Origin of the sequence: Flavobacterium ginsenosidimutans (assembly GCF_003254625.1) — a bacterium.
Lineage (GTDB): Bacteria > Bacteroidota > Bacteroidia > Flavobacteriales > Flavobacteriaceae > Flavobacterium > Flavobacterium ginsenosidimutans.
Map to the genome: position 1 here is coordinate 288,358 of NZ_QJRJ01000081.1, position 57,671 is coordinate 346,028.

General features: G+C 35.8%; 29 protein-coding genes (2 of these 29 only partly in view). 27 read left to right on the top strand and 2 right to left on the bottom strand.

Going from position 1 to position 57,671, the window contains the following annotated elements:
• Positions 1-1,223, bottom strand: the 5' portion of a protein-coding gene (locus tag DM444_RS19435) for a phosphatidylserine decarboxylase family protein (protein ID WP_111289722.1). Its footprint begins 148 nt before the window's first position; 1,223 of the gene's 1,371 nt are visible here — the first part of the coding sequence; it begins with the start codon at positions 1,221-1,223; its stop codon lies off the left edge, out of view.
• Positions 1,224-1,514: 291 nt separating this feature from the next.
• Between DM444_RS19435 and DM444_RS19440 the strand changes: the two genes are divergently transcribed.
• Positions 1,515-2,435, top strand: coding sequence for a hypothetical protein (locus DM444_RS19440; RefSeq protein WP_111289724.1), 921 nt, complete (start codon positions 1,515-1,517; stop codon positions 2,433-2,435).
• A gap of 66 nt (positions 2,436-2,501) precedes the next feature.
• On the opposite strand, the gene DM444_RS19445 is transcribed toward DM444_RS19440, so the two are convergent.
• Positions 2,502-3,716, bottom strand: coding sequence for an MFS transporter (locus DM444_RS19445; RefSeq protein WP_111289726.1), 1,215 nt, complete (start codon positions 3,714-3,716; stop codon positions 2,502-2,504).
• A gap of 100 nt (positions 3,717-3,816) precedes the next feature.
• Between DM444_RS19445 and DM444_RS19450 the strand changes: the two genes are divergently transcribed.
• The 26 genes from DM444_RS19450 to DM444_RS19575 all read left to right on the top strand — a co-directional run.
• A complete protein-coding gene (locus DM444_RS19450) occupies positions 3,817-4,635 on the top strand; it encodes an AraC family transcriptional regulator (protein WP_111289727.1) in 819 nt (272 codons plus the stop codon).
• 465 nt (positions 4,636-5,100) lie between these two features.
• A complete protein-coding gene (locus DM444_RS19455) occupies positions 5,101-7,287 on the top strand; it encodes an alpha-L-rhamnosidase-related protein (protein WP_111289729.1) in 2,187 nt (728 codons plus the stop codon).
• Between the two features lie 258 nt (positions 7,288-7,545).
• Positions 7,546-9,222 (top strand): glycoside hydrolase family protein, encoded by a 1,677-nt coding sequence (locus DM444_RS19460; protein WP_111290141.1) that lies wholly within the window; start codon positions 7,546-7,548, stop codon positions 9,220-9,222.
• A gap of 131 nt (positions 9,223-9,353) precedes the next feature.
• Positions 9,354-10,478 carry a glycoside hydrolase family protein gene (locus tag DM444_RS19465; RefSeq protein ID WP_111289731.1) on the top strand — a complete coding sequence of 375 codons (1,125 nt, stop codon included), beginning with the start codon at positions 9,354-9,356 and terminating at the stop codon, positions 10,476-10,478.
• A gap of 158 nt (positions 10,479-10,636) precedes the next feature.
• Positions 10,637-13,966 (top strand): glycoside hydrolase family 2 TIM barrel-domain containing protein, encoded by a 3,330-nt coding sequence (locus tag DM444_RS19470; RefSeq protein ID WP_111290143.1) that lies wholly within the window; start codon positions 10,637-10,639, stop codon positions 13,964-13,966.
• A gap of 225 nt (positions 13,967-14,191) precedes the next feature.
• A complete protein-coding gene (locus tag DM444_RS19475; RefSeq protein ID WP_111289733.1) occupies positions 14,192-17,578 on the top strand; it encodes a glycosyl hydrolase in 3,387 nt (1,128 codons plus the stop codon).
• 158 nt (positions 17,579-17,736) lie between these two features.
• Entirely contained in the window at positions 17,737-19,161 is a 1,425-nt protein-coding gene (locus DM444_RS19480; protein ID WP_111289735.1) for a sialate O-acetylesterase, read from the top strand.
• A gap of 230 nt (positions 19,162-19,391) precedes the next feature.
• Positions 19,392-21,722 carry a DUF5703 domain-containing protein gene (locus tag DM444_RS19485; protein ID WP_111289737.1) on the top strand — a complete coding sequence of 777 codons (2,331 nt, stop codon included), beginning with the start codon at positions 19,392-19,394 and terminating at the stop codon, positions 21,720-21,722.
• Positions 21,723-21,737: 15 nt separating this feature from the next.
• Complete coding sequence (locus tag DM444_RS19490; protein WP_111289739.1) at positions 21,738-24,197, top strand: pectate lyase family protein; 2,460 nt, start codon at positions 21,738-21,740, stop codon at positions 24,195-24,197.
• Between the two features lie 158 nt (positions 24,198-24,355).
• Positions 24,356-26,374: an aceric acid hydrolase gene (locus DM444_RS19495; protein WP_111289741.1), complete on the top strand. Its 2,019-nt coding sequence runs from the start codon at positions 24,356-24,358 to the stop codon at positions 26,372-26,374.
• A gap of 169 nt (positions 26,375-26,543) precedes the next feature.
• On the top strand, positions 26,544-27,530 hold the full coding sequence (locus DM444_RS19500) for a pectinesterase family protein (protein WP_111289743.1): 987 nt from the start codon (positions 26,544-26,546) through the stop codon (positions 27,528-27,530).
• 688 nt (positions 27,531-28,218) lie between these two features.
• Positions 28,219-31,602 carry a SusC/RagA family TonB-linked outer membrane protein gene (locus DM444_RS19505; RefSeq protein ID WP_111289745.1) on the top strand — a complete coding sequence of 1,128 codons (3,384 nt, stop codon included), beginning with the start codon at positions 28,219-28,221 and terminating at the stop codon, positions 31,600-31,602.
• An 18-nt stretch (positions 31,603-31,620) separates the two neighbouring features.
• Complete coding sequence (locus DM444_RS19510; RefSeq protein ID WP_111289747.1) at positions 31,621-33,597, top strand: RagB/SusD family nutrient uptake outer membrane protein; 1,977 nt, start codon at positions 31,621-31,623, stop codon at positions 33,595-33,597.
• 100 nt (positions 33,598-33,697) lie between these two features.
• Complete coding sequence (locus DM444_RS19515; RefSeq protein WP_111289749.1) at positions 33,698-35,410, top strand: polysaccharide lyase; 1,713 nt, start codon at positions 33,698-33,700, stop codon at positions 35,408-35,410.
• Positions 35,411-35,700: 290 nt separating this feature from the next.
• Positions 35,701-36,390 carry a DUF3826 domain-containing protein gene (locus tag DM444_RS19520; protein WP_111290145.1) on the top strand — a complete coding sequence of 230 codons (690 nt, stop codon included), beginning with the start codon at positions 35,701-35,703 and terminating at the stop codon, positions 36,388-36,390.
• A gap of 54 nt (positions 36,391-36,444) precedes the next feature.
• Entirely contained in the window at positions 36,445-38,151 is a 1,707-nt protein-coding gene (locus tag DM444_RS19525; RefSeq protein WP_111289751.1) for a polysaccharide lyase, read from the top strand.
• 171 nt (positions 38,152-38,322) lie between these two features.
• Positions 38,323-41,490: a DUF6298 domain-containing protein gene (locus DM444_RS19530; protein ID WP_239455728.1), complete on the top strand. Its 3,168-nt coding sequence runs from the start codon at positions 38,323-38,325 to the stop codon at positions 41,488-41,490.
• Positions 41,491-41,750: 260 nt separating this feature from the next.
• On the top strand, positions 41,751-43,154 hold the full coding sequence (locus DM444_RS19535; RefSeq protein WP_111289755.1) for a glycoside hydrolase family 140 protein: 1,404 nt from the start codon (positions 41,751-41,753) through the stop codon (positions 43,152-43,154).
• A 228-nt stretch (positions 43,155-43,382) separates the two neighbouring features.
• The gene (locus DM444_RS19540; RefSeq protein WP_111289757.1) at positions 43,383-44,951 is read left to right on the top strand and encodes a glycoside hydrolase family 28 protein; all 1,569 of its coding nucleotides are present in this window, start codon (positions 43,383-43,385) and stop codon (positions 44,949-44,951) included.
• A gap of 256 nt (positions 44,952-45,207) precedes the next feature.
• Entirely contained in the window at positions 45,208-46,125 is a 918-nt protein-coding gene (locus tag DM444_RS19545; protein WP_111289759.1) for a glycoside hydrolase family 43 protein, read from the top strand.
• Between the two features lie 73 nt (positions 46,126-46,198).
• Positions 46,199-48,061, top strand: coding sequence for a sialidase/neuraminidase family protein (locus DM444_RS19550; RefSeq protein WP_111289761.1), 1,863 nt, complete (start codon positions 46,199-46,201; stop codon positions 48,059-48,061).
• Positions 48,062-48,276: 215 nt separating this feature from the next.
• On the top strand, positions 48,277-51,057 hold the full coding sequence (locus tag DM444_RS19555; RefSeq protein WP_111289763.1) for a glycoside hydrolase family 78 protein: 2,781 nt from the start codon (positions 48,277-48,279) through the stop codon (positions 51,055-51,057).
• Positions 51,058-51,256: 199 nt separating this feature from the next.
• The gene (locus tag DM444_RS19560; RefSeq protein ID WP_111289765.1) at positions 51,257-52,675 is read left to right on the top strand and encodes an acetylxylan esterase; all 1,419 of its coding nucleotides are present in this window, start codon (positions 51,257-51,259) and stop codon (positions 52,673-52,675) included.
• 208 nt (positions 52,676-52,883) lie between these two features.
• Positions 52,884-55,334, top strand: a complete 2,451-nt coding sequence (locus DM444_RS19565; RefSeq protein ID WP_111290147.1) for a glycoside hydrolase family 95 protein — start codon at positions 52,884-52,886, stop codon at positions 55,332-55,334.
• A gap of 351 nt (positions 55,335-55,685) precedes the next feature.
• Positions 55,686-57,254, top strand: a complete 1,569-nt coding sequence (locus DM444_RS19570) for an MGH1-like glycoside hydrolase domain-containing protein (protein WP_111289767.1) — start codon at positions 55,686-55,688, stop codon at positions 57,252-57,254.
• Between the two features lie 250 nt (positions 57,255-57,504).
• On the top strand, positions 57,505-57,671 hold the 5' end (the start) of the coding sequence (locus DM444_RS19575) for a glycoside hydrolase family 78 protein (protein ID WP_111289769.1). The gene runs 2,584 nt beyond the window's last position; the window shows 167 of its 2,751 coding nt (coding positions 1-167); it begins with the start codon at positions 57,505-57,507; the stop codon falls past the right edge of the window.

The following is a 57,671-nucleotide window of genomic DNA, read 5'->3' on the forward strand; positions in this document are numbered from 1 at the left end:
TCGCCTTTTTTCACAATGTCACCGGCTTTTACTGTTATCTGACAGCTAGAAACCTCTGCCATACCCACAGGTATTACACACATAAGTCCAATTTCGGGATTATCAGCTTCAATAAATATAACAGCTCTGGTGGCAACAGCAGTTAAAAAAGGTTGAGAATTGTTCGGCGCACTAGAGTCGGCTCCTGCTGGATTGTAGAAACCTTGATATAGATTTTCTAAATAATAAGAGCCATTTACAATAGCCGTTTTGACGATTGTACCGTTTACAGGACTGTGCCAGCGGTGATAGCTCAAAGCACTTAAAAAGGCCTGATAAACTGTTCCTCCATCAAATTGAGGCGCTAATTCATCAAAATTCATCATATTTTCTAACGAATAAGGCTGTCCTTTTAACCAAAATTGATCCGACAATGATACATTAAAAGCTACTTGTAAAGGAGCTGATTCGCAGGTGTTTACAATAATTGAATCATCATTAGGTCCAGTAACAGGGCGTACATTTGGGCAAAACAATCTCGTGAAAAAATCGTCCCAGCTTTTGAAACCATAATATGTATCTGAAGGATCTGATTGGAAAACATCAGAAAATGTCGCATTTGGCGGAATAGGATTCTCTTCTAAACCTAATGCCCCTTGGGCAACTTGCATCATTTCAGACTGTGCTACTTCGCTCAACCAAGCAATTACGTTTTCTGATGGATCATTTTCAATTAAAACATATCTGGAATCTTCTGTAACCAAAAAATTAGACCAGTAGTTTAATATTTTTTTTAGCTGCTGATTGACCAGAGCGTTTGAAAAAACATCATAACCAAAATTGGTCGCCATTGGCCAAGCCAAAAGGGCATTAATAGGAAAACCAATCATGCCCGCAGGCGATTGACTTCCAGAAGCACCAGTTTGGTAAGCTTCCGGAGCGGTTTGCATGATTCCGTTGAGCAAAACAAGGAAATCCTCAAAAGTCATTGGCTCTGGTTCCCAAATTAAGGGAGTCTGTTGTTTTAAAAAATATGCTTCGGCAAACATTCCCTGTACATTCGCATACAAAACAGGATCTGAATACACTAAATTCTGAAATTCGGCAATTTCTGGAATAAGCGGTGTTGGATTTTTTTGAGTTAATTTCTTGATTTTTAAAATCCAATCTTCAATAATTTGTGGGCTTTGTGGTAACCAGCCTCCCAACAATTGTTTAGCTTTAATAAATTCTGTTGTTTCCATAGTCTTTTAGGTTAAATTCATAACGAAGGTATTTTAGAAAACAATTCGGAAATTTTAATTTGTTGCAAGAACGCTTTTTTTTGGTACAAGAGCTTGTTTTTCTGTCATAAGAGTTCATATTACTGATGCGAAACTAATTTTTTGAGTAAAAGAATAATTACTATTACTGTAGATAAAAAAATTACCAAAATATTTTAAAGTAGTATTAATATTACTTTTAGTAGTAATTTGTAGTATTTTTATTATATTTGCGTCGTTTTTAAAACATTGTTTAACGATAAAAATAGAATCATGTCAAAAACTATATTGGCAATCGTAGTCTTTTTTACAGTAAGTATTGGTAAGATTACATCACAGAATCAAAAAATTTATGTCACTCGTGTACAAAAAGAAGACAATAGTGTAGAGTTTAATTATATTAAATCTATACCAGGAAATTATTTTCTTGAGTTTGATTTAGAAAGCGTAACGAATACGGAGGATATTTATGCATTCAAAAAAACTTATAATTTAAATTTAGAGGCTAATTCTGGTACACTTTTTAAATTGTATCCTATAGATAAAAATAGACAGATATATTGTTCTTACACTTATAGTTACAAAAAAGGTCTTATAAAGCCGGAGGTAGATAATTCTGTTGTTTACTATCTGCCATTTAAAGAGAATAAAAATGTTGAAGTATATGAGTCTTTCAGATACAATGTAAGTCCAGAAATATGGAAAAATTATGGTGTTTATTCTAAAAGCAAAGATACTATATGTGCCATGAGAAAGGGAATAGTTACGGATATTAAAAAATTTCCAGTGACAGAAAATGGTCAAACCGTTTTCAGGACAGAAGTTATAGTTGATCATGCTGACGGAACTAATGCATCATATATTGGTATAGATGAAAAATCAATGGCTGTGAGAGTGAATGATCTTGTTCTTCCAGGTTTTAGAATTGGGGTAATGGACGATGTTGTAGATGATGATAAAAATCACAATTTTAAATTCAATGTTTATTATTTCTCTGATGAAGAAATACAAGGTTTGGACGGAAAAAGCGTTAAAATAGTTGAAAGATCAGTGTTCCCAATCTTCTATACAGCTGAAGGATATCTTAATTTAGTAACTGATAAAAAATATACAGTCAAACATCTAGATGAAATTTTCTTCAAAGAGTTGAACGCTCAAGAAAAAGAAAAATACCAATCTCAGTACAAAAGTTAATAACACAATAAAACAAAAAATGCTCCTTATTTTGGAGCGTTTTTTGTTTTTAGAAGATTTTAAAAATTAATTTTCAGCTTTCTTTTTCTTCTCCAAATTAGGTAAGAACCCAGTAATAATACCAATTAAAGGCAGAAAAGCACAAATCTTAAATACATATTCAATACTTGTGGCATCAGCAATTTTTCCTAAAACTGCAGAACCTAATCCGCCCATTCCGAAGGCAAATCCGAAGAAAAGACCAGCTACTAAACCAACTTTTCCTGGCATTAATTCAGTTGCGTAAACCAAAATCGCAGAAAAAGCAGAAGAAAGGATCAATCCGATAATTACAGATAAAGTTCCAACCCAGAATAAAGATACATAAGGCAGCATCAAAGTAAATGGCGCAACTCCAAGAATAGAAACCCAAATTACATATTTTCTTCCAAAACGATCGCCAATTGGTCCACCAATTAAAGTTCCTGCAGCAACAGCTCCAGAGAACAAGAATAAATAAACTTGTGATTGCTGAATTGAAATATGGAATTTATCAATCAAAAAGAAAGTGTAGTAACTCGTAATACTGCTCATATAGAAGTATTTAGAGAAAATTAAAACCAATAAAATGATTAATGAACCAATTACACGATTTTTAGATAAATGATGAGTTTCAATTTTTGCAACTGTTTTATTGGCATTTCTTTCAGATAAATGTTCTGTATACCAAATTGCAATTCTGTACAAAGTAAAAACTCCAATTAAAGCAATAATACAAAACCAAGCCACATAACTTTGTCCGTTCGGAATAATGATAAAAGCAGCTAATAAAGGTCCGATAGCACTTCCTGCATTTCCTCCTAATTGAAAAATAGATTGTGCTAATCCCTTTTTACCGCCTGAAGCCAAATGCGCTACACGAGAAGATTCTGGATGAAAAATTGAAGATCCAATTCCGATCAAACTTACAGATAATAGTAAGAAAACAAAATTTGTAGCAATTGAAACTAGAAATAATCCAGTCATTGTAAAACACATTCCGATTATTAACGAATATGGTTTAGAATTTTTATCTGTATACATTCCAACAAATGGCTGAAGGATTGAAGCCACAATTTGGTAGGTAAAAGTGATGATTCCAATTTGAGTAAAGCTCAGTCCGAAATTGTCTTTAATAAGTGGATAAATTGACGGAACTACAGCTTGTAAAAGGTCATTAATTAAATGCGAAAAGCTGATTATAAAAAGTATTGAATACGTTGTTTTTTTAATTACTTCTGGTTGTACTTTAACGGTTTCCATGAGTGTTATTTAGGTTAATGGTATTTTTTAAAATTACAGCTGTATTAATTTTTTACAAAATTGAAATAAATTAGAATGTCAAAATTGCTATATTTGGACAATGAATAATCAAATTCGGACATATCGAATGGCTCAGGATTATGGATATCAAGTTGATCCATCAATACCTGTTATAGGTTATACAGAAACGGTAACCAACGAAATGTGTATTTCACATTCGCATCCAAGAGGGCAATTGATCTACGCTACACGTGGCGTAATGAATGTTGTTGTAGGTAATCATATTTGGGTTGTAAATCCGCTTCAAGGCTTGTGGCTTCCGGGCGGAGTAGAGCATCAAGTTACTTTTCAGAAAGATGTAAGTTATTATAGTGTTTTTGTTGATCCGTCTGTTATGGAAGGATTGCCAGAAAATAGTTTCTCATTTGATATTCCTATGTTTTTAAAACAGTTGGCTTTTAAAATCATTTCTTTTGGAACAAGCGGAAACTTAACAGATTCTCAATTAAGAGTTATTGGCGTTTTTTTAGACGAACTCGCATTAATTGTTCCAAGTGCTACTTTTTTACCAACTACAAATAACGAAAGGCTTCAGAAAGTGGTTGAACTTTTAATGAATGATATTGCTAGTAAGCAAAACATCGATTACTACGCCGAACTTTCTTTTATGAGTAGTAGAACTTTATCGCGTTTATTCATCAAAGAACTCGGAATGAATTTCAGCGATTGGCGTACGCGAATGAAATTATTGGAAGCCATTAAAAGATTAGGCGAAAAACAATCTATAAAAGAAATCGCTTTAGATTTAGGTTACGAAACGGCCAGCGCTTTTATTTATATGTTTAAAAAACACTTAGGAACAACACCTTCTAACTATATTCTGGAAGATGAAAATGAATCTGAAAAAATGATTGCTTAGATTCTTAGCTTAAATTAGAACGCTGATAAAATGGATTTACTTCGTAAAGACGCGGATTGACACGGATTTTTTTCTTTAGTTTTATCCAAAATAGCCACAATCATTGTCATTTCGACGAAGGAGAAATCTCCACGAGAAGCTCGACAAAGATTGGACTTTCGTTACGGAATTACTTGCGAAGATTTGCTTCGCCTGTTCGCTATTACTCGACTCTCCTTCGTCGAAATGACAAAAATGCGCAAATAAATAAAATCCGTTTTCATCCGCGTCTTCATGATAACAAATCCGTTTCATCAGCGTCCCATAAAATTGTAACATCATTTTTTTTAGTAATAAAAAAGTGATAAGCCGTAATTTTTCCCTTAAAAAATTATCAAAAAGTGTTGTTTTTTATGAAATTGCAGGATAGTGCAGGGTGTGAAATGTAAAGAGAACATTTATCTTTAGTCCCAAAATATACTAACTATGCTAAACCGCTTTCCTATTTTTAAGACTTTATTTCTTTTTGTTGCCCTTTTTTGTTGTTCGCCATCATCAGCACAAGAAAAGCCAAAAGAAGCGACATGGATCTGGTATCCAGGAGATTTCGAAGTTTGGTTAAGCAATAAAATGCAGGTAAGACGTACAGAACGTGAAGCGGTATTTCCTCCACTTTGGCAATATTACAGTCCTTTTGCCTTGGTCACTTTTCAGACAGAAGTAGATATTCCAAAGCCTGACGAAGTAAAAATTTTCTCAGAAGGACCTTTTCAATTACTTTTAGATGGCGTTCAAATTTACGGACAGCCAAAATCAATAAAAATTCCTGCTGGAAAACACAAAATTTCTTTTAAAGTTTACAATCAGGAAGTATTGCCGGCTATTTATATTTCAGGTCAATACGTTAAATCTGATGCTTCTTGGAAGGTAACCAACGAAGATAAACTTTGGATTGATGAAACTGGAAAAGCACAACAATCTGGTACACCTTGGGTTCCTGTTGGTTCTTGGAATTTTAATTCGCCAGAAAATAAACCTTCTGGATTTAAATTAACAACCAAACCTTTAAGTGCGAAGAAAACCGAAAAAATAGGATCTGGCCAATTGGTAGATTTTGGAAAAGAAACTTTTGGTTACATTAAAATTCACGGTTTAAAAGGAAAAGGAAAACTAGCACTTTATTACGGTGAATCTCGTGAAGAAGCGCTGGATTCTGCTAAATGCGAAACTTTAGATCATTTATCTTTTGATGGAAAACAGCCTGAGACCTACACACACGACGGATCGAAAGCATTTCGTTATGTTCAAGTTCAAGCAGATGCAGGAATAAAATATGATTCTATTTCAATGCTTTATGAATATTTACCATTAGACTATCGTGGTGCATTCAAGTCTTCGGATGAACAATTGAATCAAATTTGGGATGTTTCGGCTTACACGATGCACTTAACCTCTCGCGAATTTTTTATAGACGGAATTAAACGTGACCGCTGGGTTTGGTCTGGCGACGCTTATCAAAGTTATTTAATGAATTATTATTTGTTCTTTGATTCGGCTTCTGTAGAACGAACATTGTTAGCACTTCGCGGAAAAGATCCCGTAACGGCTCACGTCAATATTATAATGGATTATTCGCTGTATTGGTTTGTAGGTGTTTACGATTACTACTTACATACAGGCGATACGAAATTCATCAAAACTTTTTATCCAAGAATGAAATCACTTATGGATTTCTGTTTAGAAAGAAGAAACAAAAATGGATTCTTAGAACCGTTAGAAGGAGACTGGGTTTTTATTGATTGGGCTGACGGACTTCCAAAATCGGGCGAAGTTAGTTTTGAGCAAATGCTTTTAGCCAGAAGTTTAGAAGCGATGGCTGTAAGTGCTGAAATTGCTGGTAAAAGTGAAGATCAAAAACAATATCAAAAATTAGGAAATGATTTAAAAACGAAATTATTTGATGTGTTTTGGGATAAAAAAGAAAACGTCATGAAGCACCAGCGCATCGACGGTAAAATCCAAAATATTGTAACCAGATATGCAAATATGTTTGGCATTTTCTTCAATTATTTTACTGAAGAACAAAAACAAAGCGTAAAAAATAAAGTATTGCTCAATAAAGATGTTCTTCAAATCACAACACCGTACATGCGTTTTTACGAGTTGGAAGCGTTGTGTGCGATGGGCGAACAAGATTATGTTTTAAAAGAAATGAAAGATTATTGGGGCGGAATGCTGAATGAAGGCGCAACATCTTTCTGGGAAGAATACAATCCGAACAAAAAAGGAACGGAACATTTAACGATGTACGGTCGTCCTTACGGAAAAAGTCTTTGTCACGCTTGGGGTGCAAGTCCGATTTATTTATTAGGAAAATATTATTTAGGTGTAAAACCAACCGCTCCGGGATATTCAGAATATGAAATCAAGCCAAGTTTAGGAGATTTAAAGTGGATGGAAGGAAAAGTACCAACACCAAACGGAGAAGTTGCCGTGTATTGCAGTACCAAAGAGATCAAAGTAAAAGCAGGTGAGGGTGAAGGAAAATTGATTTTTGAAAGTGCCAGCAAACCTAAAACAAATTCAGGGACAATTACAGAATTAGCTAAAAATAAATATCAATTGATTTTAAAACCGAATGTGGAATATAAAGTGAGTTATAAGGCTTTGTGAGTTATGAGTTATGAGTGATTAGTGATTAGTGATTAGTAATTAGTAATAAGCCGCTAGTTTATAACGTCTAGTTTGTCATTCCGAGGAACGAGGAATCACACTCGTAACCACAAAGATTGTCACGTCAGTTTTGTCATTTCGACGAAGGAGAAATCTCCACAAGTAGCTCCACAAAGATTGTCGAATATTGTTGCGGAATTCTAGTGTGATTCCTCCTCCGTCGGAATGACAAAAAAGTCAATAAAAAATAAAAAACCAATGTTTTCAAAAAGTAAAAAATACAATTTCAAATTAAAAACCGCATTCTTAATGCTCTTAACTGTCTGCATCCAAGCCACAGCACAAACCAATCCATGGAAACCAGCATCATTTGAAATTGTAAAATCCAATTACAAAACTTTCAAAACAACGCAATATGCACACGTTTTTTCAGGAAGCAAACACAATATCGTTCGTTTAGCTCCAGAATTGCAAGGATTAACAGGCGTTGAACTTCCTTTAGATAAATATAAAAACGGAACCAATTCGCCATTACAATTAAAATTTAAAGAACCTGTTACGGTTTTGGTTGGTGTTTTTCAGGATAAAAATGCGGAATATCTTCAGGCAGATAAACTTCAAAATGCCAAATTAATTTTAGAAAACGGATTGACGATTACAGGCTTATCGTCAGTAAATGTATATGCGGTTTCTTTTTCAAAAGGAATACAAACATTTAATCTAGGAAAAGGATTATTTGCAGTTTTAGGAGTTGTAAAAGCTTCTGAAAAACTAGAATCAAGAAATGCTAATTTTCCTGACGGAAAACTTTGGAATCCAACTTTTATCGTTGAAGGATTTTCAGATGAAAAACCACTTTTCGAAATTATCGGTGGAGAAAACAAACCCGTTATTGATGAAGGAATGTCAGGAACAGAAGAAATTCAAGGAGGTTTTGAAGGCGGACGTGTGGTAAAAGTTGGCGATACCTATCATATGTTTCCAACGGAAAGAGCAGGAGAAAAAGGTGTTGATTATTATTATGATCGTGTAAAAACCAAAATCGGACACTGGACAAGTAAAGATGCAATCCATTGGAAAAGAGAATCTACAATCTATCAAGCCAGTGGAACGTATGCCGTTACCGAAGATGATAATCCAATGAATGATCGTCGTGCAGCAATTTGGTCGTATATGCCAATTTTCAACGAAAAAGCAAACAAATGGTATGGCTATTATTTGGCGTATACTGTTAGTAAAGAAATAGAACCGAATCACTCTTTCGGAAGAATCTGGCGTTGCGAGTCGACTGTTGACGGAATCAACGGAATTGGCGGCCCTTATAAAGATATGGGAATTATTATGGAACCGGGATTAGATTCTCAGCCTTGGGAAGGACGTCAGGGCGTTGCTTCGTTTTTTCCGTATCAAGTCGGCGATAAATATTTCGGATTTTACAGCGGTGCGTATCCGTTTAATTCATGGGCAGATTATCCGAAGAAATCAGGAAAAGGCTGGTTTGTGGCTTTAGCCGAATCCAAAAGTTTAGAAGGTCCTTGGTTGAGAATGAACAAAGGTCTGGAACCAATTAAAACCATGCATCCGTTATTCGTAGAAAATCCAATTGTAAGTCAATTACCAAACGGAATGTACATTGCTATTTTCGATGGAGGTCCAGACGGCTGGGGACATCATTTACCAAATATGATTGCGTATTCATTATCAGCAGACGGAATTAATTGGGCAGAAGCACATTATTTACCAATCGAAACCAAAGTAGATAAATGGTGGGATATTATGAGAACACCTTTGTGTTTAATCCCAGAAGGGAATGATGTTTACACAATCATATATAATGCAATCGACTTGAAGAGAAGATTTCATCCAACAGGAATGCTAAAAGTCAAACTGAATAAAGACGTAATGGAATCTAAATTAAAAGAATTGAAAAAATAATTTCACGCAGATTTAAGCAGATTATTAATTGATTTTTATCTGCGTCCATCAGCTAAAATCTGCAAAATCTGCGTGAAACAAAAAATAAAAAACTTAGAGCCTTAGCGCCTTCGTGGCAAAAAAACATAAAAATGAAAATTAAATACCTAATCCTAACCATTTCAGCACTTGCCATAACAGGTTGTGCCACTAAATACAAAAAAAGAGAAATCACAGACAGCGTAATGAAGGAGATTTACGAAGAAATCAAAACGCCTTATAAATACGGTTTGGTGATGGTTCCTACTGACAACTCATACAAAATGGACTGTCCAAGTGTATTTAGGAAAGACGGTAAATGGTACATGACGTATTTAATTTATGACGGAAGAGGTTACGAAACCTGGCTTGCGGAAAGCGACAATCTTTTAGATTGGAAACATCTAGGAAAAGTAATGTCCTTCTCAGAAAATGAAAAACATTGGGACGTCAACCAAAAAGCAGGATATATTTCGTTACAAGATTTAACTTGGGGCGGAAGCTACGAATGGGAAAAATATGATGACAAATACTGGATGAGTTATTTCGGCGGAGACAGCAAAGGTTATGAAGCAGGCGTTTTATCAATCGGAATGGCGTATACCAAAGAAGCGCCAACAAAACCGCACGAATTCCAGAAATTAGAAAATCCGGTTTTAACACCAAAAGACAAAGACGCCAAATGGTGGGACAATAGTACAATGTACAAAAACAGTGTAATCCGTGACAAAGATAAACTGACAGGACACAATTTTATTATGTATTATAATGCCCGTGGCGATAGTATCAATCCTGCTAAAGGTGCTGAACGTATTGCGATGGCGGTTTCAAACGATATGAAAACATGGAAACGTTATGGCGACAAACCGTTAATCAATCATCATAAAGGAATCTCGGGAGATGCTTATATTCAGCGTATTAATGATACTTGGGTGATGTTTTATTTTGGAGCTTTTTGGACGGGTTGGAATCAAGGTGCATTTAACCGTTTTGCTGTTTCGAATGATTTAGTAAACTGGACAGATTGGAAAGGCGACGATTTAGTTAAATCATCTGAACCTTACGATGATATGTTTGCGCATAAATCATTTGTGGTAAAGCATGATGGTGTAGTCTATCATTTTTATTGTGCCGTTAACAAAGCAGAACAAAGAGGAATCGCCATTGCAACGTCTAAAGATTTAGGAAAAAGTAAATTGAATTTTGTGGCACCGCCGGAGAAAAAGAAGAAAAATTAAGTATAGAGAATTAAGTATTAAGACCCAGTTTGTCATTTCGAGGAACGAGAAATCACACTCGTAACCACAAAGATTGTCGATTATAGTTGCGGAATTTCTAGTGCGATTCCTCCTTCGTCGGAATGACAAAAAAACGAATAAAAAAAAATATAGAATTAATGTCCAAACCATTTCAAATAAATAACTTTTCAAGGTTTCGATTTTCGATACCAAAATCGGTATTCACATTTTTCATTTTATTTCTAACATCTTACACAACTCACGCCCAATCCGTAACAGGAGAACCTGCGGGAGTTCCTGAATTACATAAAAAGTACCAGTTTGCTCCGTGGGAAGATCCAACAATAACAAGCATCAACAGACAACCGTCAAGAGCAACTGCTTATTCTTATGCTTCTGTTGAAGACGCTTTAAAAGGCGACAGAACCAAAAGCAGAATCCAAATGTTAAATGGCGATTGGGATTTTAAATATGCTGTAAATCAGAAAGAAGCTTCAAAGGATTTTTACCGAAATAAAGTATCTGGCTGGGATAAAATCGAAGTACCATCAAATTGGGAAATGAAAGGTTATGATAATCCAATTTACAAAAGTGCCGTTTATCCGTTTCGACCAATAAATCCGCCTTATATTCCTAAAGATTATAATGGAGTTGGTTCTTACCAACGCAGTTTTACCGTTCCTGAAAATTGGAAAGATATGACCGTGACTTTACATTTCGGAGCCGTAAGTTCAGGTTTTGAAGTTTGGCTAAACGGGGAATTTTTAGGTTATGGCGAAGACAGTTTTCTGCCATCAGAATTTGATATTACACCTTATTTAAAAGCGGGAGAAAATGTAGTTTCTGTTCGTGTAATTCGTTGGACAGATGGTTCTTATTTAGAAGATCAGGATCACTGGCGCATGAGCGGAATCCAGCGTGAAGTTTTTATTATGGCCGAGCCGAAATTGCGTATTCAGGATTTCTTTGTTCAAACCAAATTAGACAAACAATATACAGATGCGATTTTTAAACTGCGACCGAAAGTAGAGAATTTGACAGGAGAAAAAATCAAAGATTATACGATGAATGTTCAATTGTATGATGCTAATAATGTAGCAATCTTCAAAGAACCGCTTCAAAGACCTGTAATTGATTTAATCAATGAAAGTTATCCACGACTGGATAATGTCCGTTTTGGATTCTTCCAAGAAACCATCAAAAATCCTAAAAAATGGAGTTCAGAAGAGCCGAATTTATACACGATGGTCATTTCGATAAAAGATAAAAACGGAAATGTTACCGAAGCCAAAAGCTGTAAAGTGGGTTTCCGTTCGATTGAATTTTCGAAAGAGAATGGCAAAATGCTCATCAACGGAAAAGAAACCTACGTTTATGGCGTAAACCGTCACGATCATCATCCAACAAGAGGAAAAGCGGTTACGAGAGAAGACATCAAGCAAGATATTACCACGATTAAAAAGTTCAATTTCAACTTTATACGTACGAGCCATTATCCAAACGATCCGTATTTCTACGAATTATGCGATCAATACGGAATCATGGTAATGGATGAAGCGAATCAAGAAACTCACGGAATTGGCGGAAAATTAAGCAACGATCCGCTTTGGACAAATGCTTATATGGAACGAATGATTCGAATGGTCGAAAGAGATAAGAACCATCCATCGGTTGTAATGTGGAGTTTAGGAAACGAAGGAGGAAAAGGGCCAAATCATTCGGCAATGTCAGGCTGGGTTCATGATTTCGATATTACACGTCCAGTTCATTACGAACCAGCGCAAGGAAATGCCAAATTAGACGGATATATTGATCCGCTTGATCCGGGATATCCAAAAACAATTGATCATGCTTATCGATTCGAAAATCCGCAGGATGATTCGTATGTTGATATGGTTAGCCGTTTTTATCCGGGCGTTTTCACACCTAAATTTTTAGTAGATCAAAAGAAAGATACACGACCAATTATTTTTGTGGAATATTCTCATGCGATGGGGAATTCAGTTGGAAATTTAAAAGAATTATGGGATGAATTCCGTTCGCTTCCAAGAGTGATTGGAGGCTGTATCTGGGAATTTAAAGATCAGGGAATCGTGAAATTTGATTCCAGATCTGGTCAGAATTATTTTGCTCACGGAGGAGATTTTGGAGAAAAATACCACGACGGAAACTTCAATACAAAAGGAATTGTAGATTCTAACGGAAAACCAAAAGGTTCTATTTTTGAGAATAAATGGGTGTATCAACCAGCGATTTCGACTTTAAACGGAAATCAATTAGAGATCAAAAATCGTCAGGCCGTTAAGTCTTTAGAAGGTTATATTCCGGTTTTAAAAGTTTTGGAAAACGGAAACATAATCAAAACTCAGATTTTAAAACCATTAAAAGTAGAAGCAGGACAATCAACAACTTTAGACATCAGTTCTTATCTTCCAAAAATGAAAGCGGATGCCGAATATATTTTAACTATAGAATTCCAGCTTTCAAAAGAGGAACTTTGGGCTTCAAAAGGTTACGCTGTCGCGGAAGATCAGTTTCTGCTGAAAAAGAAAGAAGCCGTTTCTCCAGAATCTAAAAAAGAAACGCTGAACGTTTCTGAATCAGATTCTGATTTTAAAATCAAAGGAAAAACTTTTGATATTACGATTGGAAAAACAAACGGAGCTTTAAGTTCTTATATTTTTAACGGAGAAGAACAAGTTTTTGCACCGTTATTGCCAAACTTCGTAAGACCGCTTACAGACAACGACAAACGCGGATGGAAATCTCAAAAACTATTGAAACAATGGTACAAAGCAAAACCAAAATTGGTCAACATTGCAATTGATAAATCGGCTTCAACAATTAAAATCACAAGTAATTATGAAGTGATAAAAGACAGTGCCAACGTAAATGTGGTTTACAACATTTTGCCAAACGGATTAATAAAAGTAGATTACAGTTTAAAAGCATCAGACAAATTGCCAAACATTCCAAAAATCGGGATGCAGATGGGAGTTCAAAGAAAATTCGATCAGATTTCATGGTACGGAAAAGGAGAATTAGAAAATTACAGCGATAGAAGTTTTGGTTCTTTTGTTGGGAAGTATTCGCTTCCAATAAATGACTTTATCGAACATTATCCAAAACCACAAGAAAACGGAAACAGATGTGATGTAAGATGGATGGCATTAAGTACTCCGCAGAAAAACAAAGGATTTTTAGTAGTAAACGATTCAAAAGTTTTAAGCATGAGCGCATGGCCATACACGCAAGAAAACTTAAGTTCAGCAGGTCATACATATGATTTGAAAGATCCAGGATTTTTAACAGTAAACATCGATTTAATCCAGATGGGAGTGGGAGGAAACGACAGCTGGACGATTGTTGCACAGCCATTAGAACAATATCAGATTAAGTCTGGAAATTATCAATATAGTTTTTATTTAAAGCCTTTTGACGGTTCAAAAACTGAATTAGAAAATAGTTTGAAGAAGTTTAAATATTAGTAATTTATAATTAAAAATTAAGAATTAAAAATTAAAAGGCATAGTTTGTCATTTCGACTGAAAGGAGAAATCACACGCGTATGTCGACAAAGATTGGAGAAGTACGTTGTGGAGTTTCGAGTGTGATTTCTCCTTTCAGTCGAAATGACAAAAAAAATGCCATATATCAAACCCGACAGGTTTCAAAAACTTGTCGGGTTTACAAACGAAATAAAACAAAGAATAATGTTTCAAAAAAAACACCTCTTTTTTATCCTTCTTTTGGCGAGTTTCGTCTCTGCACAGGAAATCCATAAAAAAGAATCTTTTCAACCAACATTAGAATCCTCAAGACCTTGGGTATATTGGTATTGGATGAAATCGGCGTATTCTAAACCCGGAATTACAGCCGATTTAGAAGCCATGAAACAAGCCGGAATTGCAGGCGCTTATTTAATGACTATTAAAGGGCCGGCAAATCTGCCATTGATAGATCCGCCGGTTTTACAGTTGACGCCAGAATTTTGGGATATGATTCATTGGGCTTTTAAAGAGGCAGATCGTTTAGGCTTAAAACTGGCTTTTCATGGGGCTGACGGATTTGCCGTTGCAGGAGGTCCGTGGATTACTCCAGAAATGTCAATGCAGAAAATAGTTTGGTCAACAACTGAAATTTTAGGAGCAAAGAAAATAGCGCTAAAATTGCCAGTTCCAGAACATTATAAAGATTATTATAAAGACATTGCAACTTTTGCGATTCCGATAAAAGAATATCAAATTACTTCGCAGATACAACTGCCAAAAGTAACGACATCAAACAACACAGATGCATCTTTTTTGGCTGATCCTAAAAAAGACGAAAACTTCAAGTTTGCCGATGCAGGCTGGATTCAGTACGAATTTGCACAGCCTTTTACCTGCAAATCTATTGTAATAGAAACCAAAGGAAGAGATTTTCAAGCACAACGTCTGATTGTGGAAGTGAGCGATGACGGAATCAATTTCAGATTCCACGAAAGAATGATCGCACCACGTCACGGTTGGCAGGATATGGATTTCCCGAATACACATACTATTACGCCCGTAAAAGCAAAATATTTCAGATTTGTTTATGATCCAAAGGGAACAGAACCTGGAGCAGAAGATTTGGATTTTGCCAAATGGAAACAGAATCTGAAAGTGAGTAAAATAACCCTTTCGAATCAGTCTTTGATTAATAATTACGAAGGAAAATCAGGAGCAATTTGGCGTTTGACTCCTCAAACTACAGAAAAAGAAATTCCAAATTCTGATGCATTTAAAAAATCAGAAATTATCAATATTTCGAATTTTGTTGATGCCGATGGAAATTTGAACTGGAAAGCGCCAAAAGGAAAATGGAAAATTATTCGAATGGGACATACTTCGACAGGACATGAAAATGCAACTGGCGGAGCAGGAAAAGGACTGGAAGTAGATAAATTTAATCCAGAATTAATTCGTTTTCAATTGGATCATTGGTTCGGAGAAGCTGTTCGTTCAGCTAGTCCAGAACTGGCTTCAAAAGTTTTAGAAATTCTGCATTTTGACAGTTGGGAATGCGGAAGCCAAAACTGGTCTTCGGTTTTTCAGGCTGAATTTAAAAAGAGACGTGGTTACGATCTTGTAGATTATCTTCCAGTTATGGCGGGAATTCCGATAGAAAATGCCGATTTTTCAGAGAAAGTTTTATACGATGTTCGCAAAACAATTGCCGATTTAGTAGCCGATAATTTTTACGGAACTGTCGCTCAAATTGCAAAAGAATACAACGTTAAGTTAAGTTCTGAAAATGTCGCACCAACAATGATGAGTGATGCTTTGCTGCATTATAAATATGTCGATTATCCAGGTGGCGAATTTTGGCTGAAAAGCCCAACCCACGACAAACCTTTTGATATGGTCGATGCTATTTCGGGCGGACATATTTACGGAAATGATATTATTCAGGCAGAATCTTTTACGGCTCTGCGTATGGATTGGGACGAACATCCCGGAAACTTAAAAACGACGGCAGACCGAAATTATGCTTTAGGAATCAACCGTTTATTCTATCACGTTTTTGTACATAATCCATGGACAGACAGAAAACCGGGAATGACTTTAGATGATATCGGAACTTTTTTCCAAAGAGACCAAACGTGGTGGAAACCCGGAAAAGCGTGGTTTGATTATTGTCAAAGAGTACAGTTTCAATTGCAAAAAGGGAAACCTGTAATTGATTTAGCGGTTTTTATTGGCGAAGATTTTCCTTCACGTTCTTTTGCGCCGGATCGTTTGGTGCCATTTATTCCGAATGTGTTTGGAAAAGTAAGACTCGAAAGCGAGAAAATCCGTTTAGAAAATGAAGGTCAGCCAACGGCTAAAATGCCAAAAGAAGTTACTTATTCTAAAAATATCACCGATTTATCACAGTGGATTAATCCGTTAAATGGTTATCAATATGATTCATTCAATGCTGATGTTTTAATCAAAAGAGCGAAAGTGGTAAATGGAAAAGTAACTTTTGAAGGTGGAATCGAATACGGTGCTTTACTTTTTCCGGGAAGTCATAAAATGGCACCGAATAAGATTTTATCTTTGGCTTCCGCCGAAAAAATCCTGCAGTTGCTAAAAGACGGTGCAACCATTTTTGTGGATGAAAAACCAAATATTCAGCCAGGAATTCAATCAGAAGCCGATCGAAAGAAATGGCAGATTATAATTGATGAAATCTGGAATAACGCCAACTCATCTTCATGGAAAATCGGAAAAGGTACGGTTGTAAAACTGCCATATTTAGGAAATGATTTTACTTCTATCGGAATTGCTCAAGATGTTTATTTTCCAAATTTAAATAGATCTGATTCAGAAACATTAGCTTGGGCGCATCGTAAATCGGAGACGGAAGATGTTTATTTTATTTCGAATCAAAAAGAGGAAAAGCGTTCTTTTGAAGCTTCTTTCAGGATTACAGGAAAAGTACCGCAATGGTACAATCCCGTAACTGATAAAATTTCGGCTTTAGCCAATTGGAAAATAGAAAACGGAAGAACAATTGTTTCGATAACATTTGATGCCGACGAATCTGGTTTTGTGATTTTTAAAGAGGAAACCAAAGAAGTTTTAGCAAAAGGAAAATCTTCTGAATTTGAAACCGTTCAGACTTTAGATGAAAACTGGGAATTACAGTTTGATCCGAAATTTAAAGGTCCGAAAGAAGTCGTAAAAACAAAGAAACTTTTTGACTGGAGCACTTCTGAAAATGATCAGATTAAGTATTATTCAGGAACTGTGGTTTATAAAAAAGAGTTCATCTGGAAAGGAAAAGATACTAATAAAATCTGGTTGGATTTAGGAGAAATTGCCAATATTGCCGAGATTAAAATCAACGAAAGAGATTGTGGAACGCTTTGGACTTTCCCTTTCAAAACTGATATTTCAAAAGCTTTGCAAAAAGGAAAAAATTCGATAGAAATTAAAGTGACAAATACGTGGGCAAATAGATTAATCGGCGATCAAAAACTGCCAAAAGAAGAGAGATTGACATGGACAACAGCACCATTTCGATTAGAAGGAGAAACGTTGTTGAAAGCGGGATTGTTAGGGCCGGTAATTATTGTAAAAGAAAAATAAAAGTTAGCCACAGATTAAAGGATTATTTGGATTATCACTCTGAGCGAAGTCGAAGGGCGCTTCAATTGGAATCGGGCTTCGACTTCGCTCAGCCTGACATAACTAAAACTAATAATCCTTTTTAATGCTCTAATCTGTGGCAAAAAAATAAATAAAAAATGAAAAAATTAATTATTGCATTATTAACAGTTTTAGCGAGCTTTCAAATCAATGCCAAAATCAAATTGCCAGCATTGTTCTCTGATAACATGATGCTACAGCAAAAATCTAACGCACCAATTTGGGGCTGGGCAGAAAAGAACGCTAACATTGTAATCAAAACTTCGTGGGATTCTAAAATTTACAAAGTAAAAGCAGACGCTTCAGGAAAATGGAAATCAGAATTACAGACTTCTTCTTTTGGAGGCCCATATACGATTGAAGTTTCTGAAGGAAACGAAAAAGTAACCATCAAAAATATTTTGTTGGGCGAAGTTTGGCTTTGCTCTGGACAATCCAATATGGAAATGCCGTTGAAAGGATTTCAAGGTCAGCCTGTTAAAAACGGAAACGAAATCATCGTAAGATCAACCAATAAAAATATCCGTTTGATTACAGTTCCAAGAGCGACAGTTTTAGAACCATTGCAAGATTTTGAAGGAAAATGGGAGGAAGCTTCTCCAAAATCGACTTCAAATTTTAGTGCAACGGCTTGGTATTTTGGTTCGCTTTTACAGGAAGTTTTAAATGTTCCGGTGGGATTAATTCATGTTTCATACGGAGGTTCGAGCATGGAAGCGTGGATGAATCAGGAAATGCTGAAAGATTTTGCGAGCGCTAAAATTCCGACTACAAAAGAAGAATTAGCAAAAGATCCAAATCGTGTGCCAACGACTTTGTTTAACGGAATGCTTTCGCCTGTAATTGGTTACGGAATCAAAGGCTGTATCTGGTATCAGGGAGAATCAAATTATGAAAGAGCTTCTGAATATACCGCTTTAATGAAGAAAATGGTCAGCAGTTGGAGAACGCTATGGAATCAGGGCGATTTTCCTTTTTATTTTGCTCAGATTGCGCCATTTAATTATGCTTCATTTCATCCAAAAGATTATTTAGAAAAATACAATTCGGCTTATTTGAGAGAAGCGCAGTTTAAGGCTTCAAAGGAAATTCCAAACTCAGCAATGGCAGTTTTAATGGATGTTGGAGAAGAAAACAACATTCATCCAATGGATAAAGAAAAAGGCGGAAACCGTTTGGCTTTTCAAGCTTTGGGAAGAACGTATGGAATTGAAGGTTTCGAATTCGAAAGTCCGAAATACAAATCGATGGAGATAAAAGATGGTGCCGTAACGGTTTCTTTTGATGATGTTGCTAACGGAATTACTTCTTATGACAAAGAGGTTTTAGGTTTTGAAATAGCGGGAGCAGATAAAGTTTTCTATCCAGCAAAAACGGTTGTGAGAAGAAAATCAGTGGTTTTAACGTCAGATAAAGTAAAGAATCCAGTTGCGGTTCGCTATTTATGGAAAGATTTCGCCAAAGCGGAATTGTTTAGTGCAGGCGGTTTGCCAGTTTCGTCATTTAGAACAGACGAATGGTAATTATGAATTGTGAATTGTAAATGATTAATGACGAGTTTAACGACTAGTTTGTCATTTCGACGAAGGAGAAATCTCCACGAGAAGCTCGACAAAGATTGGCGACTATTGTTGCGGAGTTACTTGCGAAGATTTCTCCTTCGTCGAAATGACAAGAAATGAGAATAAATCTGCGAGAGAAAATAAAAAAATATACCTACAAGGTTTTAAAAACCTTGCAGGAAAGAAAAAAAATGAAAAATAATATACTATTACTACTTCTCTTCACCACGCTTTGCCTTAAAGCGCAAATCCCTGCGCTCGATAATTATAATCAAATTTGGTCAACGCAAAGCAATAATTCATCAGAATCGATGCCTTTGGGAGGCGGTGATATTGGTATGAATGTTTGGGTGGAAAAAGGAGATTTGTATTTTTATTTTTCACGAAGCGGAACTTTCGACGAACATAATACTTTATTGAAATTAGGACGTGTAAAAGTGACTTTAAGTCCGAATCCCTTTGAAGGAAAAGAAGGTTTTCATCAGGAATTAAAATTAAAAGACGGTTATATTTTAGTTGGACAGAATGATACTAAAATCAAACTCTGGGTGGATGTTTTTAAACCAATAATTCATGTTGATTTAGAAAGTAAAAATCCGTTGAAAATGACAGCGTCTTATGAAAGCTGGCGTCATAAAAACCGTATTTCAAAAGGAAAAGAAAACAACGCCAATTCTTATAAATGGGCACCTCAGGGAGATCTTGTCAATTTTAAAGATTCAATTGCTTTTGAAAATAACGGTGTCAAATTTTATCATAAAAATAGAGAAAATACTGTTTTTGATGTAGCGGTTAAACAACAGAAAATGGAATCGGTTAAAGACCAAATGATGAACCCGATTTCCAATTTAACTTTTGGCGGATTTATGAAAGGCGATAATTTAAAACCTGATGGAACATATTTAGGAAAATACCAGTCAACCGATTTTAAAGGTTTTAGTTTAACGAGTATAAAACCTTCGAAAAAACATTCATTAGAAATTTATTTAAACACCAGTCAATCTGATTTTTCTACTTGGGATAATGGATTAAAAAGTTTGATTTCATCCAATAAAAACACAGCAAAACAAGCGGAAAAAAACACTCAAAAATGGTGGAATGATTTCTGGAGCCGCAGTTTTATTTTTACACAAAAGAATCAATCGACTGCGAAAGATTCGGTTTATCAAATCGGACAGAATTATCAGTTGTTCAGATACATGCTGGGATGCAATGCGTATGGAAAATATCCAACCAAATTCAACGGCGGACTTTTTACCGTTGATCCTGTTTACACTAATAAGGATTTAGATTTTACTCCCGATTTCAGAAATTGGGGAGGAGGAACCATGACAGCTCAAAATCAGCGATTAGTTTATTTTCCGATGGTAAAAAGCGGTGATTTTGATATGATGAAATCGCAGTTGAGTTTTTATCTCGATTTGCAAAAAAATGCTGAGTTGCGTAGTAAAGTCTATTGGAAACATAACGGCGCTTCATTCACCGAACAATTAGAAAATTTTGGACTCCCAAATCCAGCAGAATACGAATGGAAACGTCCCGCAGATTACGATCCGGGAATGGAATACAATGCTTGGCTCGAATACGAATGGGATACGGTTTTGGAGTTTTGCCAGATGATGTTGCAACAGAAAGAATATGCTGGAGAAGACATTCAAAAATACAATCAATTCATAATTAGCTGTCTTCGTTTTTTTGATGAACATTATCAATATTTAGCCAAACAAAGAGGAAGAAAAGCATTGGATGGAAACGGAAAATTAGTTCTTTTTCCAGGTTCAGCTGCTGAAACTTATAAAATGACCAATAATTCGAATAGCACGATTTCAGCTTTACAAATTATTACAGAAAATCTTTTAAACCTTTCAGGAAATCAATTGTCAAAAGAAGACGTTGAATATTTAAAAGCATTTCAAACTAGAATTCCGCCTTTGAATTTTGGACAAATCGAAAATCATAAAGTTTTACTTCCTGCCAAAACATGGGAAAGAGTTAATAATTCTGAAGTCCCGCAATTGTATCCCGTTTATCCGTGGAGAATTTACGGCATTGGAAAACCTGATTTAGAAACCGCTTTAAATACTTGGAAATACGATTCTGATGCTTTAAAATTCAGAAGTCATATTGGTTGGAAACAGGATAATATTTTTTCGGCTCGTTTGGGTTTAACCGAAGAAGCGGCAAAATATAATACGCTAAAAATGGCGAATTCAGAAAGACGTTTTCCAGCTTTTTGGGGACCGGGATTTGACTGGGTTCCAGATCATAATTGGGGCGGATCGGGAATGATTGGTATGCAGGAAATGCTTTTGCAGGAAGCAGGCGAAAAAATCTATGTTTTTCCAGCCTGGCCAAAAGAATGGAACGTTCATTTTAAATTACATGCCAAACAAAATACTACAATTGAAGCCGAACTCGTGAATGGAGAATTGAAGGTTTTAAAAGTAATTCCAAAAGAAAGAGAAAAGGACATTATAAATCTGTTAGGAAAATCCGAAGCAGAGAAAACGAAATTAAACTAACTATTGCCAATCAAAATGATAAAGAAATTAATAAGTGGTGCTGTTTTGTCCATGCTTTTGACCACAAACGGACAAGCACAATCAGTTCAAAATACTGATAAACAAATTGTTAAAGTCGACTTTGATTTTTTTCAAAGAAGATTGGAAGAAGTTCATGACCCAAGTTACGATTCGTGGGTGATTAACGAAGGAAAAGAAGAAGAGAAATCATTTAATAATGTGTCTTTTAAGTTAAAAGGAAACTTTACTTCAAAATGGTATAAAGTTGGGATGAGTGCTCCACATTATAACAAATTGGGAAGTGACGGTTTGGTTACAGCTGAAAATTTAGAATTGAAAATCAGCGGATTGAAAGCAGGAAAACATACACTTTTGACTTTTCATAATGCTTTTGATGTCATTACTGGAAAAACTTTTTCTCCAATCAAAATCTACGTAAACGGAAAACTTCAGGAAACGGTAAATGCCAGTCAGAGAGCGAATTCAAAAGTAGATGCGGCAATGGCATATATTACTTTTACTGCCGAAAAAGGCAAAGATGTAATTGTTCGTTTTGAAATTGACTCAACAAATAATCCTGATATTGTAAAACAAATTGTAATTAATGGTTTTGAAATTGATACGCCAAACTTGATGAATCAGGCGCGTACCCCAGAACCAAAAAACAGAGACGAACACGTTGAAGTAAATAAAAATTTGATCCTAAAATGGGATGCTCCAAATAGTGTTGCAGCGCATAATTTGTATTTTGGCGAAGACAAAAATGCTGTAGAAAATGCAACAGAATCTTCAAAAGAATTCAAAGGAAAACTGATTGATAAAAATTTTGCAGTTTCAGATTTATACAGCGGTACCACTTATTATTGGAGAGTAGATGAATTGGATAATAAAGGTGAAGTTACTCAAGGAAATGTATGGTCTTTTAAACCAGCACAATTAGCATTTCCGGGAGCAGAAGGTTACGGACGTTACGCAGTTGGGGGACGTGGTGGAAAAGTAATTGAAGTAACGAATTTAAATGACGACGGACCAGGAAGTTTACGCGATGCGATTAATCAGGAAATTGGACCAAGAACGATTGTTTTTACTGTTTCGGGAAATATTAAACTAGAATCGAGATTAGTGGCAAATCAGCCCTATATTACTATTGCTGGACAAACTGCTCCGGGTGAAGGAATTACGATTAGCAGAGCCCCCATTGGATTAACTGGAAATGATGGTGTAATGAGATTTCTAAAAGTTCGTATTGGAGGAGGCAGAACGTTTGACGGAATGGGATTAACGGGCGCTGATTATAGTATTATTGATCACTGTTCGATTAGCTGGACAATTGATGAATCGTTTAGTTCGCGTGGTGCGCATCATATCACTTTACAACGAACTTTAATTTCAGAAGCTTTAAACGTTGCGGGACACGATAAATATCCTGCCGGAAAAATGCACGGTTTTGCCGCGACGATTGGCGGTGATATTGGAAGTTTTCACCATAATTTATTGGCACATAATCAAGGTCGTAACTGGAGTATTGGTGGTGGCTTAAATGGTGACGGTTATTACACAGGAAGATTGGATATCACAAACAATGTGGTTTACAACTGGGGAGGAAGAACAACTGACGGAGGAGCAAACGAAGTGAATTTTGTAAATAACTTTTACAAACCGGGCGCTTCAACTACCATATTTGTAGCCTTAAACGCGCAACACGAAGGTGTCGGAAAAGGAATGCAGCGTTACTATTTTAACGGAAACATAATGCCAGGTTATTTTGATGAGAAATCTCAGGATAAAGGCAGAAAATCGACTATAAGTCATAACGAGAAAGTAGATTATGAAACTTTTGTAGACAAACCATTTTTTCCTTCGTATGTAGAAACACAATCAGCGAAAGCGGCGTATAAAAATGTGCTTTCGGATGTTGGTGCCAATCAGCCGTTTTTTGATAAACACGATAACAGAATTATAGAGGAAACTTTAAAAGGAACTTTTACTTACAAAGGCAGTAAAAGTGGCTTAGGCGGTATGATCGATAACGAACAAGATGCAGGCGGATGGCCAAATTTTGCTTCAGAAACTCGTCCGGCAGATTGGGATACAGATCATGACGGGTTGCCAAATTGGTGGGAAAAAGCTTTTGGTTTAAACGAAAATTCATCTGTTGGAGATTTTTCAGATGCCAATCAAGATACGGACAGAGACGGATTTACACAGTTGGATAATTATTTAGACTGGTTAGCGCAGCCTCATTATTTTATCAATCTAAAAGATAAAAAGACTTTAAGTGCAGCAGATTATTTCAAGGGTTATGAAAACAAACCAGTTTATACTTTCTCTGATCTTAAAAATGGAAAAGTGGTTTTAAAAGGAAAAGAAATTCAGTTTACAACTGTTGAAAAAGGATTCGCTTCTTTCGTTCTAACCGTAAAAGATGCAGACGGAGATTCAATGAGCAGAATGATTAATTTCTTCGTAAACTAGAAAAGTTTCACGCAGATTTTAGCTGATTTAGGCAGATCTGCGCAGATTTTAATTTTAAAGAATAGAAATCAATAAATATCTGCTAAAATCTGCAAGATCTGCGTGAAAAATTAAGCTCTCGTAGATTCAGCAGATCAGGCAGATAAAATAAATTCAAAATGAAAAAGAACATCATCATATCCTCTTTATTTCTTTCAACCGTAATCTTTGCGCAGAACAAAGGCTTGGTTGCGAATTCAGAAAGTCCATATTCGAAACTGCAGAGTGTAGGCCTGCAAGATGTAAAATGGACAAACGGATTCTGGAAAGAACAATTTGATGTAGAAACCAAAAACACACTTCCGTATATGTGGGATTTGTATCATAACGATGAAATTTCGCATGCTTATAAAAACTTCGAAATCGCAGCAGGTTTAAGTAAAGGAACTTTCAAAGGCCCTTCGTTTCATGATGGCGATTTCTACAAGATTTTTGAAGGAATGGCTGCAACTTATGCCGTAACAAAAGATAAAAAACTAGATGTCGAAATGGATAAAGCCATTGCGCTTTTCGCCAAAGTACAGCGCAAAGACGGTTATATTCATACTCCAGTTTTAATCGATGAACGCTGGGGGACTTTAGGCCCAGAAGAAGTAAAGAAACAATTGGGTTTTGAGAAATACAATATGGGACATTTAATGACTGCGGCTTGTATTCATTATCGTGCCACAGGAAAAACAAACTTCCTTAATATTGCAAAAGGTGTTGCCGATTTCTTGTATGATTTTTACAAAAAAGCTTCGCCAGAATTGGCTCGAAATGCTATTTGTCCGTCGCATTATATGGGAATTGTCGAAATGTACAGAACGACTAAAAATCCGAAATATCTGGAATTAGCTAATAATTTAATTGACATTCGCGGAACTACAAATGATGGAACCGATGATAATCAAGACAGAGTTCCGTTTAGACAGCAAACAACTGCAATGGGGCACGCTGTAAGAGCAAATTATCTTTATGCCGGAGTTGCCGATTTGTATGCTGAAACGGGGGAAAAGAAATTACTAGATAATTTAGAATCAATTTGGGATGATGTAACGTATCGCAAAATGTACATTACTGGTGGCTGTGGTTCTTTATACGACGGCGTTTCGCCAGACGGAACGTCTTATGATCCAACTGTGGTTCAGAAAATCCATCAAGCGTATGGAAGACCTTTTCAATTGCCAAATGCAACCGCTCATACCGAAACCTGTGCTAATATTGGAAATGTGTTATGGAATTGGAGAATGCTTCAAATTACAGGAGATGCCAAATATGCTGACATTGTTGAATTAGCATTATACAATAGTGTGCTTTCGGGAATGGATTTAGAAGGAGAAAAATTCCTTTACAATAATCCGCTGAATGTTTCAAATGATTTGCCATTTCATCAAAGATGGGGTAATGAACGTGAAGGTTATATCGCATTATCAAACTGTTGTGCGCCAAACGTAACCAGAACAATTGCCGAAGTTGGAAATTATGCGTACAATATTTCGAAAGAAGGTTTGTATGTAAATTTATACGGAAGTAATCAGTTAAGAACGAAATCTTTAAATGGAGAAGAAATTGAAATTGAACAGCAAACTAATTATCCTTGGGACGGAAAAATAACTTTGAAAATTGTAAAAGTACCAAAAGATTTACAGACTTTCTTTTTAAGAATTCCGGGCTGGAGTCAGAATGCGGAAGTATCGGTAAATAATGCAAAGATTACTGATAAAATCATTTCTGGAACTTATCTGCAATTAAACCAAAAATGGAAAAAAGGAGATGTGATCGAATTGAATCTTCCAATGCCTGTTGAATTAATGGAAGCTAATCCGTTGGTTGAAGAAGTTAAAAATCAGATAGCCGTAAAAAGAGGACCTCTGGTGTATTGTTTAGAATCGGATCAGCTTCCTGCGAAAATAAGTGTAAATGATGTGGCTTTGAATTTGAAATCGAATTTTGCAACAAATAATTTTACCTTGAATAATAGAAATTTAGTAAGCATTGATGCAGAAGCTGTTATAAATTCGAATAATTCATGGAATAAATCTTTGTACAAACCGCTTTCTTCTAAGGATGCAACGGCAGTATCTGTAAAATTGATTCCGTATTTTGCTTGGGGAAATAAAGGAAAAGGCGAAATGACGGTTTGGATGTCGCATTAAAATGATTGTCGTAAACTTTTGACAAAGTTTTTACCTTCAGTTTGTCATTCCGAGGAACGAGGAATCACACTCGGGAATCGACAAAGATTGGATACATTCAATGCGGAGTTTCTAGTGTGATCTTTCCTTCGTCAAGATGACAAAACAAAACGAATAAATAAAAAAAGAAATGAAATATATTCTAACTCTATTTTTAATAACGACATTGGCAATATCAGCTCAAACGCTCGATAACAAATTAGCATTAACCGTTGCTCAAGACGGTTCTGGAGATTTTAAAACCATTCAGGAAGCAGTAAATAATGTAAAAGATAATTCAGAGAAACGTGTTGTAATCACTATAAAACCAGGAAAGTATGTCGAGAAATTGGAAATTCCAGCTTCAAAACCCTTTATTACTTTAAAAGGTTTAGACAGAAATAAAACTATTATTTCATTTGATGATTATTCAGGGAAACCGCTTCGAGAACCAGATCCGTCGGGTAAAAAAGAATTTGGAACAGGAACTTCGTATTCTTTCATGATCAAAGGAAATGATTGTACGCTTGAAAATCTAACTGTAGAAAATACAGCAGGACGAGTAGGACAGGCGGTGGCGCTTCATATTAAAAGTGACCGAGTTTTGGTGAAGAATTGTAATATCTTAGGAAATCAGGATACGCTTTATTTATCAGAAGGAAATACGCGAACTTATTTTGAAAACTGTTTTATAAATGGTACAACCGATTTTATTTTTGGTGCTGCGACGGCTTATTTTTATAAATGTACGATTGAAAGTTTAACCAATTCATACATAACCGCTGCGTCGACTCCGCAAGGACAGGCTTATGGTTTTGTTTTTGTTGATTGTAAACTTACTGCAAAAGACAAATCGGTTGATAAAGTATTTTTGGGAAGACCATGGAGACCTTACGCGCAAACGGTTTTTATTAATACAGATTTAGGTTCGCATATAATTCCCGAAGGTTGGAATGCTTGGCTTGATTCTCGATTTCCTGATAAAGATAAAACTGCTTATTATGCAGAATTTGGAAGTAAAGGTTCTAGTGCTAAAGATATTTCCCAAAGGGTTTCTTGGTCTCATCAATTAAAGAAAGAGGATATTAAAAAATACAATAGAGATTTAGTTTTAAATAAATGGAATCCGAAAGCGTAGTTTAAATAAGTTCAACAGAACAAAAATAATTTTAACAAATGCCCGCTGATACTGATGTCAGCGGGTTTTTTATTGGGTTTTCTTAAGTAAGAAAAACGTCGAAAAATAGCGTTTACATTTTGTTGGTCAGAAATTACTTTTAAAAATTAATTTTTTTATTAAAAATTATTTAATGTTTTTTTAAAGGTATCCTGTATATATCCTGCGTATATTTTTACAGGTTTTTTATTACGAAATGAACTCGTTTTAGTTAATTATCTCTATCGTTTTCGTAAAAAATGACTTTTTATAAGCGCTTAGATATCAGTAGGTATAGTAATAAGTTTTGCAGAATAAATAACAGATGTTTATTTTTGATGTAAATCTTATCGTTTTTTAGTGAAAATGGGTTTATAAATTTTGTTTTAAGCAAACATTTGTCTTAAATATTTTGTTTCGTTTATTTTTTCCTTTTGTTTTTTATTAATATTGTTTTTTTTGAGTCTTTTTTTTCCAAATTATACGATTAAACAGGATAGAGCAGGACGGTTCTAATATATCATCGTTATATTTTTGGAATACTAAAATAAATGTGTTTTAAACATTTAAAGAAAATGTTTTAAGATTCCTTTAAGGAAAATTATGTTACCATTAAGACACGTTTAAACATGACTAACTAACATTAATAACCTAACCAAAAAAAACATTTATGAAACAAGCACTTATAAAAAGATGTAGTTTTCTTTTGTTTGCACTGATGAGTGTACTGAGTTATGCTCAAAATCAAGTTACAGTAACGGGAACTGTTACAGACAATTTAGGAGGATTGTTGCCTGGAGTTAACGTAACTGAAAAATCTACCAAAAATTCAGTGACGACAGATTACAATGGAAAGTATCAAATCAAAGTTAAAAGTGGAGGTACTTTGGTTTTTTCTTTCATCGGAATGAAAAAAATAGAATTGCCTCTTAATAATCGTTCGATCGTTAATGCACAAATGCAAGACGATTTTAACCAATTAGAAAACATTGTTGTAGTAGGTTACGGAACTCAAAAGAAAAAGGAACTTACAGGAGCAATCGCAACGGTAAAACCAGATGATTTAATGGACTTGCCAGTGACCAACTTATCTGACGCTCTAAAAGGTTTAGTTCCAGGTCTTGCTGTTACAAGTGGATCAGGACGTCCTGGAGATGCTGGAAGTATTCAAATTCGTCAATCATTCGGTTTTTCAAAAGATGGAAACTCAACTATTCCTTTAGTAATCATTGATGATATGATTCAGGTAGATCCAACTAATGGTAAACCTACATTGGAACAATTCAATAGATTAGATCCGTCTGAGATTGAAAGTATTACGGTTTTAAAAGATGCTTCTGCAGCAATTTACGGTTCTCGTGCTTCGCAAGGTGCAATCGTAGTAAAAACAAAACGTGGTAAATCTGGTAAAGCAAAATTTACTTATAATAGCCAGTTTGCTGTAAACGATGCTATTAGCCACAGTAAAACTTTAAATGCTTATGAATTTGGAGTTTTCAGCAATAGATTTTTAACTTCTCAAACTCCAAATATAGATCCAGTTAAATTGTATTCTGCTTCTGAATTAGAAGAAATGAAAAGTTTAGATTATAACTGGTTAGATGAAGCTTGGAAACCTGCTATTCAGCAAAAACACTCTTTCAATGTAAGTGGAGGTAGCGAAGATATTACTTATTTTGCTGGTGCAACTTATCTTACTCAAGATGCCAATTTAGGATATCAGAAATATGATAAATGGAATTTCCGTACAGGAATTAATGCAAAAATCGCTAAGAACTTAGATTTCTCTGCTTCTGTTTCTGGTAATTCAGGAACAATTGATAAATCTTTTACTAAAGCTTCTGCAAATATTAGTGACGGAAGCTACGGTTCTGCAGCAGGTGGAGAGCAAGCAGATTACGGATTCTTGTTACACATGCCTAAACATGTGCCGTGGGAAACGGTTGTAGATGGTAAGACATATTATATGTCTCCATTTCCTAACTCAAACAAAAACCTAGGAAGTGCAAATGCCAACACTACAATTGCCGGATGGAACTATTTTGCCAACTTAAATAATGGTTCTCACCAAATTACAGACGATTATTCATATAACGTGAATGCTTCGTTAAACTATAAATTAGCAGCTGTTAAGGGATTATCTTTCAAAGGAACTTACTCAAGAACGCAAAGTTCTTCTTATACAGAACAAATTCAGTTGCCATACGATTTGGCTAGAATTAGAAACTACGAAACAGAAGGAAATCACCTTGCTAGTGCAGCTGATCCATCTGTTTACAACGCGACAACTAATCCAAATGGAGATTATGTGATCGAAACTAACGTTAGAAATTCAAGAGTTTACTATAACAATAGCGATAGTAAAAGTACTCAAGGAGATTTTTTCATTAACTATGATAGAACATTTGGAGATCACCAAATTGGAGCCATGGTAGGAGGAGAGGCTTCTGAAATTTACAATACATCTACTCGTTTAGCTTATGAGCAAACAGGGAAAGATTATTTAGGAGATTATCGTACAGCAGGAACATTAAGTGCTTCTAACAGTACTGCAACAAAAGTAGAAGGAGGTACACTTTCTTATTTTGGACGTTTAAATTATAACTACAAACAAAAATATTTATTCCAATTCCTTTTCCGTAGCGATGCTTCTACAAAGTTTGCTCCAGAAAATTATTGGGGATATTTTCCATCTGTTCAATTGGGTTGGGTAATGTCTAAAGAAGATTGGTTTGAAAAAGCTTTACCGTGGGTTGATTTCTTAAAACTTCGTTATTCTATTGGTAAAACTGGTAAAGATAATATTCAGCCTTGGAGATGGGTTCAATATTATGATGTTATTGTGGATAAAGGTTTCCAATTTGGACCTGCAGGAACTAACTCTGGAGGAGGAAATAATGGAAACGGTGTAACTCCAAGGGTAACTCCTAATAGAGATGTTACTTGGGATACTACAGTAAAAAACAACATTGGTATTGACTTAACTGTTTTGAAAAACAGATTAAATTTTACTGCTGATTTCTATTATGATAAAACTACTAATATGTTAACAGACATGAGTAGTGCGGTTGGTGTGCCAATTTCTGCTGGTGGAGCTTATGCAGAACAAAACTATGCAGCTATTGATGCGTGGGGATCTGAGTTTAGCCTTAACTGGAGTGATAAAATCAAAAGCAATGTAAGTTATGATATAGGTATTAACTTTAGTTATGCTAATAATGAAGTGAAAAAATACCCAGACCAAGGAAATGTACTTCCATCTAACAATGCTACAAGAGAAGGACAGTCAGTAGGATTTAATCCAGTTTGGGGATTTGCAGTTTGGAAAGGAACATCTACAGGAGACGGTATTTTACGTACAGACGAAGATATTGCTAACTATTGGGCTTACTTAAGCGAGCGTGCAACAGCTGTTGGAGGAACTCCAAAATACTTTGATATTACTACACCTTCTGGAATTAGAAAAGGATCTTTAGCTTATCAAGACGTTGCTGGACAGCTTAATCCTGACGGATCTTTAGCCCCTGCTGATGGTCAAATCATGAAAGAAAATGATTATGTGAAATTGGCAAACAGCAGCAGAACTTATGGATTTACTACTAATTTAGGATTTAAAGCTAATGGATTCTATTTGAGAACTCAAATTTCAACTTCATGGGGAGGCGCTACATTTGTTGATTTAGTAAGCCAAGGAACATCAAGTGCAAACAGTATGTGGTCTCGCGAAAGTTTCTGGAGAGATATGTATTCAGATGATAATCCAAACGGAAAATATCCTAACGTAGCACAATGGAGCTATATGTCAAGCCCGTCAGATTTCTGGCAATTGAATACTTTCCGTTGTTTTGTTAGAAACTTAAGTGTTGGATATGATATTCCTAAAAAAGTGTTTGCAGATACAAAAATATCTGGAATAACATTAGGTGTAACAGGTAATAACCTTTGGGATTTATATAATCCTTATCCAGATCATTACCGAAACATGTATGATAATTCTTCAGTAGGATATCCTACGCTTAGAACTTGGACGCTTAATTTTACCGTATCATTCTAATCTAAATTAAAAGCAATTATGAAAACACCATTTAAATATATAACATTATCACTTTTGCTTGCCTTAGGTACTGCTTCTTGTAGTGATGATTTTCTTAAAGATAAGCAAGCTTATGGCTTATATGATGATACGTTCTATCAAACTCAAGAACGTGCACAAGCCTACGTAGATAATCAGTATTATGATTTTTATAATTCATATAAATCGCCTACAGCAACAGTTATTGGTTCGTATACTGATACCAATTCAAAACTAACTGAGGAATTAGGAGGAACACAGGATTATATTAATCCAAATAAAACGCTTTTGAATGCTGCTGAAGCAAGTACATATTATGGAGCAAAATTAACAACAAGTATTAATAACTATCCATATAACAGAATTAGAGAATGTACAGCTTTCATAGAAGAAGTTGATGTTAAAGGTTCAAACCTTGACAAAACTTTCCGTGATCGTGCAAAAGGGCAAATGTATTACATGCGTGCAATGCAATATTTTGATTTAATGCGTGTGTACGGAGGAGTTCCTATTGTTACAACTGTTCAAAATGCATCGGCAGATGATCCTTCTATTCAGCTTCCAAGAGCAAAAGTTTCAGAAGTAGTAGATCAAATTGTTAAAGATCTTGATATGGCTGCAAGTTTGCTTCCTGGAAATTGGGATTCAGCTAATTACGGACGTTTTACAAAAGGTGCTGCAATGGCTCAAAAATCAAGAGTTTTATTAACTTTTGCAAGTCCGTTATTTAACAAAAGCTGGGATGGTTCTAATGAGCGTTGGGAAGCTGCTTTAAAAGCAGGTCTTGAAGCAGAAGCACAATTAACAGCTGATGGTTATGGATTATATGGAAGCTCTGCAAAACAATGGGAATCAATGTTTTTAATTGATAATGTTTTTTGTTCAGAAGCTATTGCAGTGCAACTTTGCGGAACATCTACTTTATCTACAGGAATAAACAATTCATGGGAAAAAGGTATTCGTTTATTAAGTTTAGGTGGAACAGGAGGAGGAACACCAGCTCCTAAAGAAATGATTGATTTGTTTCCAATGAAAGACGGTAAAAGACCTACAGCAGCAAACGGATATAATGATTTTACATTCTTTGTAGATAGAGATCCAAGATTCTACAGAACATTTGCTTTTTCTGGAGTTAAATGGGGTTACAAAGAAACTCCAGACGCAGTTCTTTGGGCTTACCGTTGGGTAGATGGTTCTAATAAAGCTGGTTTCGCAGATTCAAATACAGCAGTTTCAAGCCCTGCATTTGTTAGAAAAATGAGTAATTCAGCAGCAAGTAAAGAAACGAATTTCCAATATTCTGGAACAGATATTATGGAATATCGTTATGCAGAATTATTATTGAATATTGCAGAATGTTATGCTGCTTTAGGTCAGACAAGCAATACCTTAGCTTATTTAGGAAGAATTAGAAACCGTGTAGGTATTCCCGCAGCTAATAATTATGGAATTGGAACACTTTCTGATAAATATGCCGCAATCGAAGCAGTATTATACGAGCGTAGAGTAGAATTAGCATACGAAGGGAAACGTTTCTGGGATGTTCAAAGATGGATGCTTTACGATAATGAAGCACTTGCAGGTGTAACTGGTGGAACAGTAAGTAAATTGCATTTAACTCCAATTAATGGAACAAAACGTACTGGAAACTTTTTACAATATAAAAATACAGCAGAATCTTCTACAAAAGATCCTTTGTCTGCTGATCGTGCAGGTATTATGGCCGATCCAGATGCAACTAATTTCCAAGCACAATTAACAGCTTTGGCTAATTTCTATAACACTAATTTTACACGTACAGAATTAATAACACCAATGGATAACTATAATGGAGCGGCGGTTAATATTAAATTTAATCCAAACTACTACATAAATGGTCTTGCAACTGCGCCTTTAACAGCAAATCCATGGTTATTACAAACTATTGGCTGGAATGATAATTTTGGAGCACAAGGAACCTTCAATTATCAAGAATAAATTTAATATCAAAACAAGGATTATATAAAGCTTTTCACCTGTATTCGTCAAAAGATACAGGTGATTTGTTTAAAAAGAATTACCACAACTAGAAATTAACATGAAAAATTCCGCATTATTTATCGCATCATCTCTGCTTTTTTTAGGAAGTGCAAAATGTTTTGCACAATATCCGAAGATAAGTCCAGAAGTTCAGGCTCAAGAAAAAGCAATTAAAGAAGAAGCTCAAAGACTTTCTGATGAAGCTTGGACAAAAGCTTTAGTTGTTATTGAAGAAGAAGCAAAACACGGAAAACCATATATCCCGTGGGCAGCAAGACCGACCGATTTACCTCAGGCAGAAATCCCTGCTTTTCCAGGTGCTGAAGGTGGCGGAATGTACACATTTGGAGGTCGTGGCGGAAAAGTTTATACGGTAACAAGTCTAGAGGACCGCGGACCAGGAACTTTACGTGAAGCTTGTGAACAAGGAGGAGCGAGAATAGTGGTATTTAACGTTGCTGGAATTATCAGATTAAAAAGTCCGTTGATTATTCGTGCACCTTACATTACAATTGCGGGACAAACAGCTCCTGGCGATGGTGTTTGTATTGCTGGAGAATCAACTTGGATTGATACGCATGACGTAATTATCAGACACGTACGTTTCCGTCGTGGAGAAACTTTTGTAGGCCGTCGTGATGATGCAATCGGAGGAAATCCTGTTGGAAATATTATGATCGACCACGTTTCTGCAACTTGGGGATTAGACGAAAACATGTCAATCTACAGACATATGTACAATCCAGGGCCAGGTTACCCAGACATTAAAGTGGGAACTGTAAATATTACCATCCAAAATAGTTTATTCGGAGAAGCTTTGGATACTTACAATCACGCTTTCGGAAGTACTTTAGGTGGAGAAAACTGCTCTTTCATGAGAAATATGTGGGCTAATAATGCTGGAAGAAACCCTTCTATTGGTTGGAACGGAATTTTCAATTTTGTGAATAACGTAGTTTTTAACTGGTACAATAGATCTACTGATGGTGGAGATTATACTGCTAATTACAACATCATCAATAACTTCTATAAACCAGGACCAGTTACCGATTTGACACAGCCAATTAGTTATAGAATTTTAAAACCAGAATCGGGAAGAAGTAAATTGCCATACATGGTTTTCGGTAGAGCTTATGTAAACGGAAATGTTGTTAATGGAAACGAAAAAGTGACTAAAGACAACTGGGATGGTGGAATTCAGTTAGAGAATAAAAAAGGGGAATTAATGACGTATGATGAAGCAAAAGAATACTTCTCTAAAATGAAAGTAGATAAAGCTTTCCCAATGCCTTGGTTCAACAAATTCATGACTGCTGAAGAATCATATGAGTTCGTTCTTAAAAATGTTGGAGCTACTTTACCAATTAGAGATAAAGTGGACGAAAGAATCGTAAGAACGGTAAAAACTGGAGTTCCAGAATATGCTAAAGGATTAGAGAAAAAGACTTTCTACCAATTTGAACACAGACGTTTACCGATGGATTCTTATAAAAAAGGAATTATTACAGATGTTTCGCAAGTTGGAGGATATCCAGAATACAAAGGAAAACCTTATGTAGATACAGACAAAGACGGAATGCCAGATGCTTGGGAGAAAAAATATGGTTTAAATCCGAACGATCCATCTGATGCGCAAGGAGATTTAAATGGAGATGGATATACAAATATTGAAGATTACATCAACGGTGTAAATCCTGCCATAAAAGTAGATTGGAAAGATTTAGCTAATAACAAAGAAACTTTAGTTAGACCTTTATTAGATTTAAAATAGGAACAATTTTTGAAAACATTCTTGTATCAGAGTAAAAAGGAATGTTTTCGAAAATAGCCTGAAAGGCTCAAAGCACTAACATAGGACAACGTCCTATGTATAACAATAAAGAAAGAAAAAAAGCCCTGAAAAGGCGAAAGCAATTAATGATGTGCAGCTTATAAAGGCTTACGCCCTTTCAGGGCTATGTCTATATGAATTGTGAGTCATAGGATTTTATCCTATGGTATTGCTTAAAGGCCGTTGGCCTTATGATTGAGTTAAAAAAAATAACTAAAAAAAGAAAGACAATGGCACTAAATAAATTAAACGCTGGTTTATTATCGCTAGTTTTTGCATTTTCAAGTTTAAATGCACAACAGCATTTAGATCCTGAATATGTAAAGGTTACCAATGAAAGAGCGGCAAAAATCGTTACTAAATTAGATTTGAAAAACGAATCAAAAGAGAAAGCAGTTTCAAATATTATCGCACAGCAATTCAGAGATTTAACTGAAATTCAAGACGGAAGAGATGCTGAAATTAAAAAAGTGAAAGAAGATACTTCTTTAGCAAAAGAAAAGCAAAACGAAAAGATTGATAAACTGAAAACCAAAGCTGACGAATCAATTGCAAAACTGCATAAATCTTACATCAAAAAATTAGGTAAAGAACTATCAGAAGATAAAATCACTGAAGTAAAAGACGGAATGACTTATGGCGTGCTTCCTATCACAGTTGCAGGTTACAATGATATGCTTCCAAATTTAACAGCAGAACAAAAAGACTACATCTACAAAGCTTTAGTTGAAGCTAGAGAACATGCAATGGATGCCGGTTCATCTAAAGAAAAACACGGATGGTTTGGTAAATACAAAGGAAGAATCAACAACTATTTATCGAAACAAGGTTACGATTTAAACAAAGAAAGTAAAGATTGGCACGAACGTGTTGAGCAAAGAGAAAAGAATAAAGTAAAAGATTCTACTGTAAAAGAATAGTTTTCTCTATCAAACTTTCTACTAGAACTATTAACTGCAACCACACACAATCCAATGCAAAATATTTTCCCAAAACATACTTTAAAGAGAACATTTATGGCGTTGTCATTTTGTTCACTTGTATCATCGGCATATGCGCAATATCCTGTAATTCCAAAACCTGTTCAGGAAAAAGCGGATGCTATTTTAGCTGACGAAGAAAAAAGGCTGAGCGAAATATGGAATGCTAATCTTCATATTATCAAAGAAGAAGCAAAACAAGGAAAACCTTATTTACCTTGGGCTTCGTATCCAAAAGATTTTGTGCAGGCAGATATTCCTGCTTTCCCGGGTGCTGAAGGCGGTGGAGCATATACACAAGGTGGTCGTGGCGGAAAAATATTTGTGGTTACGAGTTTAGAAGACAGCGGAAAAGGAACTTTTCGTGAAGCCTGTGAAGCGGTTGGAGCAAGAACTATTGTTTTTAATGTTTCGGGAATTATTCAATTGAAAAAAAGAATCAGCATGCGTGCGCCTTACGTGACCATTGCGGGGCAAACTGCTCCAGGTGACGGAATTTGCATTGCCGGAGAAACTTTAGAAATCGATACTCATGACGTGATTATTCGTCATATGCGTTTCCGTCGTGGAGCTACAGAAGTAACGAGAAGAGATGATGCATTAGGAGGAAATCCAATGGGAAATATCATTGTAGATCACTGTTCGGTAAGCTGGGGATTAGACGAAAATATTTCTTTATACAGACATCAATTTGCAGCTAATGCAAAATCAAAACTGGAAAAATTACCAGCTTGTAATATTACGATTCAAAACACTATTTCATCAGAAGGTTTGGATACGTACAATCATGCTTTCGGAAGTACAATCGGCGGATTAAATAGTACTTTTATGCGCAATTTATGGGCCGACAATATTTCTAGAAATGCTTCTATCGGAATGTATGGCGACTTTAATTTTGTGAATAATGTAGTATTTAATTGGTGGAATCGTACGCTTGATGGAGGTGATTATCGTTCAATGTTAAATATCATCAACAATTATTTTAAACCAGGGCCAATAACTCCTGTAAACGAGCCTATTTCGCATAGAATTGTAAAACCTGAATCAGGATATATTGAACCAAAACAATACGGAAGAGCGTATGTTTCAGGAAACTTTATTGTTGGTTCTCCTGAAGTTACAGCTGATAACTGGAATGGTGGCGTACAATTAGAAAACCTTCCAGAAGCGGAAACCAAAGAGTTTTTAGCAGCAATCAAACAGCCAAAACCATTCTCAATGCCAAAATTCAATATCATGTCGGCAGAAGAAGCTTATGATTTTGTTTTGACGAATGTTGGAGCAACTTTACCAAAAAGAGATGCCGTTGACGAAAGAATCATCAAACAGGTCCGCACAGGAAAAATCGAAGTAAAAGACGGTTTAGAAAATTCAATCGGAAAAGAATATATCAAAAGAAGATTACCAGCTGACTCATATAAAAAAGGAATTATAACGCATCCAGACCAAGTTGGCGGATATCCAACTTACAAAGGAAAAGCATATAAAGACTCAGATAATGACGGAATTCCAGATGCTTGGGAAAAGAAATACGGTTTAAATCCAAATGACGCTTCAGACGCTAATAAAGATGCAAACGGAGACGGTTATACCAATATCGAAAAATATTTTAACGGAATCGATCCAAACAGTAAAGTTGATTGGACGAAAATGGAAAATAATACGGATACTTTAGCGAAGCTGAAATCATTATTGCAATAATTTCAACTTAAAGAATGTACCCAAAGTTTGTCATTCCGACGAAGGAGGAATCACACTAGAAACTCCACAACAGTACGTAAATCCCGCGTGAGATTTGCTTCGCCTGTTCGCTATCGCTCGAGTTTCCTTCGTCGAAATGACAAAATTGTGGAAATGCTTAACTTTAGAAAATTGAAAAATATACTTAAAGTGAATTTCATTAAACAAAATATAATCCCTTCCTTCAAAAACACATTAGTGATAATGTGTTTTGCTATGTTTACATCTGGAAACATCACAGCCCAAAACAATTTCCCAGATATCGTTAAAACCAAAGAAGGAAAACTTTCTTTCACAGCTGATAATCAAGGAAATCAAATTCCAGATTTTTCTTTTGCAGGATATAGAAACTCAGAAGTTGCCATTCCGAATTTGGATAACAAAATTCTTGTTTCGCAGCAAGAAGAAGATGCAACGCAGAAAATCCAAAATGCAATTGATTATGTAAGTGCATTAAAACCAGATAAATCAGGATTTCGTGGAGCAGTTTTGTTAGACAAAGGAACTTTCAAAATCAGCGGAACATTATACATTAGAAAATCGGGTGTAGTTTTAAGAGGAAGCGGAAATTCCGAAAATGGAACCGTACTTTTAGGAACTGGTTTAGAAAGAGAAGCTTTAATTAGAATTTTGGGTGAAAATGATAAAGCTTATAAAGATTCATTTGAATTCGTAAACGCTTACACGCCACTTGGAACGCAGAAAATCCAACTAAAAAATACTTCAAAATTAAAAGTTGGAGACGAAATCGAAATCAGCAAACCTTTAACGGATAATTTCATTAAAGAAGTAAACATGCAGGATTTTGGCGGAGAAACTTCTTGGATTGGATGGAAAAAAGGGGATTGGACGACAACTTGGAATCGTGTTGTAACCAAAATCAACGGAAACGAAGTAACCGTAAACGCACCAATTACAATGTCATTAGACGATGCTTTTGGAACTTCTAAAGTAACTGTTTATTCTTGGCAAGGAAGAATTGAAAATACTGGAATTGAAAACATGTTAATAAAATCAACTTACAATCCTTCAAATTTAAAAGACGAAGAACATCGTTGGCAGGCAATCAGCATTGAAAATACCAGAAATGCTTGGGTAAAGCAAGTTAATTTCAAACACTTTGCAGGTGGAGCGGTTACGATTTTAAAAACAAGTCAACAAATCACGGTTGAAGATTGTATTGCCACAGAACCAATCTCTGAAATTGCTTCATTCAGAAGACATACTTTTTATACCGAAGGTCAGCAGACTTTATTTCAGCGTTGTTATTCAGAATTTGGATATCATGATTTTGCCGTTGGCGGATTTGGAACAACTGGACCAAATGTGTTCGTACAATGCGAATCACATTTACCATTCGAAAACAGCGGAGCAATCGGAAGCTGGGCAACTGGAGTTTTATTTGACATTGCCAATATCGACGGAAAAGCATTGAGCTACAACAACAGAGAACAAGGCGGAAGAGGCGCTGGATGGACAGCAGCTAATTCTGTAATCTGGGAATCATCGGCATCAAAAGTAGAATGTTATAGCCCGCCAACAGCACAAAACTGGGCTTTTGGAGTTTGGGGACAATTTGGAGGAAACGGACATTGGAAAAACGTAAACGAACATATCAGTCCAAGAAGTTTATTCTACACACAATTAGAAGCCAGATTAGGAAAACTTCCAGTTCAGCCTTTTATCTACGATTTAGGCTCAGAAGCTTCTTCAAGTCCGAGCGTAGAAGTTGCAGCAGAATTGACTAAAAACTCTGCTACAACGGCAAAAAGTTTACAAGAATTGATTGCAGAAGCTTCAAAAGCAAATCCGATTAATACAGACAGTAAAGGTTTAAAAAATGCAAACGATTTAAAAGTTGCATCAAATAAAACAGAAAAATCAACTTCTAAAGTAACAGTAGAAAATGGCTGGTTAACTTTTGAAGGTAAAGTAATTGCAGGAAAACAAACCAACGTAGCTTGGTGGAGAGGTGATTTAAGTGATGATTTCGTTAATAAATCAACACCGCACATCACTCGTTTTGTACCTGGAAGAACAGGAAACGGATTGACGGATAAAGTACAAGAAACGGTAGATTATTTGACTAAAAACAATATTGTTGCCTTAGAACACAATTACGGTTTATGGTACGACAGAAGGATGGACGATCACGAACGTGTTCGCAGAGTTGATGACGATGTTTGGCCACCGTTTTACGAACAGCCTTTTGCAAGAAGCGGAAAAGATTTTGCCTGGGATCATTTAAGCAAATACGATTTAACAAAATTCAACGATTGGTACTGGAGCCGTTTAGCGCAGTTTGCAACGCTGGCAGAACCAAACGGACAATTGTTAATCAATCAGCAATATTTTCAGCACAACATTTTAGAAGCCGGAGCACACTGGGCAAGTTCACCTTGGCGTTCAGCAAACAATATTAACAGCACAGGTTTTCCTGAGCCACCGCCTTATGCAGGAGACAAACGTATTTTTATGGCGGAGCAGTTTTATGATATTACGAATGCTCAAAGAAGAAAATTGCACGAAGGTTTCATTAGAAAATCATTTGAGAACTTTCAGGAAAACAGTAACGTAATTCAGTTAACAAGTGCAGAATATACTGGCCCGCTTCATTTTATGGAATTTTGGTTAGACCAAGCTCAAAAATGGAAAGACGAAACAGGAAAAAAAGGCTTAATTGGTTTAAGTGCTACGAAAGATGTTCAAGATGCTATCTTAAATGATGCTAAAAGAAATAAAACCGTTGATGTAATCGACATTCGTTATTGGTATTACAAAGAAGACGGCTCAGCTTATGCTCCACAAGGAGGCGTTAATTTAGCGCCAAGACAGCACGCCAGGAAACTAAAAACCGGAAAAGAAACCGACAATCAAGTATATCGAGCCGTTCGTGAATACAGAGAAAAATATCCCGAAAAAGTCATTTTATATTCAACAGATGGTTCTTCAAGATTTGGATGGCCAGCTTTAATGGCGGGAGCTTCAATGCCAAACATTCCAAAAATCGAATTGCCTCAGTTTTATTCCGCTTTAAGCGAAATGAAATTAGTTGATGGAAATACGTTTTCAGACAATCTTTGGAAGTTAGAAAACAAAGGAAAAAGCTATCTTTTTTATTTGAAAACCGACCAAGATATCACAATCGATTTATCAAACGAAAAAGGAACATTTGAAGTATTTGCAATTAATGCAACAACAGGAAATATAACGAAAAAAGCAAATATTAGCGGAGGAAAACAAGTTACAATGCCACAAGCCGAAATAAAAGAAAAAGTGCTTTTTGTAGTGAAGAAATAAAAGTTATTAGCCACGAATTCACGAATTAATTTTGAGAAGAATTAAATCTGATTAATTACCCAAATCTGCAAGAGAAAAATTTCACGCAGATTAAAAAAAGATTTAAGCAGATTCAGCAGATTTTATAAAATTTAGATCTGCGTAAATCTGCCAAGATCAGTAAAATCTGCGTGAAATAAAAAAACACAAAGATTATAAAAGAATAATTCGTGAATTCGTGGCTATCAAACCAAGAAACATAAATTCAAAAACAACCCAAAATGAATCTGAAAATTAAATCTTTATACGCTCTTAGCATAAGCTTTATGTTGACAGCACAAAGCGGATTTTCGCAATCTGCTAAAGCAAAAGCATCTCTGCCTGAAATCAAAGTATCTAAAAATCAGCATTATTTTGTTACCGAAAACGAAAAACCATTTTTCTGGCTGGGCGACACAGGCTGGCTGGCATTCGGGAAACTAGATAGAGCAGGCGTAGAGAAATATTTTAAAGACAGAAAAGAAAAAGGATTCAATGTCGTTCAGGTAATGGTTTTGCACAATATAAATGCCGTTAATGTTTATGGCGATGCTGCTTTAATCAACGAGGACGTTTCAAAACCATTGATTACGGCAGGAAATGATTTCAAAAAGCCACAAGAATACGATTACTGGGATCATGTAGATTACAGTTTAGATGTGGCTCAGAAAAATGGAATTTATTTAGCGATGGTTCCAGTTTGGGGAACCAACGTTTCAAAAGGAAATAAAGTAAGCAAAGAACAGGCAATTGAATATGCGAAGTTCTTAGCTAACCGATATAAAAACAGAACCAATGTAATTTGGTTAAACGGAGGAGATACACACGGAAACGAATTTCAAGATATTTGGAATGCCATCGGAAATACTTTAAAAACTAACAATCCAAATCAGTTAGTGACTTTCCACCCGTTTGGAAGAACTGATTCTTCAGAAAATTTTCACAACGAAAAATGGCTGGATTTCAATATGTTCCAATCCGGACACAGAAGATACGATCAGGATTCATCAAAAACGAATTTCAAAGAAGACAATTACAAATTCGTTCTAAGAGATTTCGAATTAAAACCAACAAAACCTACACTTGACGGAGAACCCTCTTATGAAGGAATTCCACACGGTTTGCACGATACTTTACAGCCAAAATGGACCGCAAGCGATGTACGCCGTTACGGATATTGGTCGGTTTTATCAGGCGGTGCAGGCTACACTTACGGGCATAACGCTGTAATGCAGATGTTCAGAAAAGGCGATAAACCAGCTTACGGAAACAAAGAGTTATGGACATCAGCGATTAATGCACCTGGAGTAAAACAAATGGTTTATATTAAGAAATTAATGGAAGAAGTACCATTTTTAGAAGGAGTTCCAGATGTTTCATTAGTGGTGAATCAAGGTGAAAAATACGATTATATTCCAGCGATAAAAGGAGAAAAGTACGCTTTATTATACACTTACAACGGAAGAATAATAGAAGTAAAACTTGGTAAAATTTCGGGAGATAAATTCGAAGCGACTTGGTACAATCCAAGAAATGGGAAGAAAACTAAAATAGGAACATTTGATAATAAAGGAACTCAAAATTTTCAACCAGAAGGCAAAAATGAAGATGGCAATGACTGGGTTTTGATTTTGAGATCGAAATAAGAATAGTCTAGAATTGTCTTCCTGAGCGAAGTCGAAGGACCGCAACGATTGGACACAGTAATTGATATTGCATGCGCCCTTCGACTTCGCTCAGGGTGACACAAAATGAGAATAAAATATTTCACGCAGATTTAAAATGATTTAAGCAGATTCTGCAGATTTTTAAAATATAAATCTGCGTTGATCTGCCAAAATCTGCAAGATCTGCGTGAAACCAAAAACACAACTATGAAAAATATACTAATAATACTTTTCTTCATAACAGGACTAAACATCGCTTTCGCTAACGACGGCTGGTTAAACATCTTAAAAGAAGGAGGAAACAACAAAGGAATAAAATGCACCCAAGCCATTCAGAATGCCATCGAAAAAGCATCTAAAAATGGCGGAGGAACTATCTTTTTCCCTGCGGGAGAATATTTAACGGGAGCTTTAACACTAAGAAGCAACATCACGATTCATTTAGATTCTGGAGCGCTTTTAAAGTTTTCAGAGAATTTCGATGATTTTCTACCTTACGTAGAAATGCGTTACGAAGGAATTGTAATGAAAAGTTTCCAACCCTTATTTTACGCCAAAGATGTAGAAAATATCACGATTACAGGAAGAGGCGTAATCGACGGACAAGGAAAAGCATGGTGGAATGAAGTGTACCGAATCGAAACGGCTAAGGAACCACTTCCACCAACCAAATACCAAACCATGTGGGAAGAGCAAAATAAAGGCCTTTACACAGAACCTTATTACAAAAGAACGGTGGACAAGAAATTCTTCAGACCTTCTTTCTTTCAGGCTTACAATTGTAAAAATATTTTAATTGAAGGTGTTACGTTCCAAAATTCACCTTTCTGGACCATCAACCCGGAATTCTGTGATAATGTAACCGTTACCGGAATTTCAATTTTCAATCCGCATTCGCCAAATACAGACGGAATCAATCCTTCTTCTTGCACTAATGTTCACATTTCAAATTGTCATATTAGTGTTGGAGACGATTGTATTACAATTAAATCTGGAAGAGACGGTGACGGACGTAAATATGGAAAAGCGACAGAAAATGTAACCATCACAAATTGCACTATGTTAAGTGGTCACGGTGGAGTGGTTATTGGAAGTGAAATGTCAGGAGGAATCAAAAAAATCACAATATCCAACTGTGTTTTTGACGGAACAGATCGCGGAATCCGTATCAAATCGGCACGTGGAAGAGGAGGAGTGGTTGAAGATATTCGTGTTGATAATATCGTAATGAAAAACATCAAAGAAGAAGCTATCGTTTTGAGCCTTTTCTATGATAAAGGAACACAGATTGAACCAGTTACCGAGAAAACACCGATTTTCAGAAACATTCACATGAGCAACATCACGGCTTCAAACGTAAACAAAGCTGGACAGATTCTTGGAATTACCGAAATGCCAATTCAAAACATCACTTTTTCGAACATCAATATGGACGGAAAAGAAGGTTTTACAGTAAGTACGGCGACCGATGTTGAATTTCATGATGTAAAAGTGAATGCAACTGTTGGTTCATCTTTCAAAATATCAGATTCAAAAAATATTATTTTAGACAATGTTGGATCTTCAACAGCCATAAAAGGAGTGCCAGTTATCAAATTAGACAATGTTTCAAATTCGTTGATCAACAATAATTTTCCATTCAATCCAACCGATATTTTTATCGAAGCGGATGGAAAAGAAACTAAAAATATTTTCTTGAAAAACAATGTTTTAAATAACGTGACAACGAAAATCAAAAAAGGAGCTTCTTTAGATAAAAAAGCAATTACAGAATAATTATTTAGCCGTATCCTAACAGGTTTTTAAAACCTGTTAGGTATTAATAATTAGAAGCAGAAGCATCAGGCATTTTTGGAAACATAGTCCCGCTCTTCGTTACAATCTTGTAAACTGAACCCCAGTTTACAAGGATTTCCACTTCGATCGGGGCTAGAGAGAAAGATTAGGCTTTTTTGGAATCAATAGGATTCTGGATTAAACATAAAATATACCTACAAGGTTTTAAAAACCTTGCAGGAAAGAAAAACAAAGCATGAAAAAAATATTCATCATAGTAACCCTTTCACTTTTTGCGATTAGCTATTCGCAGAAAAAGAAAGATTTATATCTTTTTACATCGTTTAGAGAACCTGCAACAGAAGGTTTATATTTGGCATACAGCGAAGACGGTTACAACTGGAAAGGTTTAGAAGGATCTTTTTTAAAACCAGAAATCGGAGCCAGTAAAATCATGCGCGATCCGTCAATCACAATAGGAGCCGACGGAATATATCACATGGTTTGGACAACCGACTGGAAAGGTGGAAATGGTTTTGGTTATGCAAGTTCAAAAGATTTGATTCATTGGTCAGAGCAACAATATATCCCAGTAATGAAAAACGAACCAGAAGTGGTAAACGTTTGGGCTCCGGAAATTTTTTATGATGATGTAAAAAAAGAATACATTATTATCTGGGCATCAACAATTCCGTTCCGATTTGAAAAAGGAGTTGAAGATGAGAAAAACAACCACAGAATGTATTACGTGACGACTAAAGATTTTAAAACTTTTTCAGATACAAAATTATATTACGATCCAGGTTTCAGCGTAATCGATTGTGTGATTGTCAAAAAAGGAAAGAAAGATTATGTTTTGGTTTTGAAAGACAATACAAGACCAATGCGAAATATAAAAGTTGCTTTTGGGAAATCGCCATTAGGTCCGTTTGAAAAGAGTTCTGAACCGTTAACAGAATATTTATCAGAAGGTCCAACAGTAGTGAAAGTCGGTAAAAACTGGTTGTTGTATTATGATAATTACGGTTCAAAAAATTATAAAGCGTTAAGCACAACAGATTTTGTTCATTTTGAAGATGTATCCTCCAAAATAAGCCTTCCAGAAGGACACAAACACGGAACGATTACAACAATCTCTGCGGACGTTTTAAAAGGATTAATTGAAAAGAAATAAATTATCTCCAGCAGACCTAACAGGTTTTTAAAACCTGTTAGGTCTCTTAGAAGTTATAAAAAGATAAAGAATAATGATTACTTTCCAAAACATAAAAACCAACATCATCACAGCCTCAATTCTTCTGGTTTGTACTGCTGTAAATGCGCAGAACGACACAGTGCGTTATGTTGGTAAAACACTTTCAAATGTCGATTACCATCACGGAATGTTAAGTCCAGCCGTTGGAGTTCACGCTACACAAATCATGCGTGCGAGCCGTGAACATCCTGAAAAAGCGGATGGTTTTGGATGGACATACAATCACCAGCCGATGATGGCGTATTGGAATAATACATTTTATTTGCATTACTTAAGCGATCCTTCGGGCGAACATATTCCGCCAAGCCAGACTTTATTAATGACTTCAAAAGACGGTGTAACGTGGACAAAACCAGAAGTGATTTTTCCAATTTATAGAATTCCAGACGGATGGAAAAAAGAAGGCGTTGAAGGCGTTGCAAAAAACTTAGATGCGATTATGCACCAAAGAATGGGATTTTATACTTCAAAAGACAAACGACTTTTTGCCTTAGCATATTACGGAATCGCAATGGATGAAAAAGACGATCCAAATGACGGAAAAGGAATTGGGCGTGTAATCCGTGAAATCAAGAAAGACGGAAGTTTTGGCGAAATTTATTTCATTAGATACAATAAAACATGGGACAAATCGAAATCGAAATTTCCATTTTATACCACATCAAAAGACAAAGGTTTGAAAAAAGTCTGCGAAGAAATCTTATCAGATCCTTTAGTTTTACAGCAATGGGTAGAAGAAGCCGATCGTGACGATGAATTGATTCCGTTACAGAAACCATATAAAGCTTTCAGCTATTACCATTTGCCAAACGGAAATGTCGTTGGTTTATGGAAACATGCTTTAACTTCGATCAGTAGAGACGGCGGAAAATCTTGGGATTATATGCCATTGCGTGCTCCTGGATTTGTAAACAGCAATGCTAAAATCTGGGGACAAAAAACGTCAGACAATCGTTATGCGACGCTTTATAATCCGTCAGAATATCGCTGGCCTTTGGCAATTTCAACAAGCGATGATGGACTGAATTATAAAGATTTATTATTGGTTCACGGAGAAGTAAGTCCGATGCGTTATGGCGGAAACTACAAATCCGCAGGTCCGCAATACGTTCGTGGAATCACAGAAAAGAATGGAACTCCGCCAGACGGAAAAATTTGGGTGGGTTATAGTGTAAATAAAGAAGATATTTGGGTGGCATCGGTTCCTGTTCCTGTAACTTCAGAAGTAAAAGAACAAGCCAATGACGTTTTCAATAATCTTCCAGACGGACAAGAATTAAAATTATGGAATACGTACGATCTTTCGTGGGCATCAACAAAAATTGAAAAGAAAGCTGATGGTAAAAAATGGCTGACTTTAAGAGATCAGGATTATTTTGACTATTCTCGTGCTGAAAGAGTTATTCCTTTTGCATCAAAAATGGAAGCTGTTTTCACAGTAAAACCAGAGCAAAATAATCATGGTTTATTGCAGATTGAATTTCAAAATAAACAAGGTTTGCCATCTGTAAGATTGATTTTTGATTCCGATGGAGAATTAAAGGTAAAAAATGGTGCTCGTTTGAGTTCGGTTACAAAATACGAAGCAAACAAAGCATATACAATCACAGTTAAATTAGATGCTAAAAACCGTCAATACACTATAAAAGTAAACGATGGAAAAGAATCAACAAAAATATTTTATGCGCCAACAGACGGTTTTGAGCGAATTATGTTCCGCACAGGAGAGCAAAGACATACCCCAAATCCTGACACCGAGCCAGATACAGACGATTACGACGATCTGCCTCAAACTGGAAAATTAATTCCAGAAGCAGTATTCAATATCGAATCGTTGATAACTAAAAAGTTGTAAAGAAAAATAGCCACGACCCGAGCGATAGCGAACGGGCGAAGCAATTCACGAATTATTTTATAAACGTTGCGTAATTTTTGCCACAGATTAAAATGATTAACACAGATTATAATCCAATTAATCCTTTAATCTGTGGCAAAAAAGATTAGAGAAATAAAACGCAAAGAATAATTGGAGAAAATTCGTGAATTCGTGGCGAAAAAAAAATATACAAAGTGAAGTTTTTTAAAAACATATTATTAGCCGTTTGTCTTCTAGCAACTGTAGTTTCTAAAGGACAAATTCTGCCTGTACGCCTAACAACAGAAATGGCAGAAAACCCATTAGCAGTTGTGGAGAATCAGCCGAAATTGAGCTGGCAATTGGTTTCAAAAGAATCCGATGCTTCACAGATTGCTTATTTGATTTTAGTAGCTTCATCAGAAGAGAAACTAAACAATGACGATGGAGATATATGGAATACAGGAAGAGTAAATACAGATAAAAATCTGCATATTGTTTATAGCGGAAAACCATTAAAAAGTGAAACCAAATATTTCTGGAAAGTAAAAGTTTGGAATCAGTCAGGAAAAGTTTCAAAATGGAGTAGAACGGCTACTTTCAGAACCGCTCCATTAGAATCAGATTTAAATCCGGTTTGGATTGGTGCGATTACCAAGGTCGACAGTCATTTACCTGAAGGTAGAACTTATCACACGGCAACTTTCAATAGAGAAAAAAAGAATTCGTTTATCAATGCTTCCGATTCTTTAGCACGCAGAAGCATTATGTTGCGTAAACCTTTCGAAGTAAAAAAAGAAATCAAAGAAGCTGTAGTTTACATTTCAGGTTTAGGACATTACGAATTGACTATCAACGGAAAAAAAGTGGGTAACAGCCAATTTGCACCTCTGTGGACAGACTACGACAAAACGGTTAATTACAATGTTTACGAATTAAGCGCAAAAGAATTTCAAAAAGGCGATAACGTAATTGGCGTTCTTTTAGGAAACGGAATGTACAATACGCTTGCTGAAAGATATACCAAATTCTTCGTAAGTTTTGGCCCACCAACTTTATTCTTTAAAATGAAAATTAAGTATAATGATGGCTCAGAAGAAATTATAAAATCAGATAGAACTTGGAAATACAGCAAAAGCCCGATTACCTATAACAGTATTTTTGGTGGAGAAGATTACAATGCCAATTTAGAGCAGAAAGACTGGAATCGTAAAGGTTTTAAAGATAGAGATTGGAAAAAAGTTGTCATTCAGGAAGCACCAAAAGGAGTTTTGAGACCTCAGATAGCTCCGCCAGTTACGATTCAGAAACAATATGAAGTGAAAACCGTAAAAGAGCTTAAACCGAATTTCTATGTTTTTGATATGGGACAGAATCTTTCAGGATTTCCAACCATCAAAGTAAAAGGAAAAAGAGGACAAACGATTCGTGTTTGGGTTGCCGAAGGTTTAAATGAAGAGGGCACAATAGCGCAGGGAAGATCTGGAAAGCCATACTATTACGATTACACTTTAAAAGGCGATGGAGTGGAAGAATGGACGCCAAAATTTAGTTTCTACGGTTATCAATATGTTCAGATTGAAAACATTAATTATAAGGAAGATAAGAATAAAGAGCTTCCAACTTTGGTTGATTTAAAATCGAATTTCATTTACAATTCGGCTGGAGAAGCAGGAAGTTTCGCTTGTTCGAATGAGATTTTCAACAAAACACACGAGCTAATCAATAACTCGATCAAAAGTAATTTTCAAAGCGTTTTTACCGATTGTCCGCAACGTGAAAAGTTAGGCTGGTTGGAAGAAATTCAGTTAAATGGGCCTGGATTAATGTTTAATTACAATCTTCAGAATTTCCTTCCCGCAACCATGCAGAATATTTCTGATTCGCAAAGAGACAATGGTTTAATTCCGACAATAGTTCCTGAATATGTAATTTTTGGAGGTGATTTTACCGATTCGCCAGAATGGGGCGTTACAGGCGTAATTTTGCCTTGGATGTATTATGAATATTACGGAGATGCTTCACTATTAGAAAAATATTTTCCTACAATGAAAAACTACGTGGATTATTTAGGAACGAAAGCAACAAACCATATCGTTTCTCATGGATTAGGCGATTGGTACGATTACGGAACACATCAGGCGGGATATTCTAAAAATAGTCCGATTGCGCTTTCTGCTACTTCTCATTACTATTATGGAGCTTATTTAGTAGCAAAAGCATCAAAATTACTAGGAAAAACCGAAGATTTTGAGAAATATAATGCTTTGGCTTCTGAGATTAAAACGGCTTTCAATAAGGAGTTTTTCAACGAAGAAACCAAACAATACGGAACAAACAGCCAGTTTAGCAATGCCGTTCCGATATTTATGGATATCGTAGAACCACAGTATAAAGAGGCAGTAATTAAGAATTTATTAGTCGATATCAAAGAAAAAGGAGATCGTTTGACAACAGGAGATGTTGGAAATCGCTATTTATTCCAGACTCTGGCGAGAAACGGCGAAAACGAAACCATGTACAGAATGCACAATCATTACGATGCGCCAGGTTATGGTTTTCAGATTAAATTTGGCTTGACCACTTTAACAGAGCAATGGGATCCGAGAAAAGGAAATTCTTGGAATCACTTTATGTTAGGACAGATCGAAGAATGGTTTTATCAAAGTTTAGCAGGAATTATGTCCGATCCTGAAAAACCAGGTTTCAAACATTTCTTTATTCAGCCGGAAGTGGTTGGCGATATGACTTTCGTAAAAGCCGATTATCAATCGGTTTACGGAAAAATTGCTTCTTCTTGGGAAAAGAAAGAGGGCAAATTTATTTTGACAGTTCAGATTCCGGTAAATACAACTGCGACAGTAAAATTACCAGTTGCTAAAAATTCAGAGATAAAAATTGATAATAGAAGAGTTAGAGCAGGTTTTGATGAAAAAGCTCAAAAGCCATTTTTAGAATTAGGATCAGGAATTTATACAATAGAATGTCAATTGTAGTTATGAGTTATGAGTTATGAATTGTAATTAAACTCGAAAAAAAACAGAAAAAATTAATTGCCTCCTGCTTTAGCTGGAGGTTCAAAATAAGACAATTCACAGGGCTTTAGCCAAATAATTAAGTTCGGTTAAAGCCAATTTTAGAAATCAATTTGTTTTCTTCCAGCTAAAGCAGGAGGCAAATCAAAAAAATGTAATAATGAAAAGAATAAAATACATCATCCTAGTTTCCATTTTTGCTTTGACATTTGCCAATGCGCAAAGCACTTCTGACACTAATTTTAGAAAACCAGTATCAGAAACACTGAAAAAAATAGAAACTCTTTTTAACGTCACAATCAACGACGACAGAGGTTTATTAAAAGGAAAAGAACTGGATTATGCCGATTGGAGAATTGAACCTGGAAATCTGCCACTTTCGCTGACTAATATTTTAGCACCGTTTGAATTGATGTATTTCAAACAACCCGATGGAACCTACATCATACGCAAGTATGAAAACCATAAAGTTTCAGTTGATAAAGGAAAAGAACGCTTGTTTTACTTAGAAAACCTTTATTCGACTAAAGAAGAATGGGAAAAACGCAAAACGGAGTTAAAAGCTTGTATGATAACCTCATTTGGATTAGAAAAGGCTCCCCCAATGCCAAAATCTAAACCACTTTTAACTCCAAAAAGAATTTATAAAGACTACAGTGTTGAAAATATTGCTTTGGAAATTCTGCCGGGAGTTTATGCAACAGGATCGATTTACAAACCATATCCGTTAAATAAAAAAGCAGCTGTTATCTTAACACCTGACGGACATTTTGGCGACGGAAGATACAGAAAAGACGAGCAGTACCGTTGTGCCATGATGGCCAAAATGGGAGCAATCGTTGTAGGGTATGATTTATTTGCTTGGGGAGAATCGTTATTGCAGTTTCCAGAAGAAACGCATAGAAATAGTATTGCATCGACGGTTCAGGTTTTAACCGGAATTCGTTTATTGGATTATTTAGCAACGGTAAAAAATGCTGATATGTCAAGAGTTGGCGTTACAGGCGGTTCTGGTGGGGGGTCGCATACGATGTTTTTAGCTGCAATTGACGATCGAGTAAAAGTTTCAGCGCCAGTTGTAATGGTTTCTTCTCATTTCTCAGGCGGTTGTCCATGCGAAAGCGGACGCGGGATTCACTTATGCGGTAACGGAACTAATAACGCTGAAATCTCAGCGATGATGGCACCAAAACCGCAATTGATTGTTTCTGACGGAAAAGACTGGACATTAGCAGTTCCAGAATTGGAATTTCCCTTTATCCAAAGAACCTATGAATTATATGGGAAGAAAGATTTAGTTGAAAATGCTCATTTTGCAAAAGAAGGTCATGATTTCGGAATCTCGAAACGTATGGCTTTGTATCCGTTTATGGCGAAATATTTAAATTTAGATTTGAATAAAGTGAAGAACGACAAAGGCGAAATCGACGAATCGACGTGTGTGATTGAACCTTATGAGAAATTATATGTTTTTGGAAACAAAGCTGAAAATCTGCCAAAAAATGCATTGAAAGACATCAACAAATTATATGAAATGTTCGGAGAAAAAAATCTGAAAGTTTACGAGGTTAAGAAATAAGATAGACGTTGCCACGACCCGAGCGATAGCGAACAGGCGAAGCAATTTCACGAATTGGCACGAATTTTTTTTTCTGCCACAGATTAAAAAGATTTACACAGATTATTTAATTAAAAAAGAAATCCAAATAATCCTTTTAATCTGTGGCTAAAAATTAAAAAGAAATTAGCGCAAATTCCTGTAATTCGTGGCTGAAAAAAAATATACTATGAAGTTAAAAATTAAAGTAGCGGCAATCTGTATCGGAATTTTTTCCTTAACAGCAACAGCTCAAAGTGATCTGAAATTATGGTACGATAAACCAGCAGCAATCTGGAACGAAGCCTTGCCTTTGGGTAACGGACGTTTGGGTGCCATGGTTTTTGGTGATCCAGCAGTAGAACGTTTGCAATTGAATGAAGAAACGATTTGGGCGGGTTCTCCAAACAGTAACGCACATTCTAAATCGATAGAGGCTTTGCCAAAAGTAAGACAGCTTATTTTTGATGGAAAATTTGACGAAGCGCAAGATTTGGCTACGAAAGATATTATGTCGCAAACCAATGACGGAATGCCGTATCAGACTTTTGGAAGCGTTTATATTTCATTCAACGGACATCAAAAATATACCGATTATTACCGTGATTTAGATATCAGCAATGCGACGGCGAAAGTAAAATACAAAGTAAATGGCGTCGAATTTACAAGAGAAATTCTAACCGCATTTTCAGATCAGGTTATTGTGGTGAAACTCTCTGCAAGTCAGCCAGGACAGATTACTTGTAATGTTTTCATGAACAGTCCGATTGATAAAACCGTCGCTTCGACAGAAGGAAACCAGATTATCCTTTCGGGAGTTGGAACTAACTTTGAAGGGGTAAAAGGAAAAGTAAAATTTCAAGGTCGATTAACGGCTAAAAACAAAGGCGGAGAAATCGATGCCAGCAACGGCGTTTTAAGCATCAATAAGGCTGATGAAGTGACTTTATACATTTCGATTGCAACCAACTTTAAAAACTATCAGGATATTTCAGGAGATGAAATTGCGAAAAGCAAAGGTTATTTAGCGAAAGCGGAAACAAAAGATTTTGAAACTATAAAGAAAGCGCACGTTGATTATTACCAAAAATTCTTTAACAGAGTATCTTTAGATTTAGGTTCAAATGATTTGGTTAAAAAGCCAACAAACGAAAGAATTAGAGATTTCTCTAAACAATTTGATCCGCAATTAGCTGCTTTATATTTCCAGTTTGGACGTTATCTTTTAATTTCAAGTTCACAGCCAGGAGGACAGCCAGCCAATTTACAAGGAATTTGGAACGATATGGTCACTCCGCCTTGGGATAGTAAATACACGACCAACATCAATGCCGAAATGAATTATTGGCCGGCACAAGTAACCAATTTACAGGAAATGCACGAACCATTTTTGCAAATGGCAAAAGAATTAAGTGTAACAGGAGCAGAAACAGCTAGAATGATGTACAATGCAAATGGTTGGGTTTTACATCACAACACCGATATTTGGCGTGTTACCGCTCCGGTAGATTCAGCAGCATCAGGAATGTGGCCAACGGGCGGTGCCTGGGTTTGTCAGGATTTATGGGAAAGATATTTATATACTGGTGATAAAAAATATTTAGCAGAAATTTATCCAATCATGAAAGGCGCTGCTGATTTCTTTTTAGATTTCATGGTTATTGATCCTAATACAAAATATTTAGTTGTTGTTCCTTCGAGTTCGCCTGAAAATACACACGCAGGAGGAACAGGAAAAGCAACAATTGCATCGGGAACAACAATGGACAATCAATTGGTTTTTGATTTGTTTACACATGTTATCGAAGCTTCGGCTTTGGTTTCGCCAGATGCTGCTTATGCGAAAAAGGTGAGTGATGCTTTGGCAAAAATGTCTCCAATGAAAGTAGGTAAATACAATCAATTGCAGGAATGGCAGGACGATTGGGACAATCCAAAAGACAATCACAGACACGTTTCGCATTTGTATGGCTTGTATCCGAGTAATCAGATTTCAGCAATTAAAACACCTGAATTATTTGAAGCTGCTAAACAATCCTTGATTTACAGAACAGACGAATCTACTGGCTGGTCAATGGGGTGGAAAGTGAATTTGTGGGCGAGATTATTAGACGGAAATCACGCTTATAAATTGATTCAGGATCAATTGCATTTGGTAACAGCGGATCAGAGAAAAGGTGGCGGAACGTATCCGAATATGTTAGATGCACATCAGCCGTTTCAAATTGATGGTAATTTTGGATGTACAGCCGGTTTTGCCGAAATGCTGATGCAGAGTCAGGAAGATGCGATTCATTTACTGCCTGCTTTACCAACAGTTTGGAAAGATGGAAGTATAAAAGGATTGGTTGCCAGAGGCGGATTTGTAATTGATATGACTTGGAAAAATAATAAAGTTTCGGAGTTGAAAATCTATTCGAAAATAGGAGGAAACTGTAGATTGAAAGTTGAGAATACGTTGAAAGGTTCTTCGCTTAAAAAAGCAAAAGGAAAAAATTCGAATCCGTTGTTTTATGATGTAGAAGTGAAGAAACCGATTATTTCTAATGAAGCAAAATTGCCTAAAGTACAATTGCCAACTTACAATATTTACGATGTGAATATGAAAGCAGGGCAGACGTATACTTTTACGGGGAATTAATTTCATATCCTAACAGGTTTTAAAAACCTGTTAGGTATTTACAGTTTTACGGACAGTTTGTCATTTCGACGAAGGAGAAATCTCCACAAGTAACTCCGTAAAGTGAATCGCCAATCTTTGTCGAGTTTCTAACGAAGATTTCTCCTTCGTCGAAATGACAAGATTGGGTTGAAAAAATAAAATATAGCACTTACAAGGTTTTGGAAACCTTGTAGGAGTGAGAAAACGTAAAGGTCTCTTGCGTGAGTGGTGGAAGTGGAGCTCTCCCGATTTTTCATCGGGAAGCGGGAACGGACAGCACGACCCGGAGGGACACGCCCAAAGAATTAGTTTTAAAATAATAATTAGAATATGTTACAACATTTCAAACATAAAATAATAGCACTTTCAATAGTAATCGCTTGTATAAACAGCGGTTGCAAATCGACTGCGGAACATTCTCAAAAAGGAAAATCAGTAATTTTAAAAGAAAAAAACTTTAAACATTATGTGGATTATTTCAACACAATGGAAGATGAAAACTTAAAATTTGCGATTCCGAATGACAGTGCGTGGGCTTGGATGGAAAAAAATATTCCGTTGTTTGAATGCCCACAGCAGAATTTTGAGGAAATCTATTATTTCAGATGGTGGAGCGTTCGAAAACATATTAAGAATACTCCACAGGGATTTGCAATTACAGAGTTTTTGGTAGATCGTTCTTATGCAGATAAATACAATATGATTAGTTGTGCTTTGGGACATCATATTAACGAATTTAGATGGGTTCATGATCCCAAATACATTGAGCAGGATGTGAAGCTTTTGTATCGAGGAAATGATGGAAAACCGATGAACAAATTGTATAAATTCAGCAGTTGGACAGCCGATGCTTTGTATAATCGTTATTTGGTAAATAAAGATGAAAAATTCTTATTGGATTTGTATCCAGATATGGTTACCGATTATGCCGTTTGGGAAAAAGATCGCCAACGCAAAGATGGTTTGTTCTGGCAACATGATGTGAAAGATGGAATGGAAGAATCTTTAAGCGGAGGAAGAAAAGTGCAAAATGCAAGACCAACGATAAACAGTTATATGTACGGGAATGCTGTAGCGATTTCTAAAATGGCTGAATTGAAAGGCGATAAAGATGTTGAAGCAAAATTCAAGGCAAAAGCTGACGTTTTGCAACAATTAGTAGAAACGAAATTGTGGAATAAGAAAAGTGAGTTCTTTGAAACTTTTACAGAAAAAGATACATTAGCACAAGTTAGAGAAGCGATTGGATTTATTCCGTGGTATTTTAATCTTCCAGAGCAAAACAAAGGATTTGAAAAAGCCTGGGAGCAGATTAAGGATGAAAAAGGATTTTCGGCTCCGTTTGGTTTAACAACGGCGGAAAGAAGAAGTCCAAGATTTAGAACACACGGAACAGGAACCTGCGAATGGGACGGGGCGATTTGGCCATTTGCAAGTTCGCAGACGTTAACTGCTTTAGCGAATGTTTTGAATAATTACAATCAGAATTTTGTAGCCAAACCCGATTATTTCAAACAAATGGAATTGTACGTGCAGTCCCAGTATTACAGAGGGAGACCTTATCTTGGCGAATATTTAGACGAAACAACGGGTTATTGGTTAATGGGCGACAGAGAAAGAAGCCGTTATTATAATCATTCGACTTTCAATGATTTAGTGATTACAGGTTTGGTTGGTTTACGCCCAAGAACTGATGAAAAGATTGAAGTAAATCCGTTGATTCCACAAGAAAAATGGGATTGGTTTTGTCTGGATAATGTTTTGTATCATGGAAATATTATTACGATTCTTTGGGATAAAACTGGAGAAAAATATCATAAAGGAAAAGGTTTCAGAATCTTTAAAAACGGGAAAGAAATTGCAGTGTCTGAGAAATTAGAGAAGTTGGTTTCTGAATAATATTAAACATTTAACGATCTAGTTTGTCATTTCGACGAAGGAGAAATCTTCGTTAGTAGCTCAATAAAGATTGTCGATTTTGAATGTGGAGTTACGAAGATTTCTCCTTCGTCGGAATGACAAAAAATGTGCATATTTTTCTCCCGCAGATTTAGCAGATTTGAGATTTAAAAAATAGAGTAAAATAATCTGCTAAATCTGCAAAATCTGCGAGAAAAAAAAATAAAGCCAAAAGCTTAAAAATATTACCATGAAAAAGTTTTTTTTACATCTGACAATAATCATTTCACTTTTCACAATTTCGGCGAAAGCCCAAACCAAAATTATTGTGAGCGATTTAAAATGCGAAATGCTCACCAATCCGGAAGGAATTGACGTTTTACAGCCAAGACTAAGCTGGAAAATTAAAGCAAGCGT

Bases quoted from the DNA above. Each gene is read 5' to 3' on its own strand.
- DM444_RS19440 (WP_111289724.1), top strand. From the start codon at position 1,515: ATGTCAAAAACTATATTGGCAATCGTAGTCTTTTTTACAGTAAGTATT.
- DM444_RS19445 (WP_111289726.1), bottom strand. From the start codon at position 3,716: ATGGAAACCGTTAAAGTACAACCAGAAGTAATTAAAAAAACAACGTAT.
- DM444_RS19450 (WP_111289727.1), top strand. From the start codon at position 3,817: ATGAATAATCAAATTCGGACATATCGAATGGCTCAGGATTATGGATAT.
- DM444_RS19455 (WP_111289729.1), top strand. From the start codon at position 5,101: ATGCTAAACCGCTTTCCTATTTTTAAGACTTTATTTCTTTTTGTTGCC.
- DM444_RS19460 (WP_111290141.1), top strand. From the start codon at position 7,546: ATGTTTTCAAAAAGTAAAAAATACAATTTCAAATTAAAAACCGCATTC.
- DM444_RS19465 (WP_111289731.1), top strand. From the start codon at position 9,354: ATGAAAATTAAATACCTAATCCTAACCATTTCAGCACTTGCCATAACA.
- DM444_RS19470 (WP_111290143.1), top strand. From the start codon at position 10,637: ATGTCCAAACCATTTCAAATAAATAACTTTTCAAGGTTTCGATTTTCG.
- DM444_RS19475 (WP_111289733.1), top strand. From the start codon at position 14,192: ATGTTTCAAAAAAAACACCTCTTTTTTATCCTTCTTTTGGCGAGTTTC.
- DM444_RS19480 (WP_111289735.1), top strand. From the start codon at position 17,737: ATGAAAAAATTAATTATTGCATTATTAACAGTTTTAGCGAGCTTTCAA.
- DM444_RS19485 (WP_111289737.1), top strand. From the start codon at position 19,392: ATGAAAAATAATATACTATTACTACTTCTCTTCACCACGCTTTGCCTT.
- DM444_RS19490 (WP_111289739.1), top strand. From the start codon at position 21,738: ATGATAAAGAAATTAATAAGTGGTGCTGTTTTGTCCATGCTTTTGACC.
- DM444_RS19495 (WP_111289741.1), top strand. From the start codon at position 24,356: ATGAAAAAGAACATCATCATATCCTCTTTATTTCTTTCAACCGTAATC.
- DM444_RS19500 (WP_111289743.1), top strand. From the start codon at position 26,544: ATGAAATATATTCTAACTCTATTTTTAATAACGACATTGGCAATATCA.
- DM444_RS19505 (WP_111289745.1), top strand. From the start codon at position 28,219: ATGAAACAAGCACTTATAAAAAGATGTAGTTTTCTTTTGTTTGCACTG.
- DM444_RS19510 (WP_111289747.1), top strand. From the start codon at position 31,621: ATGAAAACACCATTTAAATATATAACATTATCACTTTTGCTTGCCTTA.
- DM444_RS19515 (WP_111289749.1), top strand. From the start codon at position 33,698: ATGAAAAATTCCGCATTATTTATCGCATCATCTCTGCTTTTTTTAGGA.
- DM444_RS19520 (WP_111290145.1), top strand. From the start codon at position 35,701: ATGGCACTAAATAAATTAAACGCTGGTTTATTATCGCTAGTTTTTGCA.
- DM444_RS19525 (WP_111289751.1), top strand. From the start codon at position 36,445: ATGCAAAATATTTTCCCAAAACATACTTTAAAGAGAACATTTATGGCG.
- DM444_RS19535 (WP_111289755.1), top strand. From the start codon at position 41,751: ATGAATCTGAAAATTAAATCTTTATACGCTCTTAGCATAAGCTTTATG.
- DM444_RS19540 (WP_111289757.1), top strand. From the start codon at position 43,383: ATGAAAAATATACTAATAATACTTTTCTTCATAACAGGACTAAACATC.
- DM444_RS19545 (WP_111289759.1), top strand. From the start codon at position 45,208: ATGAAAAAAATATTCATCATAGTAACCCTTTCACTTTTTGCGATTAGC.
- DM444_RS19550 (WP_111289761.1), top strand. From the start codon at position 46,199: ATGATTACTTTCCAAAACATAAAAACCAACATCATCACAGCCTCAATT.
- DM444_RS19560 (WP_111289765.1), top strand. From the start codon at position 51,257: ATGAAAAGAATAAAATACATCATCCTAGTTTCCATTTTTGCTTTGACA.
- DM444_RS19565 (WP_111290147.1), top strand. From the start codon at position 52,884: ATGAAGTTAAAAATTAAAGTAGCGGCAATCTGTATCGGAATTTTTTCC.
- DM444_RS19570 (WP_111289767.1), top strand. From the start codon at position 55,686: ATGTTACAACATTTCAAACATAAAATAATAGCACTTTCAATAGTAATC.